This is a genomic window from Actinoallomurus liliacearum (assembly GCF_039542035.1).
Classification (GTDB): domain Bacteria; phylum Actinomycetota; class Actinomycetes; order Streptosporangiales; family Streptosporangiaceae; genus Actinoallomurus; species Actinoallomurus liliacearum.
Map to the genome: position 1 here is coordinate 227,863 of NZ_BAABHJ010000012.1, position 54,943 is coordinate 282,805.

Consider the following 54,943-nt stretch of genomic DNA (forward strand, 5'->3'; position numbering starts at 1 on the left):
GGGACCACGGCTCGTACGGCGAGGGCCAGAACGCGTCGGCGGTCGGCCGTATCTGCACGAACACCGCGTTCAGGTGGCGGGCCACGGCGTTGTCCAGCAGGCGGACGTACTCCGCCTGCTGCCGGGCGACGGACAGGCCGGGCGCGGACGGCCAGTCGATATTGGTGACGGAGGCGATCCACACGCCCCGCAACTGGCGGTTCGCGGTGGCCGGGGCGGGGCAGGAGGTCGTGGTCCGGGCGGTGGCGGGGGTGGTCAGCGGTCCGGCGGCGAGTGCGCCGCCGAGCAGCGCGGCGGTGGTGAGAGACAGGACGCGGCGAAGGATCATGTGGCTCTCCTCAGGCTCTGGAAGAGAACTTACGATCTTCGGCTATCTGATGTAAATCATTCACCGCGTCCTGTCTCGGCGAGTCCGCGCGCCGGTCAGGCCGCCAGGCGGACCTTCTCGGGCTCCACGTCCCGCTCGGTCGCCACGACCATGAAGCGGCGCGCCGGGACGAACCGGGCACTGGCCGCGATCAGCAGCGCCAGCACGACCGCGAGGCCGAGCCCGACCCGCAGCGAGGCGGCGTCCGCCAGGAAACCGATCACCACGGGTCCCAGGACGAGGCCGCCGTACCCCATCGCGCCGACCTGGCCCACCGCCGAGGCGGACCGGCCGGGCACCACCGAGCCGGCCACCGAGATCGTCGTCGGCACCACGGTGCAGACCATCAGCCCGGCCAGCCCGAACCCGACGAGGGCGAACGGCGTCGCCGGGGCGAGGACGACGATCGAGACGGCGGCCGCCGTGCCCAGCCCCGCGTACGTCAGCATCCGGCGGGTGCCCAGCCGGGCGCGGACGCGGTCGCCGACGAGCCGGCCGCCGAGCATGGCGGCCTCGAACAGCGGGTAGGCCAGGGCGGCCACCGCCTGCGTGGCGCCGAGCTCCCGGTTGAGGAAGAGCCCGCTCCAGTCCGCGATCGTGCCCTCCATCATGAAGGCGACGAACGCCAGCGCGCCGATGAGGTAGACGACGAGCGGCAGCCGCGCGCGGCCCTGGCCGCTCGACGCGGGCGCCCGGTCGTCGATGTACGTACGGCCCAGGACGATCGTCAGGGGGAGGGCGATGATCGCCCCGCCGACGAGCGTCTCGCCGAACGACAGCCCGGCCGAGGCGCTGAAGGAGCCGATCAGGCCCCCGGAGATGCCGCCGGCGCACCATCCGGCGTGCATGCTGTTCATGACCGGCCGGCCGTAGGACCGTTCCACGGCGCTGCCCTGGGCGTTCATCCCGATGTCGGTCAGGCCGAACGTCATGCCGAACAGCGCGACGGCGACGAACAGCAGCGGCCGGGTGGGCGCCAGCCCGACCAGCGCCACGCTGACCGCCGTCAGCGGCGCGGCGACCCGCAGGACCGCGGTACTACCCAGCCGCGCCATGACGCCCCGCAGCCCCTGCATCGCGATGATCGCGCCGATCCCCCAGACGAGGATGGCCATCCCGACGTCGCCTTCCCTCATCCCGAACTTGTCCGCGAGGGCCGGCGTCCGTGACACCCAGACTCCGCAGAGCATGCCGGCCAGGGCGAACGTCAGCACGGTGCCCAGGCGGGCCCGGACGAGGACGCGAGACGTCATGATTTCACCTCTCTCTTTTTGCCGTGGTGCGCACGGAAAGGACCGGCACCCCCGATGGGCGCCGGTGTGGTCGTTCGTGGTCGGTCGGCCGCTAGAGCGAGCCGAGCAGCCGTTCGCGCAGCGTCTCCAACTGCGCCTCGTCATAGAGGCCGGGGTCGTGCATCACGACCTCCCAGAGCCCCTCTGCCGCCAGCCGCGCGATCTGCGCGGCGATCGGATTCGGATCGTCGGCGGGGTCCCGGTCGTGCCAGCGGTGCATCGCCTCGCGGATCTGGGCGAGCAGGGCCGGGTCGGCCGCCGCCGCGCTGACCGTCGCCCATCGTCGCAGCAGCCGCGACTGGTCGCGGTCCATGACGACGGCGAAGTTCGCCTCGACGAAGGCGCGGGTGTACGACCCGGGGCCGCCGGTCTCGTACGAGGCGATCAGCGCGTCGAACTCCTCGATCAGCCGCTCCACCAGCCCTCTGATCAGGGCTTCCTTGTTGGGGAAGTGGTAGAGCAGCCCGCCCTTGCTGACCTGGGCGCGCTCGGCGACCGCGGACAGCGTGAGCGCCTGGGTGCCCTGCTCGCACAGCAGGGCCTCGGCGGCATCGAGGAGGGCATCTCGTTTCATGACAGTCTTACTATACCGTCCGGACGGTACAGTTATTCCCGATTACGGACAGACCCGGCGATAAGTGACGCGATGCCCCGCGCCGCCTCGTCGTCCAGCGGAGCGGTGCGGAACAGCAGGCGGTACCAGAGCACGCCGTACACCACGTCGTGCAGCAGGCCGAGGTCCGCGTCGGCGGGGATCTCGCCGCGCGCCACGGCCTGGTTCAGCACCGTGCGCAGGGCGGCCCGGCGGCCGGCGAGGAAGTGGTCGCGGAAGGCCTCGGCGAACTCCGGATCGAGCAGCGACTGGGCCAGCAGGCCCTTCAGCACCGGCCCCTCCGACTCCTGCATCCCGAACGTGCGGCTGAGGAAGGCGCTCAGGTCGGCTTCGAGGCCGCCCTCGTCGGGGATCGGGATGCCCTCCGACGCCACGTTGAGCAGCGAGTCCAGCGCGACGTCCGCCTTGGACCGCCACCACCGGTAGATCGTCTGCTTGCCGACCCCCGCCCGCGCCGCGATCCCCTCCATCGTCAGCCCGCCGTAGCCGCGCTCGAGGAGTTCGTCGTGCGTCGCCTTGAGGATCGCCAACCGGGCCGCCTCGCTTCGCGGGCGGCCGGGACGTCGCGTGCCGTCGACCATGCCCCCACTTTACAAGACGGCCCGTCTCGGAATATATTTCGAGACGAAGCGTCTAGAAACTTGGAGACATGATGCGCGTAGTCGTGCTGGGCGGTACGTCGGGTGTCGGACTGGCGATCGCCGAGAGCTGTGCCGCGAACGGTGACGAGGTGCTCGTGACCGGGCGCGACCCGGAGAAGCTGAAGGCGGTCGCGGAGAAGGTCGCCGTCGCGGAGGCGGTGGACGGACGGTCTGCGGAGGACGTCCGGGCGTTCTTCGGACGGCACGGCCGGTTCGACCACCTGGTGCTCGCGCTGAGCGGGGCGAGCGGCGCGGGCGCCCTTCGGGACCTGAAGATGGACGACCTGCGGGCCGGTTTCGAGGGCAAGTTCTTCCCGCACCTCCTCGCGGCGCAGGCGGCCCTCGACACGATCGCCGAGGACGGGTCGATCACCTTCATCACCGCCGCCAGCGCCCAGGGCTCGATGCCCGGCACGGCGGGCCTGGCGGCGGTCAACGGGGCGCTGGAGCGGGCCGTGCCGCCGCTGGCCGCCGAGCTCGCGCCGATCCGCGTCAACGCGGTCTCGCCCGGTGTGATCGACACGCCCTGGTGGTCCTTCCTGCCCGAGGAGCAGCGGCGCGAGCAGTTCGCCGCCTACGCCGAGCAGACGCCCGTCCGCCGGGTCGGCCGCCCCGAGGACGTCGCCGACGCGGTCCGCTACCTCATGGGCGCCGGCTTCGTCACGGGCAGGGTCCTCACCTGCGACGGCGGCCTGAGCCTCTGACCGCTGCGGCGCCGCCACCGTACGGCGCCCGTCCGCGCCGCCGTCCCGGGCGTCCGGCCCCACCGCCGTGGCCCGCCGACGGCGGCGCGGATAGGCTGATGCCGCGATGGTGTACCTAGATCACGCGGCGACCACGCCGATGCTGCCCGAGGCGATCGAGGCGATGACCGCGGAGCTCGCGCGCATCGGCAACCCCTCCTCGCTGCACGCCTCCGGCCGCCGCGCCCGGCGCGTCGTCGAGGAGTCGCGCGAGATCATCGCCGAGTCGCTGGGCGCCCGGCCCAGCGAGGTGGTCTTCACCAGCGGCGGCACCGAGGCCGACAACCTCGCGCTCAAAGGGATCTTCTGGACCCGCCGGAGCGCCGATCCGGCCCGGACCCGCGTGCTGGTCAGCGCGATCGAGCACCACGCCGTGCTCGACTCGGCGCAGTGGCTGGCCGACCGCGAGGGGGCGAGCGTCGAGCACCTGGCCGTCGACGCCGACGGCAGGGTCCGGCCCGACACCCTGCGCGCCGCCATCGACCGCGACCCCGGCACGGTGGCGGTCGTCAGCGTCATGTGGGCCAACAACGAGATCGGCACGGTGCAGCCGATCGCCGAGCTCGCCGCGATCGCCCGCGAGCACGGCATCCCGTTCCACACCGACGCCGTTCAGGCGGTCGCGCAGCTCCCCATCACGTTCGGCACGGACGCGATGACCGTCACCGGGCACAAGATCGGCGGGCCGGTCGGCGCCGGCGCCCTGCTGCTCGCCAAGGGCCTGGACCCCGTTCCCGTCCTGCACGGCGGCGGCCAGGAACGCGACGTACGGTCCGGCACTCTCGACGCCGCCGCGATCGCCGGCTTCGCCACCGCGATGCGCGTCGCCGTCTCCCGGCGGACCGCCGAGGCGGAGCGCCTGGCCCGGCTCCGCGACGACCTCATCGAGCGCGTCCGCGCGGCCGTGCCCGACGTCGTCCTCAACGGCGACCCCGAGAACCGGCTCCCCGGCAACGCCCACCTGTCCTTCCCCGGCTGCGAGGGCGACGCCCTGCTGATGCTGCTCGACGCCCGGGACGTCGAGTGCTCGACCGGGTCGGCGTGCTCGGCCGGCGTCGCCGAGCCCAGCCACGTGCTCCTCGCGATGGGCGCCGACCTGCCGCGGGCACGGGGCTCGCTGCGGTTCTCCCTCGGCCACACGAGCACGCAGGCCGACATCGACGCCGTCGCCGACGTCATCGGCCCCGTCATCGAGCGCGCCCGCCGCGCCGGCGCCGCCTGACCGCGCCCCGCCCATGCTCGCGCACGCAGCCGGTGATGGCCGGATCAGGCCAGAACCTTACGGCTGGTAGGGCTCCAGGACCTCCCACGCCGGATCCGGCTGGGAGGAGACCTTGGCCCGGCCCTCCGACCAGCCCGCGGCGAGCTGGTCGAGCTCGGCGACCGCGCCGGACTCCGGGTCGACGTACAGGTGGAACACCCGCCGCCCGTCGCCGCTCTCGTGCGCGGCCAGCAGGACACGCTCGCCCATCGCCTCGATCGACTTCTCGAAGTCCCGGAGCGCCGACGCCGACGGCTCGACCGGGAGCCGGTCCGGATTCGCGTTCGCGTACGGCAGCGCCACCGCGACGTACAGGTCGCACAGCGGGTGGTCCTGCCGGTGCAGCGGGAAGCGCACGGCCACCCGTGCCGCGTGGCCCAGTGGGGTGCGGCCCTCACCGGTCAGCCACGCCGGGTCGCCGAACGGCGCCGCGACCTGCTCGACCACCGCGGACAGCATCGACGGCGGCAGCGCGTCCATCGGCTCTTCGGTCACCACCGTGACGTCGCCGGTCCACCGGGCGACGTCGTCCTCGCCCAGCGCCCAGTCCAGCACGCGGTACGTGAGGGCGAGCTGCGTCTCCTCCGGTACGAACAGGAAGTCCGGGTGGTAGGCGGTGATGTCGACGCGGGCGCGCCGGGCGTCCGCGCGCAGGCCCATCCGCACATAACTCAGGTCGAACTCGTGGTCTTCGAGCTGAAGCTTGCCCTCCAGCATGGCCGGATCGGCCGTCCGCGCCGGGCGGTACTGCCAGCCGTCGTCGGGCGCCGCCCGGAACCAGCGCTCCGCGATCCCGCGCAGCTCGCCGACCCCGCCGCCGCTCACCGTCAGACTAGGCCCCGGCCCGATCTCCCACTCCAGGTCGGGGTGCATCGCCTCGACGTGCGCGCTGATCTGCTCGGCGATTGCCTCGGGGACGTTGTCGTCCAGCCGTTCCCGGGCCTCCGGCCACCACTCCCAGAACCGGGCGATGGCGGCATTGGGCGAAGGCGTACCTGGAGAGCGTCGGAAGATTCCCATGGTGCGGCCAATCGTACGGCCGACAATGACCTCTCCAGCCTAATCACGCCCGATTCCCGACCCGAATCTTGCCCGTTCCCGCCGGGGTACTCGATCGCTGAAGGTGACCACTCATGTACAGAGCGAGGCGCCGTCGCCATGCGGCAGCGGCGGCATCGGCGAGCCAGAGGCCCGGCGAAGTGGAGGCGGCCGCTTGACGTACTGTGACGCCGAGTGGCAGTGCCGCCCGCTCGCATAGTCGGCCTATCGTTCTCGCGTCTGCGGCCTGAAGCTTCTCCCCTTCGCGGCGTTCGATCAGGATGTTGCCGGCCTGTTGTCCTCATCCCGCAGAAGCCCTCGGAGCGGCGCCTCGCACTGGGCGATATGCGCGCTCTCCGCGATGGCCGCGGTTATGAGATAGATGCCGGTGCGTGCCGGCGTTGGTTCGGCGTCGGCCTCGTCCAGGTATGCAAAGGATCCCACGCGGCGCACCGTAGAGGATGTCGACACGCTGCGTGTGTGGATCGCTACAGATCGCAGTCGCTATTCGGCCTTCGTCCGGTTATGTCGTTGGTTACGGCTGAGCGGGGGGTGGGGGTGAGCGCGTACCCTCGTGTAGGTCATGACTCTTCGCGTACTCGCCGCCATGTCGGGCGGCGTCGACTCCGCCGTGGCCGCCGCTCGTGCCGCCGAGGCCGGTCACGAGGTGACCGGCGTGCACCTCGCGCTCTCGTCCAACCCGCAGTCGTACCGCACCGGCGCGCGGGGGTGCTGCACGCTCGAGGACGCGCGTGACGCCCGCCGGGCGGCCGACGTGATCGGCATTCCCTTCTACGTGTGGGACATGGCCGAGCGGTTCGACCGCGACGTCGTCCAGGACTTCGTCGCCGAATACGCCGCGGGCCGTACGCCCAACCCGTGCCTGCGCTGCAACGAGAAGATCAAGTTCCAGGCGCTGCTGGACAAGGCGCTCGCGCTCGGGTTCGACGCGGTCTGCACCGGTCACCACGCCCGGCTTGCCGACGGGGAGCTGCGGCGCAGCGTCGACCTCGGCAAGGACCAGTCGTACGTCCTGGCCGTCTGCACGCGTGAGCAGCTGGCGCACGCCATGTTCCCGCTCGGCGACACGACCAAGGCGGAGGTGCGACGGGAGGCCGAGCGGCGCGGGCTGGCGGTCGCCGACAAGCCGGACAGCCACGACATCTGCTTCATCGCCGACGGTGACACCCAGGGCTTCCTGGCCGACCGGCTCGGCGCGGAGAAGGGGCGGATCGTGGACGCGTCGGGGGAGGTCCTCGGTGAGCACGACGGGGCGTACGCCTACACGATCGGCCAGCGTAAGGGGCTGCGGCTCGGCCGCCCGGCGCCCGACGGCCGGCCGCGCTACGTCCTCGACATCTCGCCGGTGACCAACACGGTGACGGTCGGGCCGCGCGAGGCCCTGGACGTCCATGAGATCCACGGCGAGCGTCCGGTCTGGCTGGGCGAGCCGCTCACCGCGCCGTACGACTGCAAGGTGCAGTTGCGGGCGCACGGTGAGGTGTACGACTGCTCGGCGGTGCCGGTCGGGGACGTGCTGCGGATCTCGCTGCACGCGCCGGCGCGCGGAGTGGCCAAGGGCCAGGCGGCCGTGCTGTACGACGGCGACCGGGTGCTCGGTTCCGCGACGATCGCGGCGACGTTCTCGGCGAGCACCGTTCAGGCCGGCGCCTGAGCGTTTCTCAGGTGTGCGACCGGGCCGCCGCGACGATGCGCTCCAGCGCCGCGGCGTGGGCGGCGAACGCGGTGCGCCCCTGGTCGGTGAGCCGGATGAGGGTCCGGCGGGCGGTGCCCGAGCGTTCCTTGCGGACGGTGACGTAGCCGGCGTCCTGCAGCGCGGTGATCTGCTTGGACAGGGCGGAGTCGCTGGTGCCGATGGTCTCGCGGAGGAACCGGAACTCCACCCACTCGGCCGGGGCCAGGAGCGCCACGATCGACAGCCTCGCCGGTACGTGGATGAACTCGTCGAAGCCTTCCTCCATCAGAGCTCCCGGCGCAGCGTCGCCTTCATCGCCCGATTCAACCACGGCGCCATCAGGGCCCACGTCAGTGCCATGCCGACCGCTCCGATGGTCGAGGGGTACGCCCAGTCCGCCAGTGAGGCGGCGACGTACAGTCCGACGAAGACGGTGATCACGGCCGCCATCATCAGCAGCACGAGCAGCGCCGACCTGTTCGTGTAGCGGGCGCGGCGCAGGCGGGCGCGGCGTGACCGGTTGGAGATCACGCCGAGTACGACGAGGAGTGCGATCGGGACGGCCTGGTAGGGCAGGGGGCCGGACACGTAATCGGGGATGGCGGCCGCCACACAGAGCAGGATGGCGCCGCTGAGGACGAACCACCGGGGCACCGGGCCGAGAGCGGCGTCGGTGGTCTGGTCCTCGCGGTCCCGGATCTCGCGCAGAGCGTCTTCTGGAGTCATGCTTCCTCCCGTGCGACGTACTTTCCTGATGGGAAAGTACCATCTACTTTCCCATCAGGAAAGTAGATGGTGCGCAGGCACGCCGCGGCCACATCGGGAGTTGCCGACTCCAGCCCGCCCCAGACGGTCCTCACCAAGAAGTCCCGCACGCCGTGCGGGAGCGAACGCAAAGGAGCTGATCAACATGACGCGAATCAAGCGGACCTGGCAGCGCACCAGCCTGGGCGTGGAGGTGGCGCGCTCGGAGCGTCAGACGCCCCAGACCAACGGTGCCCAGGGCGGCGAGACGCGCCGGTCCGGAGGCAAGAAGCAGGGCTGACGGTACCGGCGGAAGCCGGAACCGGAACCATCCTGTCGTGACAAGTGAGGGCCCGGCCGTCGCGCCGGGCCCTCTTTCTCGTGCTCCGTCCAGGGAAGACCTTGGCGATCGACGGGCGCGTAGGCTCGGGAGAATGAGATTCGGTGTATCGACCTTCGTGACCGATGAGGGCATCGGACCGGCCGAGCTCGGCCGGGCGCTGGAGGAACGCGGGTTCGCGTCGCTGTACGTCGCCGAGCACACGCACATCCCGGTGAGCCGCGAGACGCCGTACCCGGGCGGCGGGGACCTGCCGCGCGTCTACTACCGCACGCTGGACCCGATCGTCACGCTCACCGCGGCGGCCGTCGTCACCGAGCGGCTGACGCTGGGCACCGGTATCGCGCTGATCCCGCAGCGCGATCCGATCGTGTTCGCCAAGGAGGTCGCCTCGCTGGACCTGATCTCCGGTGGGCGCGCCGCGATCGGCATCGGCGGCGGCTGGAACCGCGAGGAGATGCGCCACCACGGCACCGACCCGAAGACCCGGATGGCGCTCATGCGCGAGCGGGTGCTCGCCATGAAGGAGCTCTGGGCCAAGGACGAGGCCGAGTTCCACGGCGAGTACGTCGACTTCGACCCGACGTACTCCTGGCCGAAGCCGGTACGGACCCCGCCGATCCTCGTCGGCGGCTGGGGACCGAAGACGTTCGACCGGGTCCTGGAGTACGGCGACGGATGGCTGCCCATCGCCGGGGACACCGACGCCCTCGCGAAGGGCGTGAAGGAACTGCGCGAGCGCGCCGGCCGCCACGTGCCGGTCCACGTATACGCCACACCCGCGAAGCGGGAGGTCGTCGAGGGGCTGATCGCCGCCGAGGTGGACGAGATCCTGCTGTTCCTGCCGACCAAGCCCGCCGACGAGACGCTGCGCCGCCTCGACAGGATGGCCGAGCTCATCGCCTGACGGTCAGCCGAGCGCCTGGCGGAACCGGTCGCCGAGACCCGCCAGGCGCTCGACCGGTTCGTTGGCGAACACCAGCCGCAGGTACCGGTTCCCGTTCGGCCCCCAGCCGTCCATGGGTGTGGCCGCCACCTTCGCCCGGTCGAACAGGCGCTGCGACAGGTCCGCCGGGCTCAGCCCGAGTGGCTCGGCGTCGATGAGCAGCGACCAGCCGCCCTGCGGTCGGACGACCGGGTACGCGGCGAGTTCGCGCAGCACCGTGTCGCAGCGCCGCCCCCACTCGGCCGTGGCGGCGGCCACGTCGGCGTCGGCGTCCGGCGCGTCCAGCGCGTCCAGCGCGGCGGCGACCGCGTCCTGGGCGAGGCCGACCTGGCAGACGACGTTGGTCAGGCCGACCAGCCGGACGTCGGCGAGGATGTCGGCGGGGCCGACGACCCAGCCGACCCGCCAGCCGATCATCCGCAGTTCCTTCGAGGCCGACCCCACGGTGATGGTCCGCCGCGCCAGCCCCTCGTGGGACGCCGGATGGCTCGGCGGCCGGCCGTCGAACCGGATGCGCTCCATGGCCGCGTCGTAGATCAGCCAGGCGCCGTGGCGCTCGCACGCGTCCGCGAGGGCCACCCAGTGCCGGTCGTCGAGCACGAGGCCGGTCGGCATGGCCGGGCTCATCATCAGGACCGCCGCGGTCCGCGGGCCCACGGCCGCCGCGAGCCGCTCGGGGTCGACGGACCAGCCCTCCGCCGTGGCCTCGGCCGGGACGAAGCGCGTCACCCCGCCGGCGAGGCGCACCCGGTTCACCAATCCGGCGTAGACGGGGTCGCACAGCACGACCTCCTGGCCCGGCTCGACCGTGGCCAGCAGCGTGTTGAGGACGCCGTTCAGCCCGCCCGCCACGCTGACGCACTCGGTGGCCGGATCGTACGCGCGCCCGGCGATCCGGCCCACGTGCGCGGCGGCCGCCGCCCGGAGCGACCGATGCCCCTGGAACGGCAGATAGCTGTTGGCCGCGTCGTCGTCGACGGCCGCGCGGGTGACGCCGAGGGCGACGGCGGGCGGCCTGAGGTCGGTGTCGAGGTTCTCCAGCCGCAGGAACTCCGGGTCGGCGACGGCGTCGGCGGCGTCCCCGACGACGTCCACGCCGATCCCGGGAATGTCGCGGAGTCTGGTGACGGTCATGTACGAACTCCGTTCGCTATGTCGGTACAGGCATACCACTATGCTGATACGCATGGATGTAGGGCAAGTGGTCGGCGGCAACCTGCGGAGGCTGCGCACCGCGGCGGGCATCTCCCTGGCGGATCTCGCGGCGGCCGGCGGGATCGGCAAGACGACGCTGCACGGCATCGAACTGGGCCAGGCCAACCCCACGCTGAGCACGCTGTGGGCGCTGGCCACGGCGCTGAAGGTGCCACTCGGCGAGTTGCTGGAGGCGCCCGCCTCGGCCGTCGAGGTCGTACGGGCGACGGACGACCGGCCGCGCGCCGAAGGCGACGCCGTCGGCGCCCGGCTGCTCCACCGCATCAGGATCCGCGGCACCGTCGAGGTGTACGACATCGAGGTCGCCGGCGCCGAGCAGCACTCGGACGCCCACCTGCCGGGCGTGGAGGAGTGCCTCGTCGTGACGGAGGGGAGCGTCACCACCGGCCCCGCCGACGCGGCCGCGGAGCTGGAGGCGGGCGACTCCATCCGCTTCGACGCGGCGAGCCCGCACGTGTACCAGGGAACCGGGACGCGCAACCACGCCGTACTCCTGATGCTGCATCCCGAACCCTGACCGAAGGCCCAGGGCCGCTCCCTCGAGAGGTGGATGTGATCCCCTTCGTGAGGGAGGTGCGGGTACGGGGTCGCTTGCGATCTTGGGGTGGTGACACGCAGACACTCGCCCGCAGGAGGACCGCGATGAGCGCGCACGTCGCCCCCGCACCCGGACGTCACACGGTTCACCGCGCCCTGGCGCGGCTGCACGGCCGGACGGCGGCCGGGGTTCCTCGATGGGCGGTGTGGGCGGCGTACGCGACGACGCTGACCGTGCTGCCCTCCTGTGTCTGGCGGATCGCGGCGATCACCTTCCACGTCCCCCTGCTCGAACGGTCCGCGGAACCCGTCCCGGGCCACGGGGCCGTGGTGTTCAACGGTCTCTGGTACGTGGTCGCGCTCAGCGTCGTCAGTGAAGCGCTGGCCTACCTGGCCTTCGGGCTGGTCGGCGAATGGGGCGAGACCGTCCCGCGCTGGATCCCCGGACTCGGCGGCCGGCGGGTGCCGGTCCTCGCCGCCGTGATCCCGGCGGGCCTCGGCGCCGTCGCGCTACTGCTCTTCCCGTACGCCCTGGTCATGTCGGGTCTCGGCCGGATGATCGACGGCTCGCACCGCACCGGCCTCGTCGTGCACGGATGGCAGTCCGTCGTGTTCGTCGTCGCGTACGGTCCGCTGGTCGCCTGGGGGCCGCTGCTCGGCCTGCTGACCGTGCACTACTACCGCCGCCGGAGGCGTGCGCCGGGCGTCACGTGCGAGCCGGCGTCGTGAAGCGCGCCCAGACGACCTTGCCGCCGTCCGTGCCGGGATGATGTCCCCAGGCGGTGGACAGCGCCTCGACGATGAACAGGCAGACCTTGACGCGGCCCTTGCGCGGCGGCTGAAGCATCAGGCAGCGATCCTCCAGCGGCGGCCCGTGCCTCCGCTGATCTGGGCGGTTCTCGACGAGGCCGCATTACGCCCGATGGGTGCCCCATCTGTCATGAAGGCGCAGTTCGAGCATTTGATCGAGTGCAGCGAACTATCGCACGTATCCCTCCGGATAGTCCCGCTGACGGCCGCGCCACATGTCGGTATCGATGGCTGGTTCACTTTCTTCGAGCTTCCGGGGCGGCGCTTGGCCGCGTTCGCGGGAGCGACGCTGGATGTGGGACGAATGATCGACGAGCAGGCGAAGGCGGCCGCCGTGTCCGTCCGATTCGACCGGATCGCTGCCCAGGCGTTGAATGAGGACCAGACTCGTGACCTTCTGAAGAGGGCGGCTGAAGATCTATGACGGCATGGCGTAAGAGCAGCTACAGCACCGGCGCTGGGGGAACCACCGACTGCGTCGAAGTGACACGGCTCTCGAGCGAAGGTCCATGACCATATGGCGTAAAAGCAGCTAGACCACCGGAGGCTGAGGGGCGACCGAGTGCGTCGAGGTGACATCGCTCCCGGCCCTTCCCGTAACGCCGAGGATTTTGGTGCCGCGAGCGACGGCGATCTGGGGCGTTGACGGCGGCCCAAGTTTCGCCACGTCCAAAAGTCTCGGAAAACCCGATCGTGACCGCCCGGGTTGCAGGATTTCGCCCCTTTCCCCAGGCGAACCGACCCCGTTTCACCGAACACTTGCACGCCCTCGAGCCCCCACGCCCGCGTCGAGGCCAGGCGCCAAAGGACCTTGCCGCCGCTCTTGACGGGCAAAAAGCGACGATACGGGCATCGAAACCGGCCACGCCGACGGCACGGTGGCGATGACTTCGCGGACGTCGGTGTCGGTCAGTCGTCGGCTTTGGTGAGGGAGCGGATCGAGGGGCGCAGGAGCTCGACGATCTGATCCGGGTCGGCGTCGGCCAGGTGGTCGAGCTTGATCAGGTGCCGGCCGACGGCGAGGCCGATCAGGACCGCGCTGACCAAGGCGGCGCGCAGGTCGGCCTGGTCGTCGGGGATGGCCTCGCTGATGCGGTCCCGGTGGTCGCGGGACGCGGCCCGTACCTCGTGGGTGGCCTCGGGGTGGGTGAGCATCGACCGCAGGATGGCCAGCGACTCGACGGGTTCGTCCGCCAGCGAAGTGCGGAGATGGTCGAGTAGTTGCTCGGCCACCTGTTCTGGGGTGCCGCCGGCAATCGGGGGAGTCCCGCCCTCGGTGACCCGCGCGAAGAGCTTCTCCTTGCTGCCGAAGTAGTGCATGACCAGGCCCGGGTCCACTCCGGCGGCCGTCGCCACGGCACGGATCGTGGTCCGGTCGTAGCCGGTTTCGGCGAACAGGCGGCGGGCCTGCGCCAAGATCCGGGCCTCGGTGTTGCGTCGTTGTTCGGCCCGGCTGCTCACACGAATCATTCTACGGCGGTTGAACAACGGGCCAGATTCGTTCTACAGTCGTTGAACCATTCGTTCAACGATCGTTCAATGGGAGGCTTGGCGTGAAAGATCCACTGGAGGTCCTGGAGCGGCGCCGGCGGCTGCTCGTCGCCGGCGACTTGGCGGCGTTCGCCGATCTCTTCGCGGAGGACGCGGTGCTGGAGATGCCGTTCGCGGTCGACGGCTTTCCGGCTCGGCTGGAGGGGCAGGAGGCGATCCGGGAGTTCTCGGCGCGCGCCGACCGGATGCCGGTCGAGATCACCGACCTGCGCACCGTGCAGGTCCACCGGACCTCGGATCCCGAGGTGGTGATCATCGAGCTGGTCTCGGTCGTGCGGCTCACCACCACGGGCGCGACGTTCGAGGTGCCCAGCGTCCAGGTCTTCCGGATCCGCGACGGCCGGATCGTCCTCTTCCGCGACTACGTGGGCGCGAACTCGCTCCCGGACCTGACCGCCGCCTGAACCCGCTAGTGCGATGACCACCGATGTTCGCCGGATCCGATGAGGTTTCCGTCGCTGTCGTGGGCCGGCCCAGAGGATTCGGCCGGGGTGCCACTGGACCCGGCGAACGTCTGCGGTCACCGCACCAGCCTCCTTAGGAGTCGGGCGGCTCCGCCAGCCGCTTCAACCGGGTCCAACCGGCCCAGCCACGCTCGCGCATCAGGTCCAGCATCCGCTGCGCCCGCGGGTCGGACTCGACGGCGAGTGCGTCCAGGAGGTCGAACGACAGATCGTCGTACGCCATCTCGCCGAAATTGATCTCGCCGGAGGTGTATGCCTGCTCGGCCATGCCGGCCATGAGGTCGGCGGCTTCCCGCAGACGCGGGTCGTCGTCGCCTTCGTCGCTTTCCACGAGCTCCGACAGGACCTCATAGAGCCGAACGAGTCGCGGGTCATCGAGCTGCGCGAGTTTCCCGGGCATGAACTCGCGGACACGCTCGGGCCAGCGAGCCGCGACCAGGATCCACCCGTCCCGCTCGGCCTCCACCATCCGCTCTGACACCCCGATCTCCCGAAGCCGATCGAGATAGAAGACCACCTCGGGTGGGAGCGCCAGGCTGTCCCCGGCAGCGAGCTGCGCGATCTGCTCGCGGCTGGTCTCAAGCCGTTCGATCTCGTCGCGCAGGTGGCTGTCGATCCTTCGGACCGCCTCGGCGAAGGTCGAGGCGTCGGCTTCGAGCATCTGACCGATCTGAGACAGCGGCACGCCGGCGTTGGCGAGGGTGCGGATCTTGATGAGGGCCACGACGGCCTTCGCGCCATACCGCCGGTAACCCGAGGCGTCCCGCTCCGGCTCGGGCAGCAGGCCGATCTGGTGATAGTGCCGCACCGCCCGCGCCGTGACGCCGGCATACGCCGCCAGTTGACCGATCGTCAGCATGCTGTGATCCTGCCTCGACTCGCGCGGACCCGGTCGACGCCGCCTCAGGAGATTTTGCGACGGTAGGAGATGCCGGCGACGAGGTAGGCAACGACGAGGATGCCGACGCACCAGGCGAGGGCGGTCCAGATGTCGGCGCCGACCGGGTGCCGGGCGAACAGGTCGCGGATCGTGTTCACGATCGGCGTGACCGGCTGGTGGTCGGCGAACCAGCGCACCGGGCCGGGCATCGTGTCGGTGGGCACGAACGCGGAACTGATGAACGGCAGGAAGATGAGCGGGTAGGAGAACGCGCTCGCACCGGACACGCTGCTCGCGGTGAGGCCCGGGATGACGGCGATCCACGTCAGCGCGAGGGTGAACAGGATCAGGATGCCGGCGACCGCGAGCCAGGCTCCCACGTTCGCTCCGGTGCGGAAGCCCATGAGGAAGGCGACGCCGACGACGATCGCGAGCGAGATGAGGTTGGCGATCAGCGAGGTCAGCACGTGCGCCCACAGCACGCCGGAACGGACGATCGGCATGGACTGGAAGCGCTCGAAGATGCCGGCCTGCATGTCCGTGAACAGCCGGAACGCGGTGTAGGAGATGCCCGACGCGATCGTGATGAGCAGGATGCCGGGCAGCATGTAGGACACGTAGGTGCCCGACCCGTGCTGGATCGCGCCGCCGAACACGTAGACGAACATCAGCATCATGGCCACCGGGACGATCGCGGTGGTGATGATGGTGTCCACGCTGCGAGTGACGTGCTTGAGGGAACGCCCGGTGAGGACGGCGGTGTCGCCGAAGAAGTGTGTGGTCATCGTTCTTCCTTCTCCTTCGGCGTGGCCTTGCGGTCTTCGTCACTCTGATCGGCGATGCCGTTCTCGTCGTTCTTCCCGTTCTCGCCGACGACGGCGAAGAAGACATCCTCCAAAGTGGGCTGCTTCTCGACGTATTCGACCTTGGCGGGCGGCAGGAGTCTCCGCAGCTCGTCCAGGGTGCCGTTGACGATGATCCGGCCCTTGTGCAGGATCGCGATCCGGTCCGCGAGTTCTTCCGCCTCGTCGAGATACTGGGTCGTCAGCAGCACCGTCGTGCCGTACTCGGCGAGTTCCTTCACGGTCCGCCACACCTCGACGCGCGCCTGCGGGTCCAGCCCGGTCGTCGGCTCGTCGAGGAAGATCACCGGCGGGTTGCCGATGAGGCTCATCGCGATGTCGAGGCGGCGACGCATGCCACCCGAATACGTCGCCACCTTCCGCGTGGCCGCATCGGTCAGCGCGAAACGCCGCAGCAGGGTGTCCGCCACTGCGCCGGGGTTCTTGAGATGCCGCAGCTTCGCGACCAGCACGAGGTTCTCCCGCCCGGTGAGGATCTCGTCCACGGCGGCGAACTGTCCGGTGAGGTTGAAGGACTCCCGCACCTTGGCCGGCTGCGCGGCGACGTCGAAGCCGTTGACGTCGACCGTGCCCGCGTCCGCCTTCAGCAGCGTGGAGAGGATCCTGATGACCGTGGTCTTGCCCGCCCCGTTCGAGCCGAGCAGGGCGAAAACGCTGCCACGCTCCACGTCGAAGTCCACGCCGCGCAGCACACGTAGCTCCTTGTAAGACTTCTCCAGACCCTGCACGTGGATCGCGGGTCTTGTCGGTGGGACGCTCATGACCGCCAGAGTGAAGGGTTGACGCAGCGTCAAGGTCAAGCCCGCAGGGCAGTGCCGAGGTGGCGCGAACATGCCGAGGCACTACCTTGATCGCGACCTGTACTTCTTACCGCGAGGAGCCGGCGTGGCCTCCATCCGCCACGAGATCGTCATCGACGCGTCTCCCGACCACATCTGGGACGTCATCCGCGACGTCGGCGCCGTGCACGAGCGCCTCCTGCCCGGCCGGGTGGCCGGGACCCGCATCGAGGGCGACCAGCGGTTCCTGACCTTCCCCGACGGGCACGTGATCCGTGAGCTGATCGTCGCCATCGACGACGGAGCGCGCCGCCTGGCCTACTCCGTCTCCGAGGGCGCGCGGCCGCCGACCGAGCACCATCACGCCTCCTTCGAGGTCCGCCCCGAGGGGGACAGGGCGGGCCGGCTCATCTGGACCACCGACGTGCTGCCGCACGCGCTCGAGCGCGAGATCCGGATCCGGGTCGAACGCGGCGCGATCGAGATGAAGCAGGCGATCGAGTCGGCCGCGCACTAGGAGAGGAGCCGGTCACAGAAGAAGCGGCGCGCGGGCCATCGCTCCGGAGATGATCTGCATCCGATTGCCGTACCTGTAAGTGATCGCCAACAGGAAGAACGCCCTTCCCCAGGAAGCCGGGGAAGGGCGGTCGTAGGGGAGGCTAGGCGGCCGATGCCGCCCGGGCCTGCTGGTGGGTCAGCGGATCCGCATCGAGGTGACGGAGCCGTCCGCGTTCTCGAACAGGAAGGACTGGGGCGCGTCGTTCTGGCCGTCCTCCTGGCCGCTGTTCTGGGTGTCGTTCCGCTCGGAACCGTTGGTGTCCTTCGGGTCGGACATTGTTTCCTCCAGTTGTCAGTGAGACTTCACGTGCGGGGGTCTGCCGCCCGCACGGTTATGACTGTGCGCGCGTTTCGCCATAGGGCAAGTTCCGGATCGCCCGGTGGGAATTCGGGAAGTCGTCTCCCCTTGACCTCAACCGCAGTTCACGTAACAGGCTCTGTGCCGAGAGGAGCCGCGGCGGAGGCGACTCGAGGCGAGAGGCGGTGTGGCATGTCGGAGGCGACGGTGGCCGAGTGGATCACGGGGCATTCCGTGGAACTGGTCCATGGTGAGCCCGGTGAGCCGCTGGACGACCTGCGGCCGCTCGCGCCGATGGTTCGGGATGCCAAGGTGGTGGCCCTCGGTGCCGCCACGCGGATGTCACGGGAGCTGTCGGTCGTCGCGCACCGAACCCTGCGGCTGTTGGTGGAGCAGGAAGGGTTCCGGTCGCTGGCCCTGGAAGGCGATGACCCCGTACGGCTCGGGCTGGCCGCCTACATCGCCACCGGCGACGGGGATCCGCGCGCGATGCTGGCCGGGGCGCGGGCGTTCTGGCGGACGGAGGAGATCCTTGACGTCGTCCGCTGGATGAGGTCGTACAACCGCCGGCACCCGGACGACCCGGTGCGCTTCGCCGAGGCTCCGGACCGGACGGCGCAGGACGTGACACCGCTCGACGGCCTCGCCGGGGTCGAGCGGACGCTGGCCGAGGGCGTCGCCTGGTGGCAGGAACGCGCCGGCGACAAGATCGTGTACTGGGGAGGGACGGCGCACACCGCCGTCGGAGACCCCCGTACGATCTCCCAGGCCGCACCGCCTGAGACCCATCGCAACATGGGCGGTCACCTGCGGGAACGAATGGGCCAGGACTACCGGTCGATCGGTCTCACCGTGGGGCACGGCTCGATCGGCGTGCCCCTTCCCCGGCCGAGTGCGCAGTTCGTCGACGCGGTGCTCAGCGAGGCCGCCGCCGGCCGGGCGGGATACGTCCTGGACCTGCGCGAGCCGCAGCCCGAGCCCGTACGCCGGCGGCTCGGCGCGGCCACCAAGACGCGGCTGATCGGTCCGTTCTACGACCCGGCGGACGACGCGTCCTACTCCATGTCGGGCGGATCGCTGCGGACCTGGTTCGACGTCGTCATCCACACCGAGGAGGTCACCCCCGCCCGCCTCCTCCAGCCGCTGCCCGCCTGACGCGCGGTCGGCGGCGGCCGAAGATCCAGTCTTCAGGCTCTAGGCTTCTGCTGTGCCTGATCTTCCGTGGACCATCGGGACCGCGACCGGCGTCGGTTCCCACCCCGGCGACGATCCCGCCGAGGCGCTGCGGATCGTCCTCGACCAGCTTCCCGACCTGCCGTACCTCCCGGAGCTGCCCGCACGCGGGCCGGGCGCGGACATGATCGGACGTGCCGCCGGACTGCTCGTCGAACTGGCCGTCGCGCTGCAGCCGTCGGGGTGGAGGTTCGCCGACCGGCCGGGCCGGGACACGATCCGCGCCCACAGCATGCTCGCCCGCGACCTCGACACTCTGGAAGAGCAGGCGGGGGAGTACGAGGGACCGTTCAAGATCCAGGTCACCGGGCCGTGGACCCTCGCCGCCTCGATCGAGCTCAGGCACGGCGACCGAGCGCTCCGCGACCCCGGGGCCGTACGCGACCTGATCGCCTCGCTCGCCGAGGGCGTCGCCGCGCACGTCGCCGACGTACGCCGCAGGCTCCCGCGCGCGACGATCCTGCTGCAACTCGACGAGCCGGGCCTGCCCGGCGTCCTGGCCGGAACCGTGCCGACCGCGAGCGGGTTCTCCCGGCTCCCCGCCGTCGAGGCCCCCCTGGCCGAGGACGGTCTGCGACGGGTGATCGAGGCGACGGACGCCTTCCCGATCGTGCACTCCTGCGCTCCGCGCACCCCGTACGGCCTGCTGCGGGGCGCGGGCGCGAAGGCGATCTCGGTCGACGCCGCGTCGCTGCGCGGCGCGGACGAGGACGCGATCGGCGAGGCCGTCGAGGCGGGCACCGGGTTCCTCCTCGGCATCGTTCCCGGCACGGACACCCGCCTGCCAACGCCGAAGCAGTCGCTGGGTCGCGTCCAGGAGCTGTGGCGGCGTCTCGGCTTCTCCCCGCGGGTCCTGGCCGAGGGCGTCGTCGTCACCCCCGCCTGTGGCCTGGCCGGCGCGAGCCCCGGCTACGTACGGGCCGCGTTGAAGCACTGCGGCGAGGCGGCGCGGGTCCTGGCCGAGACCGCCGAGGACTGAGCGGAACCGACCGCGCGTCTCAGACGACGAAGGTTCGGCCGGATCACAACAGAACAGGGAGAGGTAGCTGCCATGGCGCCGTCGCGAGCGGTACGGGACGCCGAGGAAGAGCCCGCCGACGGGGAGAAGAAGCGCGGCTCCGCCGCCGGGCGGCCGAAGAGCCGGCCCGCCGCCGGGCGGAAAAGGAGCACTGCCGCAGGCGGGCGCAAGAAGAGCGCCGCGGCGGGGGAGCGGAAGAAGAGCGCCGCGGCGGGCGAGCGGAAGACGACCAGGCCCGTCACCCGGCGAAAGCGGCCCGCGACCAGGGAGAAGCGGATCAGGCACGCCACGGCGGGGTCTCCGTTGAGCGTGTTGCTCGTCTCGGTCGGCGTGCTCGTCGCGGTGGGAATCCTCGCCTTGGCGGGCTGGCTGCTGACCTTCCCACTGGACGACTTCCGCTACTCGTCCGGGCTGTCCGGAACCCAGGGCACGTTCACGGCCGTACGGTGCCACGCCACTGGATCCGGCAAGGACGGCTCGCGCGTCTGCACGGGGACGTTCGTGCCGGCCAAGGGCGGATCGGTCGACCGGTCGGCTCGGGTCCGTGACGCCCGGATCGACGTCGGCAAGCCCGTCACGGCGCGCCGCAAGACCGATGGCGGGTACGTCCGGCCGGGTGCGGCGAACGCCGGGACGAACCTCGCGACCGCCTTCGGAATCGTCGCCCTCGCCGCGTTCCTGCTCGTCGTGCTCTGCGTGGCGCCGAAGAACATCAAGGTCGGCGGCTTGAAGCGGCTGCGGCAGAACCCCCCGCCCTGGGGAACGCTGTTGTCCATCTTCGTCCCGTTGTTCGGCGCGTCCCTGGTGTTGGCCGCCCTGTCCGCTCTTCTCGGCCACCTGCTCGCGCTCATCTTCTGACGGCCCGCCGCTCACAACCGCCCCTCCCCGGCCGTGACGCCGACCGGAAAGCTCGGTGAAGGCGGCGGGGGAGGGGCGATTTCGGCGTCGTTCGCCCCGCTTCGCGACGGCGATTACCGAGTCTTTCGTGCAGCCGGGGACAGGCGATCGCGCCGGTCGAGGCTCGCGGGTCAGTCGGCGGCGGTGCCGACCACCCGGTGCGGGGTGATGCGGACGACCACGCGGATCACCTCTGGCATTGATCACGGACCTCAACGTACGGGTACCCCCGCGCGGCGCTCTCCGATTCTCCTCGCAGGTTCCGCGCGGTACAGGCTTCGGGCCTTCGACGCGGTGGCCGATTCACGACGCGGGGCCTGCCGATTTCCGGTGGCGATCGCGGCTGGCAGACTGCCGGTCATGAACGCGCCGCCGCCGATCCCCGCGGACCTGGCCCGTCTGCTGCGGCGCGGTTTCGCGCTGGAGTACCTCACGCTCGGCTGGAACGTGGCCGGCGTCGCGGTCCTGGCCGCCGCGGCCATCGCCGCCCGATCGGTGGCATTGGCCGGGTTCGGGCTGGACTCACTGATCGAGATCGGTGCCTCGGTGGTGGTGGTGTGGGAGCTGTCCGGCACCGGTGAGTATCGCCGGCGCCGTGCTCTGCGCCTGATCGCCGTCGCGTTCATCGGCTTGGCCGTGTATCTGCTGATCCAATCCAGTTGGGCGCTGGCGTCCGGGCACCGGGCCGCGCACAGCCCCGGCGGAATCGCCTGGACCGCCGTCACCGCCGTGGTCATGGCCGCCCTCGCCTACGGCAAGGCGCGCACCGGCGCGGCCTTGGGCAACCCGGTCCTGTCCGCGGAGGGCCACGTCACGCTCGTCGATGCGGTCCTGGCCGCTGCGGTTCTGACCGGGCTGGTTCTGAACGCCGCGGCCGGCTGGTGGTGGGCCGATCCCCTCGCCGGCTACGTACTGGTGTTCTATGCCGTCCGAGAGGTCCACGGCCTCCTCACCGGCCGGCACTGAGGAGGCCATCATGGTCTGGGACATCGTGATCGCGGTCGTGGCCGGGCTCGCGGCGCTGTGGCTCGTGGTCATCGCCGCGCTGTGGATCACCAAGGGCCGCTTCGACCTGACGGCGCTGCGCGAAGCCCTGCGGATGCTGCCCGACCTAATACGCCTGCTCAAACGCCTGGCCGCCGATCCCACCCTGCCCCGCGGCGTACGAATCCGGCTGTGGCTGCTGTTGACCTACCTGCTGCTCCCGATCGACCTGGTACCCGACTTCATCCCGATCATCGGGTACGCCGACGACGCCATCATCGTCGCCCTCGCGCTGCGCTCGGTCATCCGCCACGCCGGCCCGGAGGCGGTCGAACGCCACTGGCCTGGAGCCGGCGACGGCCTGACCGCGATCCTGCGCCTCGCCGGCGCCTCGCCGTCCGCGACGAGTGAGGAGGCAACGCCAGAGGATCGGACGTCGAAACGAGGGCGAATACTCAGGCGGCGGTGACTCGTGCGCGGGTGGCAGTGCGCTGCCGGCCTCAGGACGAGATCGCCCCGGCGTCCGGGGGGACAGGTTTCCGGTCAGGTGCGGTGTGGTCAGGCGGCGGGCCTGGTCGCGGGCCGGGCCTTGAAGGAGATGGCCTCCATGAGGGCCTTGTGCTTGGTGTTCTGGAAGGCGGCGACCTTCCAGTCGCCGGTCTCCTGACGGACCAGGGTGTAGGTCTGGATCTTGTGGAGCCTGCCGGGGCGCCGCCCCTTGTGAACGTCGCCGCGGGTGATGACGACGGCGGTGTCGGGGCCGGTGAAGCGGATGTCGACGATCTCGCTGGCGAGCCGGGTGCCCTTGAGGAAGCTCTCGAACAGGGCCTGGTGGGCGGTGCCGATCTCCGTGCCGCCGATGTAGAGCGTGCCGACGTAGGTGATGTAGGTGGCGTCGGCGGTGAACTCCGCGCCGTAGGCGGGCCCGTTGCCGGCGTTCCAGGCGGCGGTGAGACGGTTCAGGACGGCGGCGACGGCGGCGGCGGAAGAGTCCATGGTTCAAACTCCCTCTGGTAGCTTCTCTTGAGAACTTACTTCTCTGGAGATTTATCTTCTCTGAGGAAGAGATTAGAGAGGGGCATGGGACGTGTCAACATCCGAGGACGCGGGAGCGGTCTACCGGCGCTATCTCAGCGCCGTGCTGCTGCACGGCCAGGCCAGCGCCAAGGCCGTCGACCTGGGCGCGACCGACCTGTACGCGCTGAACATCCTGGAGCTGGGCGGCTCCATGACCCCGGGCGAACTCGGCCGCCGCACCGGCCTGACCACGGGGCCCACCACCCGGTTGATCGACCGCCTGGAGCAGGCCGGTTACGTGCGCCGCGTCCCCGCCCCGGACGACCGCCGCAAGGTCATCGTCGAACTCGTCGCCGGCCCCGGCGGTCTCGACGAGGCTCTGGCTCCGGCCCGTCAGAAGATCGGCGCCATCGTCCAGGGCTACTCGCCCCAGGAGCGGGCCGTCCTCTTCGACTATTTCGCGCGCGCCGCCGACGCCTATCTGGAGGCCACGACGGAGCTCCACGGCGAGCGGACCGGTTGACGGCGCCGGACGCTTGACGACCGTGCCCAAGGAGCCGATCGCGGGGTGCCCGTCCCAAGAGAGCGAGGACAGGGCATGGGACGCGACGGCGGGTCGGCGCGGACTGCCGCACGGCCGGAGCGCGGCGCGGGCTCGGTCACCGGGCCTGCGCTCCGCGGCGTCGCGGGTGTGCTGGTCGCGATCGGGGTGCTCGTCCTGGCGGGCCGACTGATGCTCTTCCCGTTCGACGGCTTCCGCTACGCGGCGGGGCTCGCCGGGACGACCGGAACGTTCACCGCCGCACAGTGTCACACCGTCCCGTCCGGTTACGGCAGCAGGCGGGACTGCACGGGGACGTTCGTGCCGGCGAGGGGCGGGGCCGTCGACCACGTCGTCCGCGTCACGGCCACGCGAGTCCACGTCGGCGGGTCCATGACGATGCGCCGGCGGTCGGACGGCGGGTACGCCCAGCCGGGCCTGTCGAACGCCGCATTGGGTCTCGCAGGGGTCTTCGGGATCGGGAGCCTCGCCGCTCTCGCGCTGCTGGTGCTGTGCGTCCTCCCCAGGCGGGTCCGGCTGGAGCCCGGCGTGCCGATCCGCTCGAATCCGCGTCCCTGGGGGACACTGTTGCCCCTGCTCGGCTGGTCGTTCGCCGTGCTCGCCGGCACGACGGTGCTGTGCTTCGTCGCCGCGATCCTGGTCGCGCTCGGCCAGGCGATCTTCTAAGGGGAGCGCGCGCCGCGGAGGCGGACGAAGCCCGCGCGCGGAGCCGCGTCAGCCCCCCGAGCCGCAGGTCAGAAGTGTCGGTGGCGCGCGAGACACTAAGAGGCAGTGGCAGTCGCAGGCAGGGAGAGACACGTGGCGACAGGCGTACCCGACGCGGTTCAGCAGCGTCATGCGGAGCTGGCTCAGGAGCTCGACGAGGCCAACTACCGCTATTACGTCCTCGACTCCCCGACGATCAGCGACGCGGACTACGACCGGCTGATGCGGGAGATCCGCGCGATCGAGGACGAGCACCCCGAGCTCGTCACGCCGGACTCCCCGACGCAGAAGGTCGGCGCGCCGATCACGACCGACTTCGCGACGGTCGAGCACCTCGAGCGGATGCAGAGCCTGGACAACGCGTTCAGCACCGATGACCTGTCGGCGTGGCTGACCCGCGCGGAGAAGGAGGTCGGCTCCGTGGCCAACTTCCTGTGCGAGCTGAAGATCGACGGGCTGGCGGTCAACCTGACGTACGAGAACGGCCGGCTCGTACGCGGCGCGACGCGCGGCGACGGGCGTACGGGTGAGGACGTCACCAACAACATCCGCACGATCGACGCCGTGCCGCTCCAGCTCGAGGGCGACGACGTTCCGGAGCTGCTGGAGGTGCGCGGCGAGGTCTACCTGCCGGTCGAAGCGTTCGAGAAGCTGAACGAGGGGCTGGTCGAGGCGGGCAGGGCGCCGTTCGCCAACCCGCGCAACGCCGCGGCCGGCTCGCTGCGGCAGAAGGACCCGCGGGTCACGGCGCGGCGTCCGCTGAGCATGATCGTGCACGGGTTCGGCGCGTGGCGCGGGGGCAAGCAGCCGGACAGCCAGTCGGACTCCTACGAGATCATGCGGTCGTTCGGCCTGCCGGTCAGCGACCGGTACAAGGTCGTCGACGGCCTCGACGACGTGCGGGAGTTCATCGAGTACTACGGTGAGCACCGGCACGAGCCCGCGTACGAGATCGACGGCGTCGTGGTCAAGGTCGACCAGCTCGCGCTGCAGCGGCGGCTGGGTTCGACCAGCCGGTGGCCGCGCTGGGCGATCGCGTTCAAGTACCCGCCGGAGGAGGTCAACACCCGGCTCCTCGACATCAAGGTCGGGGTCGGGCGCACCGGGCGGGTGACACCGTACGGCGTGATGGAGCCGATCAAGGTGGCGGGCTCCACGGTCGCGTACGCCACGTTGCACAACGCCGACGAGGTCAAGCGCAAGGGCGTGCGGATCGGCGACATGGTCGTCCTGCGCAAGGCGGGCGACGTCATCCCGGAGATCGTCGGCCCGGTGGACGGTCTGCGGGACGGCACCGAGCGGGAGTTCGTCATGCCGAGCGTGTGCCCGGAGTGCGGCACCGAGCTGCGCGCGCAGAAGGAGGGCGACGTCGACATCCGCTGCCCGAACGCCAAGGAGTGCCCGGCGCAGCTCCGGGAGCGGCTCTACTTCGTGGCCGGCCGGGGCGCGCTCGACATCGAGGCGCTCGGCTACGTCGCGGCGACCGCCCTCACCCAGCCGCTGGAGCCGGCGGACCCGCCGGTCAGGACCGAGGGCGACCTGTTCCACCTGACCGTCGAGCAGCTGCTGCCGATCAAGTCGGTGGTCCGCGAGCAGCGCACCGGCCTTCCGAAGATCGACGAGAAGACGGGCGAGGAGAAGGTCGTCACCTTCTTCGCGAACAAGTCCGGTGAGCCGAAGAAGACGGTCGAGAAGCTCTTCGAGGAGCTGGAGAAGGCCAAGAAGCAGCCGCTGTGGCGGGTGCTGGTCGCGCTGTCGATCCGGCACGTCGGGCCGACGGCCGCCCAGGCGCTGGCGCGGGAGTTCCGTTCGCTGGACCGGATCGCCGAGGCGTCGGAGGAGGAGCTGACGGCGGTCGAGGACGTCGGGCCGACGATCGCCGCGTCGGTCAAGGAGTGGTTCGCCGTCGACTGGCACCGCGAGATCGTCGAGAAGTGGCGCCGGGCGGGCGTGCGGATGGAGGACGAGGGCGCCGCGGCGGGCCCGCGGCCGCTGGAGGGCGTGACCGTCGTCATCACCGGGTCGCTGGAGGGCTTCAGCCGCGACTCCGCGACCGAGGCCGTGCAGAATCTCGGCGGCAAGGTGTCCAGCTCGGTGTCGAAGAAGACCGGGTTCGTCGTCTACGGGGAGAGCCCGGGGTCGAAGTACGACAAAGCGGTCAAGCTGGGCGTTCCGTTGCTGGACGAGGCGGGCTTCCAAGTGCTGCTGGAGAAGGGGCCGGATGCGGCCAAGGAAATCGCGACCGTCGGAGAGGAGTGATTGTCCCCAGAATCTGGTCATGTTGACCTGCGAGGCGATACTGTACGGTATCGATTGATTACTGAGGGGTGGTTCGGCGGCCGGGTGCAGGCGTAACGCAACGTGCGCAATCGGTTCCGCGAAGTTGCTCGGACGTCGTAGTCTCCCCTCAGCACTACTTGTGTCCGTCCAAACACCATCGCCTCCCCCCAAAGCGCAAGGTTTGGGTGTAACCCCCCGAGGACGTGATGAAGGACCCGAATAACACGCGGGACACGGTCCCGCGGCGTGGCTCTCCGTTGTGGAGCTACGTCGTCTGTGTCACGGTGGTCGGCGTCGCGGCCCTTGCCACCTCGCTCGCCTACCTGAGCGTCGGCGACCTTCGGACGCTGGTCGGCGCCCCGCTCTTCTGGATCCTGGCGTTGCTGATCGTGTCCGGCGAGCTCAAGCCGATCATCACGCCGGGCTCCACCGAGACCACCGGCGCGACGGTCTCCACGACCTTCACCTTCGCCACGCTCATCTACGCCGGCCTGCCGACCGCGCTGCTCCTGCACGCCATCGCCACGGTGGCGACCGGCATGCTGCGCCGGCGGGCCCTGCACCGGACCGCCTTCAACGTCGGGCAGTACACCCTGAGCTTCGCCGCGGCCGGGCTGGTGCTGCTGATGTCCGGCGTCACGGCGTCGCCGACGGACCCGTGGACGCCGCACGCCCTCGACCTGCCGACCACGCTGCTGGCCGGGGTCGCGTACTTCCTGGTCAACCTCGTGCTGGTCAACGCCGCGATCGCGCTGCACGAGCGCACCTCCGTGCTCAAGACCATGCGCTGGAACCTCGGCCTGCAACTCCTCGTGCACAGCGCGCTGCTCGGGCTGGCGCCGCTGGTCGTCGTGGTGATGAGCTGGTCGGCGGCGTTCGTCCCGCTGTTCGTCCTGCCGTTCATCGCGGTCTACATCAACGCCTCGGTGTCGGTCAGCCGCGAGTACCAGGCCCTGCACGACGGCCTCACCGGCCTGCCCAACCGCAAGCTCCTCATCATGCGCACCGAGGAAGCGCTTGCACAGGCGCGCCATGAGGCCGAGCGGGCCCTCACCGCGCGGGGCCGGGACCACGAGCCGCCCCGGCGGGTCGGCCTGTTCCTTCTGGACCTGGATCGATTCAAGGAGGTCAACGACACGCTCGGGCACCCGACCGGCGACCGCCTCCTGCAGCTCGTCGCGCACCGTCTCACCCACAGCGTGCGGCCCGGTGACCTGGTCGCGCGGCTCGGCGGCGACGAGTTCGCGGTGCTGCTGCCCACCGTGCGTGACGCACGCGGCGCCCGCGAGGTCGCGGCGCGGCTCCGGGCCGCGCTGAACGAACCGGTGCGCCTCGACGGGATGTCGTTCGACCTGGAGGCCAGCGTCGGCATCGCGCTTCACCCCGACCACGCGCCCGACTTCGAACTGCTGCTGCAGCGCGCCGACGTCGCGATGTACGTGGCGAAGGAAAATCGCACCGGGGTGGAGATCTATTCACCCGATCGGGACCGCAACTCGCCCGAACGCCTCGGCCGGCAGGGGCAGCTGCGCCGCGCCATCGACCGTCGCGAGCTGGAGCTGTTCTTCCAGCCCAAACTGTTCCTGGGCAACGGCCGCCCGGTCGGTATGGAGGCGCTGCTGCGCTGGCGGCACCCGCAGAAGGGCCTGCTGACCCCGGAGCAGTTCCTGCCGATCGCCGAGCAGACCTACCTCATGCGCGGCATCACCGACTTCGTGGTGGACGCCGCGCTGACCCAGGTCGCGCGCTGGTGGAAGGCCGGGCTGCGTGTCCAGGTCGCCATCAACGCCTCCGGCCGCGACCTGCTCGACTCGGCGCTCACCGAGATGATCGCGGCCGGGCTGCTCCGGCACGAGGTGCCGCCGCAGGCGCTGCAACTGGAGATCACCGAGCGGATCCTGATGAACGAACCGGCCTACGCCGCCGACACCGTCCAGGCGCTCGCCGCACTGGGCATCCCGCTCAGCCTGGACGACTTCGGCACCGGCTACTCCTCGCTCGTCCGGCTGAAGAGCCTGCCGGTCGAGGAGATCAAGATCGATGCCTCCTTCGTCAGCCGGCTCCGCGAGGCGGGCGACGACGCCATCATCGTCCGGTCGATCATCGATCTGGCCCGCACCCTCGGCCTGCGCTCGGTCGCCGAGGGCGTCGAGAACCCCGAGACCGAGCACCTCCTGCGCAACCTGGGCTGCGACGCCGGCCAGGGCTACCATTTCCAGCCGCCGATGACCGCGGCGGAGGCGACCGACTGGCTGCGCGAGCACGTCACGAAGCTCCAGGCGCCCGAGGGCGCCGCGCTCTGACGCGCCTCTTCGCCAGGCCTGCGTAAACCGCTTGTTAACCGGTCGTGGCCGGTTCCAGCCGCCCTCTAGGATGGCTGGGAACCCATCGATCGCAGAAACGGTTTCGACATGCTTAACGAGCACGCCGCCCAAGGCTCCGCCGCCGCGGGCCAGGCCCGCGGCGGCGGAGCCATCACCCGCGATGAGGTCGCGCACCTCGCCCGGCTGTCCCGGCTGGCGCTGCGCGAGGACGAGCTCGATCACCTCGCCACCCAGCTCGATGACATCATCTCCGCGGTCGCGCGCGTCCAGGAGGTCGCCGCCGAGGACATCCCGCCGACCTCGCACGCGCTGCCGCTGACCAACGTCTTCCGCACCGACGACGTGCGGCCCTCGCTCACGCCCGACCAGGCGCTGTCCGGCGCGCCCGCCGCCGAGGAGCAGCGTTTCAAGGTCCCGCGGATTCTCGACGAGGAGGCGTGAGCATGGAAATCATCAAGAAGACCGCGGCCGAGCTGGCCGGGCTGATCTCCTCCGGCGAGGCGTCGGCGGTGGAGGTCACCCAGGCGCACCTCGACCGGATCGCCGCCGTTGAGGGCTCCGTCAAGGCGTTCCTGCACGTCGACCCGGAGACCGCGCTCGCGCAGGCCCGCACGGTCGACGAGCGCCGCGCGGCGGGGGAGGCGCTGGGCCCGCTGGCCGGAGTGCCGATCGCGCACAAGGACGTCTTCACGACCACCGACATGCCGACGACCGCCTCCTCCAAGATCCTGGAGGGCTGGCGCCCGCCGTACGACGCGACCGTCACGCGGCGGCTGCGCGAGGCCGGGCTGGTCATCCTCGGCAAGACCAACATGGACGAGTTCGCGATGGGCTCCTCGACGGAGAACAGCGCGTTCGGCGCCACGCACAACCCGTGGGACCTGAATACGATCCCCGGCGGCTCGTCCGGTGGCTCCTCCGCGGCCGTCGCCGCGTACGAGGCGCCGCTGGCGACCGGTACCGACACCGGCGGCTCGATCCGCCAGCCCGCCGCGGTCACCGGCCTCGTCGGCATGAAGCCGACCTACGGCGGCTCCTCCCGGTACGGCCTGATCGCGTTCGCGTCCTCGCTCGACACGCCGGGCCCGCTGGCCCGTACGGTGCTGGACGCCGCGCTCCTGCACGAGGCGTTCTCCGGGCACGACCCGATGGACTCCACCTCGATCGACCAGCCGGTGCCGCCCGTCGTCGAGGCGGCGCGCCGCGCCGAGGTCGCCGGCCTGCGGGTCGGCGTCGTCAAGGAGTTCGGCGGCGAGGGCTACCAGCCGGGCGTGCTGGCGCGGTTCCACGAGGCGGTCGAGCTGCTCGAGTCGCTCGGCGCCAAGGTCGTCGAGGTGTCCTGCCCGCACTTCACCTACGCGCTGCCGGCGTACTACCTGATCGCGCCGTCGGAGTGCTCGTCCAACCTGGCCCGGTTCGACGGCATGCGCTACGGCCTGCGCGTCGGCGACGACGAGACCCGCTCGGCCGAGGAGGTCATGGCGCTCACCCGCGCCGCGGGCTTCGGGCCGGAGGTCAAGCGCCGGATCATGCTCGGCACCTACGCCCTGTCCAGCGGCTACTACGACGCCTACTACGGCAAGGCCCAGCAGGTCCGCACGCTGATCGCACGCGACTTCGACGCCGCGTTCGAGCAGGTGGACGTGCTGATCTCGCCGACGACGCCGACGACCGCGTTCCCGATCGGCGAGCGCGCCGACGACCCGATGGCGATGTACCTCGCCGACCTGTGCACGATCCCGTCCAACCTCGCCGGCAACGCCGCGATCTCGGTGCCGTGCGGCCTGGCGGACGAGGACTCCCTGCCGGTCGGTCTGCAGATCATGGCGCCGGTCCTCGCCGACGACCGGGTCTACCGCGTCGGCGCCGCCGTCGAGCGTGCCCTGCAGGACCGCTGGGGCGGCCCGCTCCTGGCCAAGGCCCCCGAACTCTGATCGGGCCCGAAGGGACTGAACTACCGATGAGCACTGAAACGCTCGTGCCGTACGACGAGGCGCTGGCGAGATATGAGCCGGTGCTGGGCATCGAGACCCACATCGAGCTGGGCACGAAGACGAAGATGTTCTGCGGGTGCGCGACCGAGTTCGGCGCGGAGCCGAACACCCAGGTCTGTCCCGTCTGCCTGGGCCTGCCCGGGTCGCTGCCGGTCACGAACCGCTCCGCGATCGAGGGCATCATCAAGATCGGCCTGGCGCTGAACTGCTCGATCGTCGAGTGGTGCCGCTTCGCCCGGAAGAACTACTTCTATCCGGACATGCCGAAGGACTTCCAGATCTCGCAGTACGACGAGCCGCTCTGCGTCGACGGCTACCTCGATGTCGAGGTCGAGGGGGAGACGTACCGCATCGAGATCGAGCGGGTCCACATGGAGGAGGACACCGGCAAGTCGCTGCACGTCGGCGGCGCCACCGGCCGAATCCACGGGGCCGACCACTCCCTCGTCGACTACAACCGGGCCGGCATCCCGCTCGTCGAGATCGTGACCAAGCCGATCGTCGCGACGGGGGACAAGGCGCCGCTGGTCGCGCGGGCGTACGCCACCGAACTGCGTGAGCTCGTACGCGCGGTCGGCGTCTCGGACGTGCGCATGGAGCAGGGCTCGATGCGCTGCGACGTGAACGTCTCGCTGATGCCCAAGGGCGCGTCCGAGTGGGGCACCCGCACCGAGACCAAGAACGTCAACTCGCTGCGCTCCGTCGAGCGCGCCGTCCGGTTCGAGATCGAGCGGCAGGCCGGCGTCCTGGACGCGGGCGGCAAGGTGATCCAGGAGACCCGGCACTTCCAGGAGGCCACCGGCACGACGACGAGCGGGCGCAGCAAGGAGGAGGCGCAGGACTACCGCTACTTCCCCGAGCCCGACCTGGTGCCGATGGCACCGTCGCGCGAGTGGGTCGAGCAGCTGCGCGCCGGCCTTCCGGAGCTGCCCGCCGCCCGCCGCCGCCGGGTGCAGGACGAGTGGGGCGTCGCCGACAAGGAGCTGCAGGACATCGTCAACGCCGGCGCGCTCGACCTGATCGAGGACACCGTGCGCGCGGGCGCCGAGCCGGCCGCGGCCCGCAAGTGGTGGATGAACGAGCTGTCCCGGCGGGCCACCGAGCAGAGTGTCGAGCTGGCCTCGCTGCCGGTCACCCCGGCCGACGTCGCGCGGGTGAGCGCGCTCGTCGCCGAGGGCAGCATCAACGACAAGCTGGCCCGGCAGGTCTTCGACGGCGTGCTCGCCGGCGAGGGCACGCCGGACGAGGTCGTCGAGAAGCGCGGCCTGAAGGTCGTCAGCGACGAGGGCCAGCTCGGCTCGGTCATCGACGAGGTCATCGCCGCCAACCCGGACGTCGCGGACAAGATCCGTGGCGGCAAGGTCGCGGCGGCGGGCGCGCTGGTCGGCGCGGTCATGAAAGCGACGCGCGGTCAGGCCGACGCCGGCCGGGCCCGCGAGCTGATCATCGAGAAGCTCACGAGCTGACGGCACGACCGGCCAGGACGGCAACGAACGGCGGCCCCGGACCCGTACGGGTCCGGGGCCGCCGCCGTACCGAGGATCTCTAGGGAACCCGGACGACGAAGGTCGTGGAGGCGGCCCCCTCATTGGAGTGGACGGTCGCGGTCACGGTCGCCACGCCGGATCCGACGGTGCGAATGACGCGGTCGCCCTCGATCTTGACCACCCGGGGGTCGTCACTGCGGTAGCTCACCCGCACCCCCGCGGGCAGCGGCGTGCTCTGGCCCTTGGTGACGTAGCCGTAGACGCTCTCGTCCTTCATCGACACCGTGAGCTGCGGGTCGATCGTGGTGCCCTTGTCGAAGGTCACCCGCTGGACGATGCCCTGGGCGGTGTCCCCGGCCTGGGCCGGCTTGGCGGTGACGACCGACGGCGACGGCTTCAGCGTGCCGTCGACCTTGATGTCGGCCTTCGCCGCGACGTCCCCGCTGGAGTCGCCGAGCCGCAGCTCGTACGTGCCCGGGTCGACCACGTAGCGGTTCGACGTCTCGTCGAAGAACGCGAGCTTGGACGCCGGGAACGTCAGGCGGACCGTCTTGCTCCGGTGCGGGCCCACGTCGACCTTCTGGAACGCCTCCAGCCGCTGGGCCGGGCGCTCCTTGGCGGCCGGCTCGAACGGCGTGCTCACGTACAGCTGCGGCACCGTCGTGCCCCGCGTGTCACCGTGGTTGGTGACCTTCGCGGTCGCGTGGACCGTGCCGTTCGCGTCCACCTTCTTCTCGACCTTCAGGTTCGAGTAGGTGAACTTCGTGTAGCTCAGGCCGTACCCGAACGGGTACGTGACGTCCCCGTTGAAGTACATGTAGGTGCGGCCGTGGCTGGTGGACGTGGGCCGGATGCCGTAGTCGCCGATCGCGGGGATCTGGCTCTGGTCCTTGTACCACGTGAACGGCAGCCGCCCGCTCGGGTCGGTGTTGCCGAGCAGCACGTCGGCGAGCGCGGCACCCTGCTCCTGCCCGTTGTAGGAGCTCCACAGCATCGCGGGCACCTGCGACTGGAAGCTGTTGGTGTCGATCTGACCGACGGTCTCCATGTACGCGATGGTGTGCGGGTTGCGCGCCGCGACCTGGCTGATCAGCGACGCCTGCGCGCCGGGCAGCGCCAGGGTGGTGCGATCGACGTCCTCACGTGAGTTGCTGGAGTTCGTGCCCGCGATGACGACGACCACGTCGTACTTGTCGGCCGCCGCGACGGACGCGTCGTCGATCGTGTTCAGGGTGCTGCCGGTGACGCCGGGGTAGTAGTCGACCGTGGCGTCCGGGTTGAGCTTCTGGATCGCGGCCTTGATGCCCTGGTAGGGGTTGACCTGCTTGGCGACGCCGGAGGGGCCCTCGTAGGTGGCGTACCCGCCGAGGAAGAGCGGGGACGGGTTGGCGTAGGCGCCCATGACCGCGACCTTGTAGGAGCCCTTGGCGGGAACCTTCAGCGGCAGCAGGCCGTCCTTCGCGCCGGCGGCCGGGGAGTTCTTCAGCAGCACGAGGCTCTGCTCGGCGGCCTGCTGCGCGAGCGCGATCCGCTCCGGGGTCTGGGTGACGGCCTTGTTGGCGTCGGAGTTGACCCAGGTGGTCCCGCCCAGGCGGGCGCGGGCGTCGCGGACCCACGGCACCCGGCCTTCCTGGTCGAACTCGCCGGTCTGGATCCGTGCGGAGAACAGTCGGACGAGGGAGACGTCGACGTCGTTCTCGTTGAAGACACCGGTCTGGGTGGTGATGTGCTTGGCGACCGCGTCGGGGACGGTGTTGCCGTAGTTGGACGCGTCGTGGTAGCCGCCGTTGCAGTCCAGATCCTCACCCGCGGTGATGGCGTAGGCCGTCCGGCCGTACTGGTCCAGCGGGGCGGACGCGCCCGGCGGCTGCCAGTGGTGGCCGCCCTGGATCTCGTACACCGCGTCGCAGTCGGAGGTGAAGTACCCGCCGAAGCCCCACGTCTGACGGGCAAGCGTGTCCATCAGCTGGACGCTCGCGGCGGCGGGGACGCCGTTGACCCGGTTGTAGGAGCTCATGATCGAGCCGGGGTTGGAGCTCTCGATGATGTTGCGGAACTGCGCCGTGTAGTACTCCCGCAGCGTCCGCTGGTCCATGTCGGACGTGCCGGTGCGGCGGTTGAACTCGCTGTTGTTGGCGGCGAAGTGCTTGAGCGTGGCCACCGCCTTGAGGTAGCCGTTCGCCGACTTCGGCAGCCTCCCGTTCTCGTCCTGGCCCTGCAGGCCGTTGACGTACTGGCCGGCGAGGTCGGCGGTCAGCGTCGGGTCCTCGCTCCAGGTCTCGTCGTTGCGGCCCCAGCGAGGGTCGCGGCCGAGGTTGACGGTGGGGGAGTAGAAGTCGAGGTTCTCGGTGTTGTTCGGCATCACCTCGCGGGCCTCGTCACCGATGGCGCTCGCGACCTTGTGGACCAGGTCGGGGTTCCAGGTGCTGCCCATCGCCAGGTCGACCGGGTAGGACGTCGTGTTCGTGGCGGGCGGCGGGTTCGACGTGCTGTTGGTGATCGCGGCGACGCCGTGCGATGCCTCGTTCCACCAGCCCCACGACGCGACACCGAGCCGGGGGATCGCCGGCGCGATGTTGCTGTTCATCTGCTGGGCCTTCTCGGCCAGCGTGAGACGGCCGACCAGGTCCGCGGCACGCTCGACGGGCGAGTAGTGAGGGTTGAGGTAGATCGGCGTCGGCGTGCTGTCGTCCGCCGACGCGGCGGGCATGCCGGTCGCGACGGCGGCGCACAGCGCCGCTCCCGTCGCGATCAGCGCGAGTGGTCTTCTCTTCACGGGGACTCCCAGGACGCACACCTGTGTCACGACCGTTCCTTGCGCTGGTCGCTGACACTTGGCGGGACTGTAGAAACGGCGGTTTATCAGCGTCAAGGAGTAAAAAAGGCCGACAACGGCCACTATTAATCCGGAGTCCGGATGAACCGCTACGGTGGCGGCATGCCGGAAGCTCCAGGGTCACTCACCTCTCTGCGGTCACGGAATCGCCTGCTCGTCGTGGAGACCGTGCAGCGGCGCGGCCGGATCAGCAGAGTCGGCATCGCCCGGGCCACGGGCCTGTCGCGCACCACCGTCTCGAGCCTCGTCGCGGACCTGCTCGCCGAGGGCGTCCTGACCGAGACGGCCGACGGCGCCGAACACCGCGCCTCGCCCGGCGGTGGCCGCCCCGCCACCCCGCTCACCCTCAATCCGGAGGGCGGCGGCGTCCTCGGCGTGCACCTACGCCACGCCGGGATCCGGGTGCTGTTCGCCGACCTGTCCGGCGGTGTGCTCGGCGAGCGGTACCAGGAGCTCGACGTCGACCACCGGCCGGACGACGCGCTCGCCTATGTCGCCGACACCGCGCTCGACCTGGTGGCGGCCGTGGGGCACGACGCCGGCCGCGTCTTCGGCATGGGGATCGCGGTCTCCGCCCCGATGCAGTCGCAGTCGCGCACGCTGCGGACCTCCTCGGTGCTGGCCGGCTGGACCGGCGTCGACATCGCCGCGCGCCTCCGGGAGCGCGTCGGCCTGCCCGTGCACGTGGGCAACGACGCGAACCTCGGCGCGCTCGCCGAATGGACCTTCGGCGCCGGCCAGGGCGCGGACGACCTGATCTACGTGATGCTGTCCGACGGCGTCGGCGCGGGGCTGATCCTGGGAGGCGAGCTCTATGAGGGGGCCACCGGATCGGCCGGCGAGCTCGGGCACATTCCCGTCCTCGACGGCGGGTACGTCTGCCGATGCGGCAACCGGGGCTGCCTCGAGACGGTGGTCGGCCTGCGCGCGCTCACCTCCGCCTTCACGCACACGCGCGGACCGGACACCACCATCGCCGACGTCGTGGCGCTCCTCGCGGCCGACGACCCCGGTGCGCGGCGGGTCACCACCGACGCCGGACGCATGGTCGGCCGCGCCCTGGTCGGCATCTGCGCCATGCTCGAACCGCGGCGGGTGGTCATCGGCGGCGAGGTCGCGGCGGTCGGCCGGCCTCTGCTGGAGGGCGTCCGCGACATGCTCACCCGGCAACTGCCTCCGCCGATCGGCCAGGAGGTCACCGTCACCGCCGGCCGCCTCGGCGATCGCGCCGAGGCGCTGGGCGCCATCGCGCTCGCCACCCAGAGCACGTCCGCGCACCTGCTCGCGCGATGACCGCCGGGTTCCGGCGGGACGGCCCGGATCCGGCCGCGCCGGAGCGGCCTCTACGATCGATCTGGACGGTCAGGAGGTCGGCAGGATGAAGGTCTGGGTCCCGGACAAGGAGATGGCGGAGGCGCTGGCGGACGTCGCCGGAGCGGAGGTCGACGTCTACCCGGGCGGAGACGATCTTCCCGGTGATCCGGCCGAGGTGGAGTTCTACGTCCCGCCGTTCGTCCCGACGCCGCAGAGCCGCACGATCCTGGCCCGGATGCGCGGGCTGAAGGTCCTCCAGCTTCAGACCGCGGGCGTGGACGCCTTCCGGCCGCACGTTCCGCCCGGCGCCGTGCTGTGCAACGGCCGGGGCGTGCACGACGCGAGCACCGCGGAGTGGACGGTCGGGGCCATCCTCGCCGCGCAGCACGACTTCCCGCGCTTCGCGGCCGCCCAGCGGGAGGGCCGCTGGGACTGGCACATGACCGACGCGCTCGCCGACCGCACGGTGCTGATCGTCGGGTACGGCTCGGTGGGCGCGGCGATCGAGCGGCGTCTGCTCCCGTTCGAGACCGAGGTCGTCCGGGTGGCCCGGACGCCGCGAGAGGGCGTCCACCCGGTGGGCGCGCTGCCGGAGCTGCTGCCTCAGGCCGACGTCGTCGTGCTGATCGTGCCGTTCACCGCGGAGACCACCGGTCTGGCCGACGCGGGGTTCCTCGCGCGGATGAAGGACGGCGCCCTGCTCGTGAACGCTGCCCGCGGACCCGTGGTCGACACCGACGCGCTGGTCGCGGAGGCGTCCCGGGGGCGGCTGCGCGCCGTGCTCGACGTCACCGACCCGGAGCCCCTGCCCGCCGGTCACCCCCTCTGGTCCGCGCCGGGCGTCTTCATCACCCCGCACGTCGGGGGCTCGACGCCGGCCTCGCGGCGGCGCGCCGTCGCCTTGGTGCGCCGACAGCTGGAACGTCGCGTAGGGGGCGAACCTCTACATAATGTGATAACTGGGTCCTACTAATCTGGTAAAGGCTTCTGTCCAGTGGTTTTGCCGTTCCGAACGGAATTCGGACCGGGGCTTTGCCGATCGGGGGCGATCGCAGCGTGAAAGCGCCCCGAAGCGCTCGGTGTCCGATTACGCAACGTCGCGAGTTGTCGCCGGGTGGACGCCCAGCCTCAATCGCTCCGTGACCTACGGACCGTACATTGAGTATCGAGGCTGACCAGAGTGACCGCCGCGTGGACGCTGCCGGAGATCCCGACGCGTCCGCGTTCGGTGCGATCCACCCGGTGGCGTCCCACCCGTGGGCCGTCACCCGTACCGGATGACACGGCATTCGACAGGCAGGTATACGCCACACCTGAGACGGCCTGGTGCCGTCGCCCGAAAAGTCATGCGTTCGGTACCCGGCGCGCGCTGTGCTCCGGAACAATCTGATCAAGAAACTTAGAGAGCGAGTAAGTGATGACCGGCGATCGGACGGAGCGGCGACGCTGGGGGATTCCGGCGGCCGCGCGGCCGTTCTACCCGGTGTTCGCGCTCGCCGTCGTCCACGCGATCGCCTTCCTGGCCGGCCGGGGGATCGACGGCGCCTGGCTCAGCGCCTGGGCGGCGGCGACCGCGGCCACCTCCCTCATGTTCGCGATGCGGCGGACGCCGCAGACCCCCGCGGGGAAGGTCGACCGGGACACCTGGCGCTGGTTCGGCCTGGCGGGGATGGCCTGGTCCGCCGGCGCGGCGGTCCAGGCGATCTCGCGGATCGTCTTCAGCCGGTCCGCGGTGGCGGTCTCCCCGGCGGACCTGTTCTTCCTGATCGCCCTGGGCACGATGACGGCGGGGTTCGTCATGCCCATAGGCCTGCCCCGCAGCGCCCGCCCCTGGCTGCGCTACCTCGCCGACACGTACGTCTGCGCCTGCGCGCTGTTCGTCGTCGCCTGGGTGGCGGTGTTCGACCGGCTCTACCGGATGTCCGGGGAGGGCTGGGCGCAGTTCCTCATCGAACTCCGCTATCCACTGCTGGACGCCGTGCTGGTCTGCGGGCTGCTGCCGATGGCGGTCGGCGCGCTGCGCGGGCACCGCCGCTCGGCCATGGTCGCCTACGGCGCCCTGGCCATCCTCACCGCGGCCGACGTCCTGTACGTCGTCGGCCGGCTCAACGGCCGCGGACCGTACGGCACCACCGCCGACCTGGCGCACCTGGCCGGACTGCTCCTCCTCGGCGCGGCCCCGTGGATCCTGCGCGGGGGCCACGGTGAGGCGACCCGGCGACGGCTGGTCGGGCCCGGACTCGCGCCGAGCGCCACGGCCGCCGCCGCGGCGATCTTCGTGGCCGGGCACACGCTGACCGGCGCGCACGGCCTTCGGCCGGTCGTCCCGATCATCGCCGGCTCCGCCGTCCTCGTCGTCCTCGCCCGGCTCGGCGAGCTCGTCCACGACAACGACCGGCTGCGGCACGCCGCCCGGACCAGTGAGAAGCACTTCCGGGCGCTCACCGAGAGCATCAACGACGTCGTGGTCATCTGCGGGCTCGACGGCGTCATCGAGTACGTCAGCGCGGGGGCCCAGCCGTCGTACCACTACACGGCCGAGGACCTGCTCGGCCGGTCGGTGACCGACGTCATCCACCCCGAGGACCTGCCCAGGGTGGTGGCGGCGGTCCGCCGGCTGTTCCGCGAGAAGAGCGACGAGGTCGTCCGCCTCGCCTGCCGGGTCCGCGCCGCCGACGGGACCTGGCTGCCCACCGAGTCCACGATCTGCCGGTACGGCTCGTCGGGCGGCGGATCCGCGGACCGGCTCCTGGTCACCGTGCGGGACTTCAGCGAGCAGGCCGCGCTGCAGCGGCAGGTCACCCATCTGACGTTCCACGACGGGCTCACCGGCCTGCCGAACCGCGCCTACTTCGAAGAACGCGCCCGCGAGGTGGTGGACCGCTCCCAGGGCACGGTCGCGGTGATCTTCGTGGACCTCGACGGTTTCACCGCCGTCAACGACTCGATCGGCCACGCCGGCGGGGACCAGGTGCTGGCGCAGGCCGCCCGCCGGTTGCGGGCCGGCGTCCTGGCCGACGACACCGTGGCCCGCTGGGGGAGCGACGAGTTCGCCGTGCTCGTGGAGAGCGCCACCGAGGTGCAGACCGTCGTCGACCTCGGCGAGCGGATCGTCCGGACGCTGGCGAGCGAGCCGTACCGCGTCGGCGACCGCAGCATCGTGCTCACCGCCAGCGTCGGCGTCGCCTTCACCGAGGACGGCATCGGCGGCCTCGAACTGATCCGCAACGCCGACGTGGCGCTGTCCCGGGCCAAGGACCTCGGCGGGGGGCGGGTCGAGGTGTTCGCCGCCAAGATGCACGCCGACGTCGTACGCCGGCTCGAGCTCGGCGGCGAGCTGCAGCGCGCCCTCACCGAGCAGCAGTTCACGGTGGAGTTCCAGCCGGTCGTCGAGCTCGGCACGTCGCGGGTCACGGGCGTCGAGGCGCTGGTGCGGTGGTGGCGCGACGGGGAGTTCGTGCCGCCTGAGGAGTTCATCGGCACCGCCGAGGAGTCGGGCCTGATGATCCCGCTCGGCAACTGGGTGCTGCGCGAGGCGTGCTGCCAGGTGGCCCGCTGGCGCGCGTCCGGCTGGGACATCGGGCTGTCGATCAACCTCCGTCCCCGGGAGATCGCCGCGCCGCGGTTCGTCGAGTCGGTGGCGACCGCGCTCGACGACAGCGGCCTGTGCCCCGAGATGCTCACCCTCGAGGTCGAGGAGGAGGTCCTGGTCGACGGCGGCGACGAGCTGATCGCCCGGCTGTCCGCGCTGCGCGACCTCGGCGTGCGGCTGGCCATCGACGACTTCGGCACCGGTTACGCCTCGCTGGCCTTCCTCCGGCAGTTGCCGGTCGACGTGATCAAGATCGACCCGTCGTTCGTCGCCGGCCTCGGCCGGGACGAGACCCTGACGCTCCTGACCCGCACGATCGTCCGGGTCGGCCGTGATCTCGGGCTGAGCGTCGTGGCCGAGGGCATCGAGCGACCCGAACAGCTCGAACTCCTCAAGGAGATGGGCTGCCCGCGCGGTCAGGGCTTCCTGGTCGCCCGCCCGATGGCGGCCCAGGGGGTCGAGGCGCTCGTGCGCACCAACCCGCGCGGCGAGGCGTCCATCCCCCTGCACGGCTCGGCGCTCTCCGCCGGCTGACCGACCCGCGCGGCGAGGCGTCCATCTGGGCGGACCTGTACGCCGTGCCCGGCCTCCGGGGCCGGGCGGACCGCAGCGCGCGGGCGGTCAGGAGCGGTGGGCCGGGAGCATCATGGCCCGGCGCACGGCGTCGGCGCTCTCCCCGGACCGGACACGGGTGGCCACGTAGCCGTCCGGGCGGATCAGGACGAGTTCGTCCTCGCCGACGCCGTAGATCTTGCGGGCGAGGCCGTCGGCGTCGACGACCGCGCCCGGACGGGCCGCCGTGGAGCCGGTGGTCACCCGGTAGGTGCGCAGCGGAACGCCCGAAGCGGCCGTGTTCCGGAACTTCGGATGCGCGTCGCCGAAGGACAGCAGCGTCCAGTGCGGGCCGCGCAGCAGGTCGAACAGCCGGATCCGGTCGCCCGTCGCGGCGTCCAGGCAGGTCGCGTCGGGCGCCCGGTCGCCGGCTCGTACACCGTCGGCGCGGTGCTGCGCGTGGTGGGAGAGCGGGCTGTCCGGGTAGGCGATGGTGAGGCCGGTGGTGAAGTCGCCGGTGAGACCTCGCTGGGCGGTCGAGCCGTCGCCGTCGGCGGCGGCGCTCATCACCGCGTGCAGGCGTGCGGTGCTGTCGCCCAGGACGGCCTGCGCGACGGGGCGCCGCTCCTGCTCGTAGGTGTCCAGCAGTGCGGCGTCGGCGCCATCGAGGACTGCCGCGAGCTTCCAGCCCAGGTTGTAGGCGTCCTGGATCCCGGTGTTCATGCCCTGCCCACCGGCGGGGGAGTGGATGTGCGCCGCGTCCCCGGCGAGGAAGACCCGGCCGACGCGGTATCGATCGGCCAGGCAGACGTTGATCTTGTAGAGCGAGAGCCAGTCCGCGTCCTGAAGCTCGACGTCCGGGACGCCCGCGCGTTCGGCGAAGATCCGGCGGAACAGCTCGAGCGATGGTGCGGCGGGCTCGGCCTCGTCGGCGGGGATCGACGCCTGGAACTGCCAGATGTCGGTGCCGGGCAACGGGAACAGGGACAGGATCCCGTGCTCGGGGCTCATCCACAGGTGCTGGCAGTGCCGGTCCAGGCCGTCGACGCGCACGTCCCCGAGGTGCCAGCGCTGGTCGGGGTAGGAGGTGCCCTCCAGCGCGACGCCGATCTCCTGGCGCACGGTGCTGCGGCCCCCGTCGCACCCCACGACGTATCGCGCGCGGATCTCGCCGGTGCCCGCCGCCGTCCGAACCTCTACGGTCACGCCGTCGTCGTCCTGCCGGAGCCCGGTCACGGCGGCCCCCCACTCCACCGTGCCGCCGAGGTCGGTCAGCCGGTCCCGGAGGATCGCCTCGAACCGCGGCTGGGAGAGCCAGACCGGAGCGTACGGGACGCCGGGCGCCGTCATGCCCACGGCGGCCTCCACGGCCTCGGAGACGACACGGTCGCGGTCGTAGTGGCGCGTGGGGACGTGGACGATTCCCTCCTCCAGGACGCGGTCGATGACGCCCAGGTCGTCCGCGACCTCGAGCGCGCGCGGCTGGATGGTCTTGGCCCGGGAGGCGGTGCTGGGCCGGTCCGCTCCGTCGATGACGCGGAATGATGTGCCCCGCCGGGCGAGGTCGCAGGCCAGGGTGAGGCCGGTGGGCCCGGCGCCGATGATCAGAACCTCGGTGGTGCTGTGCTCGTTCATGACACTCCCTGCCTAACTTAGGTATCCTTTTGATGGTTAAGCGGGACCCTGAGGGGGCTCGCGGCGATGAGAGAAAGATATACCTAAGTTAGGTATCTATCAAGGAGAGTGCGCATGACGGTCGAAAGCGACGCGTTGACCGGGCTGTTGCCTCGCATGACACGCCTCAGTGCCACGCTCAGCCGCGGACAGCTCTTCGAGCACGCCACCGCGGCCGCGGGGCTGGCACTCGACCGGCCCGCCGTGACCATCCTGCTCGTACTCCACATGGCCGACCGGCCCTTGCGCGTGGGGGAGATCGCGGCGCGCATGCAGGTCGTCGGTCCGCATGTCACGAGGCAGCTGCAGGGTCTCGAACGGGAAGGGCTCGTGGAGCGTTTGGCCGACCCCGACGATCAGAGGGCCCGCCTCATTACGCTTACGGAACCGGGCCGAGAGCGCATCAGCGGCTACCTGCGGGTGGTGAACGGCTGGTTCGCCGACGCCCTGTCCGACTGGTCCGACGAGGACCAACGGGACCTCGTCCGGCTGTTCGGCCGCATGGTCGACGACCTGTCGGCCCACCTTGACGCCGTCGTCGGCAAGGGGGGCGCCGCAGGGTGAGGCGGCGGTCTGGTAGAAATCCTTCGTTCTGATCACGGTTCGCGTAGCTTCTTGTCTGCGTGCGGAGCCTCTGAGATCGTTACGGCGACTTCACCCCGTAGCGCGGAGGCTGCCGATGAGCCTGCGAGGTCGTACCCTCGTCGCGGCGACCGTGGTCCTGGCCGGTCTTGGAACCGGACAGGCCCATGCCCAGCAACACGCCGGTCCTTCTCCCACCACCCGTCAGCAGGTCTACGCCCAGGCGGCGCAGACCTACCACGTCCCCGAGAACCTGCTGCTCGCCGTGTCGTACCTGGAGTCCCGCTGGGACGCGAACCAGGGACGGCCGAGCACGAGCGGGGGCTTCGGGCCGATGCACCTCGTCGACGGCACGCTCGTCCCGAGCGCCGAGCACCTCGCAGGCGGCCAGGAAGATCCGCGTGGTGACACCGCGCGCCCGGCCCTGCACCCCACGGCCCCGGCGGCCGCCGGGGCCACGCGGACCGCCCAGACGCTGCAGGAGGCGGCCCGGATCACCGGGGACTCGCCGAACGTGCTGCGCACCGACCCCGCCGCCAACATCCGGGGCGGCGCCGCGCTGCTCGCGCGTTACCAGCGGGACCTGGGCAGGTCGCTCAGCGCCGACCCGGCCGCCTGGTACGCGGCCACGGTCCGGTACGGCGGCGGCGACTGGTTCGCCGGTCAGGTCTACGACGTGATCCGTACGGGCGCGTCCCGGACCACCGACGACGGCCAGCGAGTCGCCCTGGCCGCCGACCCGGCCGTACGGACCCAGGCCAAGGCCGCCAACGACCCCGAGACCGAGTGCCCGAAGGACCTCGGCTGCGAGTGGATCCCGGCGCCGTACCAGCTCCTGGACCCGAACGACCAGACGAACTACGGCAACCACGACCTGGGTGACCGGCCGAAGAGCCAGAAGATCGACTACATCGTCATCCACGACACCGAGGGCTACTACCCCAACGACGTCCAGATGGTGCAGGACCCGACGTACCTGGGCTGGAACTACACCGTCCGGTCCGCCGACGGGCACGTGGCCCAGCACCTCAAGGCCAAGGACGTCGGCTGGCAGGCCGGCAACTGGTACATCAACTCCAAGTCCATCGGCATCGAGCACGAGGGCTTCCTGGCCCAGGGCGGCACCTGGTTCACCGAGGCGATGTACCGCAGCTCGTCCGAGCTGGTGCGCTACCTCGCCCGGAGGTTCCAGATCCCGCTGGACCGGGCGCACATCATCGGTCACGACAACGTTCCGGGGACCACCCCGAGCGGCGTGTCGGGCATGCACGAGGACCCCGGCCCGTACTGGGACTGGGCGCACTACTTCGACCTGCTGCACCGGCCGCTGCACGCGACCGCCGGCAAGAACTCCGGCGAGGTGATGATCCTCCCCGACTACGACAAGAACGTCGTGCCGTACACCGGCTGCGACAGCAAGAACCCGTCGGCGCTCTGCCCGCCGCACGGCGGCGGCTCGATCATGCTGCGCACCGCGCCCAGTGACGACGCGCCGCTGGTCAAGGACATCGGCAAGCACCCGACGACCGGCGGGACCGCGACGATGAGCGTGTACGACCACAGCGCCCGCGCGGCCACCGGCCAGAAGTACGCCGTGGCGGACCGGCAGGGCGACTGGACGGCGATCTGGTATCTCGGCCAGAAGGCGTGGTTCCACAACCCGGCGCAGCAGCGCACGGCCGTGGGCGTCCGCGGCCTGGTCGCCGTGGCCAAGCCGGGCGCGACGTCGGTCCCGGTCTACGGCCGCGCCTACCCGGAGCCGGAGGCCTACCCGGCCGGCGTGCCCGTCCAGACCATCACGCCCATGCAGTACACCTTCGCCGCGGGACAGGCGTACGCCGTCGTCGGCTCCGAGCGCGGGGAGTACTACTACGCGAAGAACTTCGACCGCTCGGGCTCGACGGTCGTCAGGGGCAAGCTGAAGTACTACGAGATCCAGTTCGGCCACCGGGTCTACTTCGTCAAGGCGGACGACGTCGACCTCAAGCCGGTCGGGTAACGGTCCTCAGGTCCGCGCCCACTTCGGGAGCCACGCATCGGGCCCCGAGGTGGGCGCGGCCGTCTCGGGCAGGTGGTCGCGCAGCGTTCCCAGCGCGGGGTGGCGATTGACCGAGTGCCACGCCAGCGACCACGGGTAGATGGGCGTCGGGCGGCGGATCGGAATCCGCCGCAGCTCGTGCCGCTGGGGCCACGCGATGCGCATCCGGGGGCCGATGAAGGTCGTCAGGGTCGCCGAGTCGGTGATGGTGTCGAGCAGGTGCTCCATCCCGAAGTCGGGCCCCGTCGCGTCGATGCCGATCCGGAAGTCCTCGGCCATCGCCTCGTAGTAGTCGCCCCACTCGGTGCCCACGACGATGCCGGGCACCCACACCCGGTACGCCGCGAGGTCGACCAGGCGGATCTCGCGGGCGATGGCGAGCGGGTGCCGGGGCCCCACCAGCAGTTCCAGCGGCTCGTCGTGGACGCGTCGATGGGAGATCACGGCCGGCAGGGCGCTCGCGTCGCGGACACAGCAGAACGCCGCGTCGATCGAGCCGTCGAGGAGCGCGTCGAAGGCCGCCTGCGCCCCGCCGAGATCGACGAGGTCGATCTCCACCTCGGGATGGCGCCGGTGAAAGTCCAGCACGAGATCGGCGGAGACCAGGCGCCGCCTGAGAACGTCGACGCGGAGGGCGCGCCGGTCCGGCTGGACGGACTCGACGGCGCCCCGCACCGCCAGGAGCACCGCCTTGGCGTGCGGCAGGAAGGCGCGGCCGTCCACGGTGAGCTCCGCTCCGTGCCCGCCCCGGGTGAACAGCGGCACGCCGAGGAACCGCTCCAGCGCGGCGATCCGCTTCGACACGGCCTGCTGGGTGACGCGAAGCTCGGCGGCCGCGTCCTGGAACCGGCCGTGTTCGGCGATGAGGACGAACGCCCGGACCGCTTCGATGTTCACCGAACGGAGCGTACAACCGCCGGTTCTGCCGACGCCCGCACGGTTGTTTGTGGCATGGCGGTCCGCGGGTGTTGGATCGCTGGCGGTCGGCGAGGGGCTGCGGCGAGGGGAGTACGGGATGGCACGGGGCGAGGGGCTGGGACGGGACTTCGCGTGGCTGTGGCGCGCCTTCGCGGTCAGCACGCTGGGCACATGGTTCGCGTTCGACGCCTTGCCCATCCTCGCCGTCCGGGTCGTCCACGCGAGCGCCGCGCAGGTGTCCCTCCTCGCCGCGGCCGGCGGAGCGGCCGCGGCGGCGCTCGCGGTCCCACTGGGGCCCTGGGTGGAGTACCGGCCGAAACGGCGGCTGATGATCCGGGCCGACCTGGTCCGTTTCCTCGCGCTCCTCACCGTGCCGATCGCGTACGCGACGGGAACGCTGTCCTACCTTCAGCTGGTGTGCGTGGCCGTGGTCGTCGCCGTGGCCGACATCGTCTTCACCGCGGCCGCCGGCGCGAACCTCAAGGCGCTGGTGCCCAGACGGGACCTGCTGGAGGCCAACCGCCGCTTCGAGACCGTCTCGTGGGTCTCGACGGCCATCGGTCCTCCGGCGGGCGGGGCGCTCATCGGAGTGCTCGGACCCGTCGTGACGGTCGTCCTCGACGCGGTCAGCTACCTGCTGTCGGCGCTGGGGATCCGCACCATCTCCAAGTCCGAGCCCGCGCCTCCCGCCCGGACGGGGAGCGGGTCGCGCCTGGCCGAGATCGGGGAGGGCTGGCGGGCGATCGCCGCCGACCGGGAACTGCGGCTGTTGTTCGCCAACAACGCGCTCGTCGGGGCGCTGATCATGGCGACGGCCCCGCTGCTGATGTACCTCATGCTGCACGACCTGAGGTTCAGCACGCTGGAGTACGGGCTCGCGTTCGGCGTGCCCTGCCTGGGCGGCATCCTGGGCGCCAGGCTGGCCGTGCCGCTGACCCGCCGGTACGGCCAGCGGAGGATCCTGCTCGGCTTCGGCGTCGCGAGGGCCGTCTGGCTCGTCGGACTCTCCTTCACCGGGCCGGGCACGGCCGGCCTCCTCGTCGTGATGGCGACGGAACTGGGGATCATCACGTGCATGGGGGTGTACAACCCCGTCATGGCCACGCGCCGTCTCGAACGGACCGCCGACGACAAGCTGGCCCGCGTCCTCACCACCTGGCGTGCCGGCTCCCGTACGGCCACCGCGGGGGCGACCGCCCTGTGGGGCGTTCTGGCCGGCCTGACGAGCGCCCGGACCGCCATCGCCACGGCGGGCGTCCTACTGATCGCGACCTCGTTGCTCCTGCCGTGGCGCGCGGGGGAGGAGCCTCCCGTCCAGGGCGCCGAGGGTCACGACCCGGCGGGTGTCGCGGGCGCGGCGCAGAGACAGCAGGCCTCGGCGAAGACGCGCACGGCCTCCCGGTAGTCGCCGGCCCGCCAGACGACGGCGAGCTCGCCGGGGGACAGGCCGCTGACCGGCCGGTAGACGATGTCGTCGCGGCGGTGGATCTCGGCGTTGCCCGCCGCGAGCAGCACGACGCCGAGACCGGACGCGACCGCCTCGAACGTCTCGTCGGCGGTCTCCACGGCCGCGGTGACCCGGGGCGGCGTCGCGCGGTGGTCCTCGGCTAGCCAGAACCCGCGCAGCGCCCCGGCCTCGGGCGGGAGGGCGATGAACGGCTCGTCGACGAGGTCCGCGAACGGCACGACCCGCAGCGCCGCCAGCCGGTGACCGGGCGGCAGCGCGACCCACCGGTCCTCCCGGGTGATCACCTTCCAGGCGAAGGCGTCCTCGGGCACCGGCAGCCACGCGACGGCGACGTCGACGCCGCCGTTCGCCAGTCCGGCCGTGGGGTCGGACCAGGCGACCTGGCGGAACCGCAGGCGCCACCCGGGCAGGAGGCGGGCCATCGTCGCCCGCACGGCGGGGATCAGCCCGCGGCCGATGCTCGTCTGGAAGCCCACCGTCAGGACGGCCTCCTGCGCGGACGCGGCGTCGGCCACCGTGTTCCGGGCCTGCTCCCACTCCTCGATGAGCCGCCGGGCATGGGGCAGCAGGGCGCTGCCCGCCGGGGTCAGCGCGACCGACCGCCGGTCCCGTACGAAGAGCGGAGTCCTGAGCTCCAGCTCCAGGCGGTGGATCTGCTTGCTCAGCGCCGGCTGGGAGATGAAGAGCCGCTCGGTCGCGGCCCGGGTGAAGCTGAGCTCCTCCGCGACGGCGACGAAGTACCGCAGATCCCGCAGGTGGACATCCATAGCCAGAGGTTATGACAGCAGGTCTTGGACGGCCGGGGGGATCCTCCGGAACCCTGGAGGCGAGGGCGCGGCCGTTGGGCCGCGTGGCGACACCGGGGGCACCGCCCCCTGTTCGAGCAGGAGTGACATGCGAGCCGTTGTTCATGATCCCGAGGCGCCGGCCGGCCTGAGCCTGAGGACCGTCCCGGACCCCGTCCCGCGCCGGGATCAGGCGCTGATCGAGGTCCGCGCCGCCTCGCTCAACTTCGTGGACGTCGGGTTCCTGGCCGACCGGGGCCGGCCGGGGAGCGTTCCGGGAATGGACGCCGCCGGGGTGGTGGCCGAGGCGGCGGCCGACGGCTCCGGCCCGCCGTCCGGCACCCGTGTCGCGAGCTTCGGCTGGGATGCGGGCGCCTGGGCCGAGCTGCGCGCCGCCGACACGGCGGACCTCGCCGTCGTCCCCGACGCCGTCGACCTCGGGGCCGCGAGCGCGCTCCCGGCCGCGGGCGTCACCGCGCTGCGGGCGCTGCGGGCGATCGGCCCGGTGGTCGGCCGCCGGGTGCTCGTCACCGGGGCGTCGGGCGGCGTCGGCCGGTTCGCCGTCCAGCTCGCCGCCCGCGCCGGCGCGTACGTCATCGCGGCCGTGGGCGGACCCGACCGCGCCGCGGGACTGCGCGAGCTCGGCGCCGATGAGGTCGTGACCGACCTGCGGGACGTCACCGCGCCGGTCTTCGGGGTGCTGGAGAACGTGGGCGGCGCGCTCCTCGCCGAGGCGTTCGGCCTGGTAGAGCCCGGCGGATGCGCGCAGAGCATCGGCATGGCCTCCCGCGAGCCGACGACCATCGACTTCGAACAGGAGCGTCTGGCCGGCGGGCGGAAGCGGCTGGAGCCCTTCAACGTCGGCCGGGAGGCGTTCGGCCCCGACCTCGCCTACCTGGTCGATCTCCTCGCCCAGGGTGCGCTCGACCCGCAGATCGGCTGGCGCGGCTCCTGGGACCGCGCTCGGGAGGCCGCCGAGGCGCTCCTCGCCCGTCGCGTCCGGGGCAAGGCCGTGCTCGACATCGGACCCGCGTAGCCGCGTCGACGGGTCGTCAGTGATCCTCGTCGTTCTTCTCGATGACCAGGTCGGCGATCTCCGCGAGCAGGGTGACCTGGCCGGGCGTGAGATGGTCCAGGAAGTAACGCCGGACGTCCTCCACGTGACGCGGTGCGGCGGCGGTGATCGCCGATCGGCCCGCGGGGGTGACGACCACGAACGCCCCACGCCGGTCGTCCGCGCATTCCTCGCGGGTGACCAGACCGCGCTTCACCATGCGGGCGAGGTGGTGCGACACTCTGCTCTTCTCCCATCCCAGGAGCTGAGCGAGCTCCTGGATGCGCAGCCGGCCGTCGGGCGCCCGGGTCAGCTCGGCCAGAACCGTGTAGTCGGTGGCGGACAGCCCGAATCCCTCCTGCATCGACCGGCCGGCCCGGTTGACCAGCAGATCGTGCATCCGCAACAGGCCGCGCCACGCTCGTTCCTCGGTCATCGTCAGCCAGCGGGTTTCTGCACTCATGGAGCCCACCGTACGGGGAAGTTGACGTGTCACGCACTGCTTCCGGGGTAGGCGTCCATCACCGGGCCCCGCGAGCGTCATGCGGGCCGCGGCGCGGGCCGGGCGGGCCGGATGTCGGCCGGCCCGGCCGCCGCGGTCAGACCTGGGCGGCGCCGCCGTCGACGTAGAGCTCGGTGCCGGTGACGAAGCTGCTCTCGGACGAGGCGAGGAAGACGGCGACGGAGGCGACCTCCTCCGGCCGGCCCATGCGCCCCAGGGGCACGGTGCTCGCCAGGTAGCCCCGAAGCTGCGCGGCCTGCTCATCGTCGGGGGCGAGCCCGTCGATGCCGGGAGTCTGGATCGGGCCCGGGGCGATGGTGTTGACGCGGATGCCGCGGCTCTTGAGCTCGTTGGCCCAGGTGCGGGCGAAGGACCGCACCGCCGCCTTGGAAGCGCCGTAGACGCCGAACGCCTCGCTGCCCGCCGTCGCCGCGATGGAGCCGGTCAGGATCACCGACGCGCCGTCGTTCAGCAGCGGCAGCGCCTTCTGGACGGTGAACAGCACACCCTTGACGTTCGTGTCGAACGTCGCGTCGAAGTGCTCCTCGGTGACCTGTTCGAGCGTCGCGAACTCACCGCCGCCGGCGTTGGCGAACAGGACGTCGATGCGCAGTCCCTGGTCGGCGATGGTCGCGTAGAGGCGGTCCAGGTCCGCCAGGTCGGCGCTGTCGGCCTGGACCGTGGTCACCGGCCCGCCGATGGCGGCGGCGGCCTCGTCCAGGGCCTCCTTGCGGCGCCCGGTGATGATGACGCGGGCGCCCTCCTGCGCGAACCGGCGGGCCGCGGCCAGTCCGATGCCGCTGGTGCCGCCCGTGACGACGACGGTCTTTCCGTCGAGCTGCCCCATGGTTCTCTCCTGTTCCGAAGTCGACCCGGTGCGGGTCGTTCAACTTTCAATTAACGTACGCGCGAATAGGTGACGTGTCAACTAACTCATCGCGCGGTGAACGGGCAGTTCGCACTGTTCAGTTCAAACTGGACAGTTTGGACTGAAGGTTCTAACGTGGTCGGCATGACAGAGATCGATTCGGTCGTCTCCGAATCGGCCGTCCGCGCGGCGCGCGAGGTCCGCGTGGTGGTCGGCCGCCTGCGCCGCCGGTTCAGGGAGACCTACGACACGGAGGGGCTCACTCCGTCCCAGACGTCCGTGCTGAGCAGGATCAGCAAAGAAGGGCCGGCGTCGACGAGCGACCTGGCCGCCGCCGAGCGCGTCCGGCCGCAGTCGATGGCCGCCACGCTGGCGGTGCTGGTGGAGCGCGGCCTGGTCCAGCGCCGGCCGGACCCGGGCGACGGCCGCCGGCAGTTGCTCTCGGTGAGCGAGGCCGGCCAGGTGTACCTGGAGGACAAGCGGCGCGCGGGCGAGGAGTGGCTGGCCCGTTCCCTCCAGGACCACTACACCGAGGACGAACGGCAGACCGTGATCGAGGCGCTGGCCCTGCTGGACCGGCTCACGCGCCAATGACCGAGCGAAGCGAGGGAATCGAAGGCACAGCCCTCACGGGTCGCCCCTCCGACGAAGGAGGATCCCCGAGCGATACGGAAGTCGACCGCTCGGGGAGCGCCGGTGGCGGGAGCGGCCCGCGCGACGCGTTCGACCGCAGGCTGCTCGCCCCGATGATCCTCGGGTCGATCCTCAACCCGGTCAACTCCTCGATCGTCTCGGTCGCGCTGGTGCCGATCGGCGCCGCGTTCGGGGCGCCGCCGTCCCAGACGGCCTGGCTGGTCTCCGCGCTCTATCTCGCCACCTCGATCGGGCAGCCCGTGGTCGGGCGGCTGATCGACCTGTACGGGCCGCGCCGGCTGTTCCTCGCCGGCACCACCCTGGTCGGGGTCGCCGGACTGGTCGGCGTCCTCGCCCCGAACCTGGGCGTGCTCGTGGTCGCGCGGGTGCTGCTCGGGTTCGGGACCTGCGCGGGCTACCCCGCCGCGATGTACCTCATCCGCAGCGAGGCCGAACGCACCGGCAGGGGAAGCCCCGCCGGCGTACTGACCGTGATCGCGGTCAGCACCCAGACCATCGCCGTCGTCGGCCCCACCCTGGGCGGGCTGCTGATCGCGGTGGGCGGCTGGCGGGCGACCCTCGCCGTCAACATCCCGCTCGCGGCGGCCGGTCTGATCATGGGCATGTGGCGCCTGCCGAGGACACCCCTGCCCGAGCGGACCGGGCAAGGGCGGCCGATGGCGAGGCTGGACCTGTCGGGCATGGTCCTGTTCGCCGCGACGCTCGTCGCGCTGCTGCTGTTCCTGATGAGCCCGAAAGCCGGTCACTGGTACCTCCCGGCGCTCGCCGTCGCGGCGGCGGCCGGGTTCGCGTTCCGGGAGTCGCGCGCGGCCGAGCCGTTCATCGATCTCGGGGTGCTGGGGGGTAACGTTCCCCTGCTGCTGACCTACCTCCGCGCGCTCCTCGCCTACGTCGTGTCGTACTCCTTCCTGTACGGCTACACGCAGTGGCTGGAGGACGGACGCGGGCTGTCCGCCTCGCAGGCCGGGCTCGCGCTGTTGCCGATGTTCCTGACCGGCATCGTCGTCTCCTCCCTGACCGGACGCCACAAGGAGATCCGCGGCAAGCTCCTCGTGGGCGCGGCCGGCCAGGTCGCCGCCTGCGCCCTGCTCCTGCCGCTCCACCGGGGCAGCGCGGTGTGGCTGCTCGTCGCCGTCGCGATCGTCTGCGGCGTCCCGCAGGGGCTGAACAGCCTCGCCCTGCAGAACTCGGTGTACTACCAGGCCGACCCGGCGCGGATCGGCTCGTCCGCCGGGCTGCTGCGCACCTTCATGTACCTCGGCGCGATGGTCTCCTCCGCCGCCTCCGGCGCCTTCTTCTCCCGCCGCGCCGACACGGGCGGGCTGCACCATCTGGCCTGGTTCATGCTCGCGGTCGGGGGCGTGTTCCTCCTGATCACCGTGCTCGACCGCTCGCTGCGCAGGGCCGGTACCGACAAGGACGACCTCTCACCTCGGTCCGGCGTCAGCCAGACCTGATCTCGGAACTGGAAACGGAAAAGACACCATGAAGAACGCCGCCCTGCTCGTGATGGACGTCCAGCACGGCATCGTGAGCCGCGTGCCGGACGCCGACTACCTGCCGCGCCTCACCCGCGCGCTCGACGCGGCCCGTACCGCCGGCGTCCCCGTCATGCACGTCGTCATCGGCTTCCGCTCCGGACACCCGGAGACGACCGACCGCAACAAGGCGTTCGGGGCCCTGCCGCCGGGAGCCTTCACCGCGGAGGACCCCGGCGCGGCCATCCACCCCGACGTCGAGCCGCGACCGGAGGAGGTCGTGATCACCAAGAGGCGGGTCAGCGCCTTCGCCGGCAGCGACCTCGAGCTCGTCCTGCGCGCCCGCGGGATCGACCACCTGATCCTCACCGGGATCGCCACCAGCGGCGTCGTCCTGTCCACCCTCCGCCAGGCCGCCGACCTCGACTACCGGCTCACGGTCCTGGCGGACGGCTGCGTCGACCCGGACCCCGAGGTCCACCGGGTCCTCACCGAGAAGGTGTTCCCCCGGCAGGCGGACGTGGTCACCGTGGACGAGTGGGCGTCGGCCCTGGCGTGAACCGCGGTCCCGGCCGTCGGACGCGTCGATGGCGCGTCCGACGGCCGGGTTCCGGCGGGCGCGGTCACGGTGGGCGAACCACCGCATTCATCTCGTATACTGAGACATACCGTCCAGGGATTTGACGCGGGCCGGGAAACCCACCATGGTTGACACCATGAACCGCAACCTGATTCTCGTACTTGGTCGGCGCGCAAGCTGACCGAGTAGATCGCTTGCGCGCTCCCCTCGACCGCCATCCGGCGCGAGGGGTTTTTTGTTGGCCATAACCCCGGCCCCGCGCACCGCGTCCCGGACGGCACCGTCCGCACGGCACGCCAGGGGCAGAGCCCAGCGCTCAAGACCACCAAGGATGAAGCAGATGACCGAACGGATGACCGGATCCCAGGCGCTCATCAGAGCCCTGGAGGAGGTCGGCGTCGACACCGTCTTCGGGATCCCCGGCGGGGCCATCCTCCCCGCGTACGACCCCCTCTTCGACTCGCAGAAGATCCGCCACATCCTTGTACGGCACGAGCAGGGCGCCGGGCACGCCGCTCAGGGGTACGCGCAGGCGACCGGCAAGGTGGGCGTGTGCATGGCGACCAGCGGTCCCGGGGCGACGAACCTCGTGACGCCGATCGCCGACGCGTACATGGACTCGGTGCCGATCGTCGCGATCACCGGCCAGGTCGCGAGCGGCGCGATCGGCACGGACGCCTTCCAGGAGGCGGACATCTCCGGCATCACGATGCCGATCACCAAGCACAACTTCCTCGTCACCGACCCGGCCGAGATCGGCCGGACGATCGCCGAGGCCTTCCACATCGCCTCGACCGGCCGCCCGGGTCCCGTCCTCGTCGACATCTCCAAGGACGCGCTGCAGAACGAGGTCGACTTCGTCTGGCCGCAGCCGATGCAGCTGCCCGGCTACCGGCCGGTGACGCGGCCGCACGCCAAGCAGGTGCGGGAGGCCGCCCGCCTGCTGATCGAGGCGAAGCGACCCGTGCTGTACGTCGGCGGCGGGGTCCTGAAGGCGCGGGCCGCCGCGGAGCTGCGCGCCCTCGCCGAGCTGACCGGCGCGCCGGTGGTGACCACACTGATGGCCAAGGGCGCGCTGCCCGACAGCCACCCGCTGCACATGGGCATGCCCGGCATGCACGGCAGCGTCGGCGCGGTGGGCGCCCTGCAGCGCTCGGACCTGCTGATCGCGCTGGGCGCGCGGTTCGACGACCGGGTCACCGGCAACCTGGACAGCTTCGCCACCGGCGCGAAGATCGTGCACGCCGACATCGACCCGGCCGAGATCTCCAAGAACCGCCACGCCGACGTGCCGATCGTCGGGGACGCCCGTGACGTCCTCACCGACCTGGTCAACGCCGTGCGCGCCGAGCACGCCGCGGGCCGCAAGGGCGATTACGAGGACTGGTGGCGCCAGCTCAACGCCTGGCGCGACACCTATCCGCTGGGCTACGACCAGCCGGAGGACGGCAGCCTCGCCCCGCAGTACGCCATCGAGCGCATCGGCAAGGTCGTCGGCCCGGACGCGCTGTACATCGCCGGGGTCGGCCAGCACCAGATGTGGACCGCGCAGTTCATCGGCTACGAGAACCCGGGGTCGTTCATCAACTCCGGCGGCCTCGGCACGATGGGCTTCGCCGTGCCGGCCGCGATGGGCGCCAAGCAGGGCCGGCCCGAGACGCCGGTCTGGGCCATCGACGGCGACGGCTGCTTCCAGATGACCAACCAGGAGCTGGCCACCTGCGCCATCGAGGGCATCCCGATCAAGGTGGCGATCATCAACAACGGCAACCTCGGCATGGTCCGGCAGTGGCAGACCCTGTTCTACGACGGGCGCTACTCCAACACCGACCTGCAGTCCCGCCGGATCCCCGACTTCGTCAAGCTCGCGGAGGCGTACGGCTGCGTCGGGCTGCGCTGCGACAACCCCGC

55 protein-coding genes (2 of these 55 running past the window's edge) are annotated in these 54,943 nt (G+C 71.2%); 34 read left to right on the top strand and 21 right to left on the bottom strand.

Going from position 1 to position 54,943, the window contains the following annotated elements:
* The 4 genes from ABD978_RS21575 to ABD978_RS21590 all read right to left on the bottom strand — a co-directional run.
* Positions 1–328 carry the 5' end (the start) of a glycoside hydrolase family 10-like protein gene (locus ABD978_RS21575; protein ID WP_345357215.1) on the bottom strand. It extends 1,214 nt beyond the left edge of the window, so 328 of the gene's 1,542 nt are visible here — the first part of the coding sequence; it begins with the start codon at positions 326–328; its stop codon lies off the left edge, out of view.
* Positions 329–423: 95 nt separating this feature from the next.
* On the bottom strand, positions 424–1,620 hold the full coding sequence (locus tag ABD978_RS21580) for an MFS transporter (RefSeq protein ID WP_345357218.1): 1,197 nt from the start codon (positions 1,618–1,620) through the stop codon (positions 424–426).
* Positions 1,621–1,711: 91 nt separating this feature from the next.
* The gene (locus ABD978_RS21585) at positions 1,712–2,233 is read right to left on the bottom strand and encodes a TetR/AcrR family transcriptional regulator (protein WP_345357221.1); all 522 of its coding nucleotides are present in this window, start codon (positions 2,231–2,233) and stop codon (positions 1,712–1,714) included.
* A 32-nt stretch (positions 2,234–2,265) separates the two neighbouring features.
* The gene (locus ABD978_RS21590; protein ID WP_345357224.1) at positions 2,266–2,853 is read right to left on the bottom strand and encodes a TetR/AcrR family transcriptional regulator; all 588 of its coding nucleotides are present in this window, start codon (positions 2,851–2,853) and stop codon (positions 2,266–2,268) included.
* Between the two features lie 68 nt (positions 2,854–2,921).
* Here ABD978_RS21590 and ABD978_RS21595 point away from each other — a divergent pair, with 68 nt between their 5' ends.
* Both ABD978_RS21595 and ABD978_RS21600 read left to right on the top strand, forming a co-directional pair.
* Entirely contained in the window at positions 2,922–3,617 is a 696-nt protein-coding gene (locus ABD978_RS21595) for an SDR family oxidoreductase (RefSeq protein ID WP_345357227.1), read from the top strand.
* A 106-nt stretch (positions 3,618–3,723) separates the two neighbouring features.
* Positions 3,724–4,878: a cysteine desulfurase family protein gene (locus ABD978_RS21600; RefSeq protein ID WP_345357230.1), complete on the top strand. Its 1,155-nt coding sequence runs from the start codon at positions 3,724–3,726 to the stop codon at positions 4,876–4,878.
* A 57-nt stretch (positions 4,879–4,935) separates the two neighbouring features.
* Here ABD978_RS21600 and ABD978_RS21605 read toward each other — a convergent pair whose 3' ends face one another.
* On the bottom strand, positions 4,936–5,937 hold the full coding sequence (locus tag ABD978_RS21605) for a DUF695 domain-containing protein (RefSeq protein WP_345357233.1): 1,002 nt from the start codon (positions 5,935–5,937) through the stop codon (positions 4,936–4,938).
* A gap of 601 nt (positions 5,938–6,538) precedes the next feature.
* On the opposite strand from ABD978_RS21605, the gene mnmA reads away from it, so the two are divergent.
* Entirely contained in the window at positions 6,539–7,630 is a 1,092-nt protein-coding gene (mnmA, locus tag ABD978_RS21610; protein ID WP_345357236.1) for a tRNA 2-thiouridine(34) synthase MnmA, read from the top strand.
* A gap of 7 nt (positions 7,631–7,637) precedes the next feature.
* Here mnmA and ABD978_RS21615 read toward each other — a convergent pair whose 3' ends face one another.
* Together ABD978_RS21615 and ABD978_RS21620 are read right to left on the bottom strand one after the other, a co-directional pair.
* The gene (locus ABD978_RS21615) at positions 7,638–7,937 is read right to left on the bottom strand and encodes a transcriptional regulator (RefSeq protein WP_345357239.1); all 300 of its coding nucleotides are present in this window, start codon (positions 7,935–7,937) and stop codon (positions 7,638–7,640) included.
* Positions 7,937–8,377 carry a hypothetical protein gene (locus tag ABD978_RS21620; RefSeq protein ID WP_345357242.1) on the bottom strand — a complete coding sequence of 147 codons (441 nt, stop codon included), beginning with the start codon at positions 8,375–8,377 and terminating at the stop codon, positions 7,937–7,939. Before ABD978_RS21620 ends, ABD978_RS21615 begins: the two co-directional genes overlap by 1 nt.
* 184 nt (positions 8,378–8,561) lie before the next feature.
* Between ABD978_RS21620 and ABD978_RS21625 the strand changes: the two genes are divergently transcribed.
* Together ABD978_RS21625 and ABD978_RS21630 are read left to right on the top strand one after the other, a co-directional pair.
* Positions 8,562–8,696, top strand: a complete 135-nt coding sequence (locus tag ABD978_RS21625) for a hypothetical protein (RefSeq protein WP_345357245.1) — start codon at positions 8,562–8,564, stop codon at positions 8,694–8,696.
* A 133-nt stretch (positions 8,697–8,829) separates the two neighbouring features.
* Positions 8,830–9,642 (top strand): LLM class F420-dependent oxidoreductase, encoded by an 813-nt coding sequence (locus ABD978_RS21630; RefSeq protein WP_345357248.1) that lies wholly within the window; start codon positions 8,830–8,832, stop codon positions 9,640–9,642.
* A gap of 3 nt (positions 9,643–9,645) precedes the next feature.
* Here the strand turns inward: ABD978_RS21630 and ABD978_RS21635 are convergent, their stop codons facing one another.
* Complete coding sequence (locus ABD978_RS21635; RefSeq protein WP_345357251.1) at positions 9,646–10,815, bottom strand: pyridoxal phosphate-dependent aminotransferase; 1,170 nt, start codon at positions 10,813–10,815, stop codon at positions 9,646–9,648.
* 52 nt (positions 10,816–10,867) lie between these two features.
* On the opposite strand from ABD978_RS21635, the gene ABD978_RS21640 reads away from it, so the two are divergent.
* Complete coding sequence (locus ABD978_RS21640) at positions 10,868–11,413, top strand: helix-turn-helix domain-containing protein (protein ID WP_345357254.1); 546 nt, start codon at positions 10,868–10,870, stop codon at positions 11,411–11,413.
* 125 nt (positions 11,414–11,538) lie between these two features.
* Positions 11,539–12,162: a hypothetical protein gene (locus ABD978_RS21645; RefSeq protein ID WP_345357257.1), complete on the top strand. Its 624-nt coding sequence runs from the start codon at positions 11,539–11,541 to the stop codon at positions 12,160–12,162.
* Here the strand turns inward: ABD978_RS21645 and ABD978_RS21650 are convergent.
* On the bottom strand, positions 12,140–12,280 hold the full coding sequence (locus ABD978_RS21650) for an ATP-binding protein (protein ID WP_345357522.1): 141 nt from the start codon (positions 12,278–12,280) through the stop codon (positions 12,140–12,142). The two genes, ABD978_RS21645 and ABD978_RS21650, sit on opposite strands and share 23 nt — an antisense overlap.
* A gap of 9 nt (positions 12,281–12,289) precedes the next feature.
* Here ABD978_RS21650 and ABD978_RS21655 point away from each other — a divergent pair, with 9 nt between their 5' ends.
* Together ABD978_RS21655 and ABD978_RS43950 are read left to right on the top strand one after the other, a co-directional pair.
* On the top strand, positions 12,290–12,667 hold the full coding sequence (locus ABD978_RS21655; RefSeq protein ID WP_345357517.1) for a DUF5753 domain-containing protein: 378 nt from the start codon (positions 12,290–12,292) through the stop codon (positions 12,665–12,667).
* Entirely contained in the window at positions 12,664–12,756 is a 93-nt protein-coding gene (locus tag ABD978_RS43950; protein WP_364397250.1) for a DUF397 domain-containing protein, read from the top strand. The genes ABD978_RS21655 and ABD978_RS43950 overlap by 4 nt, the downstream gene beginning before the upstream one ends.
* Before the next feature lie 396 nt (positions 12,757–13,152).
* Here ABD978_RS43950 and ABD978_RS21660 read toward each other — a convergent pair whose 3' ends face one another.
* Entirely contained in the window at positions 13,153–13,704 is a 552-nt protein-coding gene (locus tag ABD978_RS21660; RefSeq protein ID WP_345357260.1) for a TetR/AcrR family transcriptional regulator, read from the bottom strand.
* Positions 13,705–13,796: 92 nt separating this feature from the next.
* Between ABD978_RS21660 and ABD978_RS21665 the strand changes: the two genes are divergently transcribed.
* Entirely contained in the window at positions 13,797–14,198 is a 402-nt protein-coding gene (locus tag ABD978_RS21665) for a nuclear transport factor 2 family protein (RefSeq protein ID WP_345357263.1), read from the top strand.
* A gap of 133 nt (positions 14,199–14,331) precedes the next feature.
* On the opposite strand, the gene ABD978_RS21670 is transcribed toward ABD978_RS21665, so the two are convergent.
* From ABD978_RS21670 to ABD978_RS21680, 3 genes are read right to left on the bottom strand one after another with little or no spacing between them, the layout of a single operon-like run.
* Positions 14,332–15,117, bottom strand: a complete 786-nt coding sequence (locus ABD978_RS21670) for a helix-turn-helix domain-containing protein (RefSeq protein WP_345357266.1) — start codon at positions 15,115–15,117, stop codon at positions 14,332–14,334.
* A gap of 44 nt (positions 15,118–15,161) precedes the next feature.
* Positions 15,162–15,923, bottom strand: coding sequence for an ABC transporter permease (locus ABD978_RS21675; RefSeq protein WP_345357269.1), 762 nt, complete (start codon positions 15,921–15,923; stop codon positions 15,162–15,164).
* On the bottom strand, positions 15,920–16,762 hold the full coding sequence (locus ABD978_RS21680) for an ABC transporter ATP-binding protein (RefSeq protein ID WP_345357272.1): 843 nt from the start codon (positions 16,760–16,762) through the stop codon (positions 15,920–15,922). Before ABD978_RS21680 ends, ABD978_RS21675 begins: the two co-directional genes overlap by 4 nt.
* 124 nt (positions 16,763–16,886) lie before the next feature.
* Here ABD978_RS21680 and ABD978_RS21685 point away from each other — a divergent pair, with 124 nt between their 5' ends.
* Positions 16,887–17,297: an SRPBCC family protein gene (locus ABD978_RS21685; RefSeq protein WP_345357275.1), complete on the top strand. Its 411-nt coding sequence runs from the start codon at positions 16,887–16,889 to the stop codon at positions 17,295–17,297.
* 177 nt (positions 17,298–17,474) lie between these two features.
* Here the strand turns inward: ABD978_RS21685 and ABD978_RS21690 are convergent, their stop codons facing one another.
* Positions 17,475–17,615 (bottom strand): hypothetical protein, encoded by a 141-nt coding sequence (locus ABD978_RS21690; protein ID WP_345357278.1) that lies wholly within the window; start codon positions 17,613–17,615, stop codon positions 17,475–17,477.
* Positions 17,616–17,828: 213 nt separating this feature from the next.
* On the opposite strand from ABD978_RS21690, the gene ABD978_RS21695 reads away from it, so the two are divergent.
* From ABD978_RS21695 to ABD978_RS21715, 5 genes are all read left to right on the top strand, one after another.
* The gene (locus ABD978_RS21695; protein WP_345357281.1) at positions 17,829–18,791 is read left to right on the top strand and encodes an erythromycin esterase family protein; all 963 of its coding nucleotides are present in this window, start codon (positions 17,829–17,831) and stop codon (positions 18,789–18,791) included.
* 52 nt (positions 18,792–18,843) lie between these two features.
* The gene (locus ABD978_RS21700) at positions 18,844–19,848 is read left to right on the top strand and encodes a methionine synthase (protein WP_345357284.1); all 1,005 of its coding nucleotides are present in this window, start codon (positions 18,844–18,846) and stop codon (positions 19,846–19,848) included.
* Positions 19,849–19,920: 72 nt separating this feature from the next.
* Positions 19,921–20,745 (top strand): hypothetical protein, encoded by an 825-nt coding sequence (locus tag ABD978_RS21705; RefSeq protein ID WP_345357287.1) that lies wholly within the window; start codon positions 19,921–19,923, stop codon positions 20,743–20,745.
* A 399-nt stretch (positions 20,746–21,144) separates the two neighbouring features.
* Positions 21,145–21,750 (top strand): cation efflux transmembrane domain-containing protein, encoded by a 606-nt coding sequence (locus ABD978_RS21710; RefSeq protein ID WP_345357290.1) that lies wholly within the window; start codon positions 21,145–21,147, stop codon positions 21,748–21,750.
* Positions 21,751–21,760: 10 nt separating this feature from the next.
* Positions 21,761–22,237, top strand: coding sequence for a YkvA family protein (locus ABD978_RS21715; protein ID WP_345357293.1), 477 nt, complete (start codon positions 21,761–21,763; stop codon positions 22,235–22,237).
* 89 nt (positions 22,238–22,326) lie between these two features.
* Here ABD978_RS21715 and ABD978_RS21720 read toward each other — a convergent pair whose 3' ends face one another.
* The gene (locus ABD978_RS21720; RefSeq protein ID WP_345357296.1) at positions 22,327–22,764 is read right to left on the bottom strand and encodes an SgcJ/EcaC family oxidoreductase; all 438 of its coding nucleotides are present in this window, start codon (positions 22,762–22,764) and stop codon (positions 22,327–22,329) included.
* A 91-nt stretch (positions 22,765–22,855) separates the two neighbouring features.
* On the opposite strand from ABD978_RS21720, the gene ABD978_RS21725 reads away from it, so the two are divergent.
* The 7 genes from ABD978_RS21725 (at position 22,856) to gatB (ending at position 32,116) form a co-directional block, all read left to right on the top strand.
* A complete protein-coding gene (locus tag ABD978_RS21725) occupies positions 22,856–23,308 on the top strand; it encodes a MarR family winged helix-turn-helix transcriptional regulator (RefSeq protein ID WP_345357299.1) in 453 nt (150 codons plus the stop codon).
* A gap of 75 nt (positions 23,309–23,383) precedes the next feature.
* Positions 23,384–24,013, top strand: a complete 630-nt coding sequence (locus ABD978_RS21730) for a hypothetical protein (protein WP_345357302.1) — start codon at positions 23,384–23,386, stop codon at positions 24,011–24,013.
* 132 nt (positions 24,014–24,145) lie between these two features.
* Positions 24,146–26,311: an NAD-dependent DNA ligase LigA gene (gene ligA / locus ABD978_RS21735; protein ID WP_345357305.1), complete on the top strand. Its 2,166-nt coding sequence runs from the start codon at positions 24,146–24,148 to the stop codon at positions 26,309–26,311.
* 227 nt (positions 26,312–26,538) lie between these two features.
* On the top strand, positions 26,539–28,635 hold the full coding sequence (locus ABD978_RS21740) for a putative bifunctional diguanylate cyclase/phosphodiesterase (protein WP_345357308.1): 2,097 nt from the start codon (positions 26,539–26,541) through the stop codon (positions 28,633–28,635).
* A 108-nt stretch (positions 28,636–28,743) separates the two neighbouring features.
* A complete protein-coding gene (gene gatC, locus ABD978_RS21745) occupies positions 28,744–29,097 on the top strand; it encodes an Asp-tRNA(Asn)/Glu-tRNA(Gln) amidotransferase subunit GatC (RefSeq protein ID WP_345357311.1) in 354 nt (117 codons plus the stop codon).
* 2 nt (positions 29,098–29,099) lie between these two features.
* Positions 29,100–30,590: an Asp-tRNA(Asn)/Glu-tRNA(Gln) amidotransferase subunit GatA gene (gatA, locus tag ABD978_RS21750; RefSeq protein ID WP_345357314.1), complete on the top strand. Its 1,491-nt coding sequence runs from the start codon at positions 29,100–29,102 to the stop codon at positions 30,588–30,590.
* Between the two features lie 26 nt (positions 30,591–30,616).
* Positions 30,617–32,116 carry an Asp-tRNA(Asn)/Glu-tRNA(Gln) amidotransferase subunit GatB gene (gene gatB, locus ABD978_RS21755; protein WP_345357317.1) on the top strand — a complete coding sequence of 500 codons (1,500 nt, stop codon included), beginning with the start codon at positions 30,617–30,619 and terminating at the stop codon, positions 32,114–32,116.
* A 79-nt stretch (positions 32,117–32,195) separates the two neighbouring features.
* On the opposite strand, the gene ABD978_RS21760 is transcribed toward gatB, so the two are convergent.
* Positions 32,196–34,913, bottom strand: a complete 2,718-nt coding sequence (locus tag ABD978_RS21760) for a glycoside hydrolase family 3 C-terminal domain-containing protein (protein WP_345357320.1) — start codon at positions 34,911–34,913, stop codon at positions 32,196–32,198.
* A 162-nt stretch (positions 34,914–35,075) separates the two neighbouring features.
* Between ABD978_RS21760 and ABD978_RS21765 the strand changes: the two genes are divergently transcribed.
* The 3 genes from ABD978_RS21765 (at position 35,076) to ABD978_RS21775 (ending at position 40,413) form a co-directional block, all read left to right on the top strand.
* Positions 35,076–36,266 (top strand): ROK family transcriptional regulator, encoded by a 1,191-nt coding sequence (locus ABD978_RS21765; RefSeq protein ID WP_345357323.1) that lies wholly within the window; start codon positions 35,076–35,078, stop codon positions 36,264–36,266.
* Positions 36,267–36,351: 85 nt separating this feature from the next.
* The gene (locus tag ABD978_RS21770) at positions 36,352–37,260 is read left to right on the top strand and encodes a 2-hydroxyacid dehydrogenase (RefSeq protein WP_345357325.1); all 909 of its coding nucleotides are present in this window, start codon (positions 36,352–36,354) and stop codon (positions 37,258–37,260) included.
* A gap of 444 nt (positions 37,261–37,704) precedes the next feature.
* Positions 37,705–40,413, top strand: a complete 2,709-nt coding sequence (locus ABD978_RS21775; protein ID WP_345357328.1) for a putative bifunctional diguanylate cyclase/phosphodiesterase — start codon at positions 37,705–37,707, stop codon at positions 40,411–40,413.
* An 87-nt stretch (positions 40,414–40,500) separates the two neighbouring features.
* Here ABD978_RS21775 and ABD978_RS21780 read toward each other — a convergent pair whose 3' ends face one another.
* Entirely contained in the window at positions 40,501–42,066 is a 1,566-nt protein-coding gene (locus ABD978_RS21780; protein ID WP_345357331.1) for an FAD-dependent monooxygenase, read from the bottom strand.
* Between the two features lie 114 nt (positions 42,067–42,180).
* Between ABD978_RS21780 and ABD978_RS21785 the strand changes: the two genes are divergently transcribed.
* Positions 42,181–42,669, top strand: a complete 489-nt coding sequence (locus ABD978_RS21785) for a MarR family winged helix-turn-helix transcriptional regulator (protein ID WP_345357334.1) — start codon at positions 42,181–42,183, stop codon at positions 42,667–42,669.
* A 115-nt stretch (positions 42,670–42,784) separates the two neighbouring features.
* Entirely contained in the window at positions 42,785–44,686 is a 1,902-nt protein-coding gene (locus ABD978_RS21790) for an N-acetylmuramoyl-L-alanine amidase (RefSeq protein ID WP_345357337.1), read from the top strand.
* Between the two features lie 6 nt (positions 44,687–44,692).
* Here ABD978_RS21790 and ABD978_RS21795 read toward each other — a convergent pair whose 3' ends face one another.
* Positions 44,693–45,622 carry a LysR family transcriptional regulator gene (locus tag ABD978_RS21795; RefSeq protein ID WP_345357340.1) on the bottom strand — a complete coding sequence of 310 codons (930 nt, stop codon included), beginning with the start codon at positions 45,620–45,622 and terminating at the stop codon, positions 44,693–44,695.
* A 118-nt stretch (positions 45,623–45,740) separates the two neighbouring features.
* Here ABD978_RS21795 and ABD978_RS21800 point away from each other — a divergent pair, with 118 nt between their 5' ends.
* Positions 45,741–47,048, top strand: a complete 1,308-nt coding sequence (locus ABD978_RS21800) for an MFS transporter (RefSeq protein WP_345357343.1) — start codon at positions 45,741–45,743, stop codon at positions 47,046–47,048.
* Here the strand turns inward: ABD978_RS21800 and ABD978_RS21805 are convergent.
* Entirely contained in the window at positions 46,973–47,878 is a 906-nt protein-coding gene (locus ABD978_RS21805; protein ID WP_345357346.1) for a LysR family transcriptional regulator, read from the bottom strand. The two genes, ABD978_RS21800 and ABD978_RS21805, sit on opposite strands and share 76 nt — an antisense overlap.
* Positions 47,879–48,005: 127 nt before the next feature.
* Here ABD978_RS21805 and ABD978_RS21810 point away from each other — a divergent pair, with 127 nt between their 5' ends.
* Positions 48,006–48,932 (top strand): zinc-binding dehydrogenase, encoded by a 927-nt coding sequence (locus ABD978_RS21810; RefSeq protein ID WP_345357349.1) that lies wholly within the window; start codon positions 48,006–48,008, stop codon positions 48,930–48,932.
* Positions 48,933–48,948: 16 nt separating this feature from the next.
* Here the strand turns inward: ABD978_RS21810 and ABD978_RS21815 are convergent, their stop codons facing one another.
* Both ABD978_RS21815 and ABD978_RS21820 read right to left on the bottom strand, forming a co-directional pair.
* Entirely contained in the window at positions 48,949–49,413 is a 465-nt protein-coding gene (locus ABD978_RS21815) for a MarR family winged helix-turn-helix transcriptional regulator (RefSeq protein ID WP_345357352.1), read from the bottom strand.
* A 136-nt stretch (positions 49,414–49,549) separates the two neighbouring features.
* Positions 49,550–50,299: a glucose 1-dehydrogenase gene (locus ABD978_RS21820; protein WP_345357355.1), complete on the bottom strand. Its 750-nt coding sequence runs from the start codon at positions 50,297–50,299 to the stop codon at positions 49,550–49,552.
* 165 nt (positions 50,300–50,464) lie between these two features.
* Between ABD978_RS21820 and ABD978_RS21825 the strand changes: the two genes are divergently transcribed.
* The 4 genes from ABD978_RS21825 to ABD978_RS21840 all read left to right on the top strand — a co-directional run.
* Positions 50,465–50,914 (top strand): MarR family winged helix-turn-helix transcriptional regulator, encoded by a 450-nt coding sequence (locus ABD978_RS21825; protein ID WP_345357358.1) that lies wholly within the window; start codon positions 50,465–50,467, stop codon positions 50,912–50,914.
* A gap of 152 nt (positions 50,915–51,066) precedes the next feature.
* On the top strand, positions 51,067–52,431 hold the full coding sequence (locus ABD978_RS21830) for an MFS transporter (RefSeq protein ID WP_345357361.1): 1,365 nt from the start codon (positions 51,067–51,069) through the stop codon (positions 52,429–52,431).
* A 28-nt stretch (positions 52,432–52,459) separates the two neighbouring features.
* A complete protein-coding gene (locus ABD978_RS21835; protein WP_345357364.1) occupies positions 52,460–53,011 on the top strand; it encodes a cysteine hydrolase family protein in 552 nt (183 codons plus the stop codon).
* A gap of 259 nt (positions 53,012–53,270) precedes the next feature.
* Positions 53,271–54,943: the 5' portion of an acetolactate synthase large subunit gene (locus tag ABD978_RS21840; protein ID WP_345357367.1), read on the top strand. It continues 172 nt past the right edge of the window; the window shows 1,673 of its 1,845 coding nt (coding positions 1–1,673); it begins with the start codon at positions 53,271–53,273; its stop codon lies beyond the right edge, outside the window.

Coding starts and splice junctions, on each gene's coding strand:
- ABD978_RS21730 (WP_345357302.1), top strand. CDS start 23,384: ATGGGACGCGACGGCGGGTCGGCGCGGACTGCCGCACGGCCGGAGCGC.
- ABD978_RS21630 (WP_345357248.1), top strand. CDS start 8,830: ATGAGATTCGGTGTATCGACCTTCGTGACCGATGAGGGCATCGGACCG.
- ABD978_RS21815 (WP_345357352.1), bottom strand. CDS start 49,413: ATGAGTGCAGAAACCCGCTGGCTGACGATGACCGAGGAACGAGCGTGG.
- ABD978_RS21595 (WP_345357227.1), top strand. CDS start 2,922: ATGATGCGCGTAGTCGTGCTGGGCGGTACGTCGGGTGTCGGACTGGCG.
- ABD978_RS21705 (WP_345357287.1), top strand. CDS start 19,921: ATGGCGCCGTCGCGAGCGGTACGGGACGCCGAGGAAGAGCCCGCCGAC.
- ABD978_RS21820 (WP_345357355.1), bottom strand. CDS start 50,299: ATGGGGCAGCTCGACGGAAAGACCGTCGTCGTCACGGGCGGCACCAGC.
- ABD978_RS21640 (WP_345357254.1), top strand. CDS start 10,868: ATGGATGTAGGGCAAGTGGTCGGCGGCAACCTGCGGAGGCTGCGCACC.
- ABD978_RS21650 (WP_345357522.1), bottom strand. CDS start 12,280: ATGCTTCAGCCGCCGCGCAAGGGCCGCGTCAAGGTCTGCCTGTTCATC.
- ABD978_RS21695 (WP_345357281.1), top strand. CDS start 17,829: ATGTCGGAGGCGACGGTGGCCGAGTGGATCACGGGGCATTCCGTGGAA.
- gatC (WP_345357311.1), top strand. CDS start 28,744: ATGCTTAACGAGCACGCCGCCCAAGGCTCCGCCGCCGCGGGCCAGGCC.
- ABD978_RS21615 (WP_345357239.1), bottom strand. CDS start 7,937: ATGGAGGAAGGCTTCGACGAGTTCATCCACGTACCGGCGAGGCTGTCG.
- ABD978_RS21680 (WP_345357272.1), bottom strand. CDS start 16,762: ATGAGCGTCCCACCGACAAGACCCGCGATCCACGTGCAGGGTCTGGAG.
- ABD978_RS21590 (WP_345357224.1), bottom strand. CDS start 2,853: ATGGTCGACGGCACGCGACGTCCCGGCCGCCCGCGAAGCGAGGCGGCC.
- ABD978_RS21775 (WP_345357328.1), top strand. CDS start 37,705: ATGACCGGCGATCGGACGGAGCGGCGACGCTGGGGGATTCCGGCGGCC.
- ABD978_RS21830 (WP_345357361.1), top strand. CDS start 51,067: ATGATCCTCGGGTCGATCCTCAACCCGGTCAACTCCTCGATCGTCTCG.
- ABD978_RS21825 (WP_345357358.1), top strand. CDS start 50,465: ATGACAGAGATCGATTCGGTCGTCTCCGAATCGGCCGTCCGCGCGGCG.
- ABD978_RS21780 (WP_345357331.1), bottom strand. CDS start 42,066: ATGAACGAGCACAGCACCACCGAGGTTCTGATCATCGGCGCCGGGCCC.
- ABD978_RS21600 (WP_345357230.1), top strand. CDS start 3,724: ATGGTGTACCTAGATCACGCGGCGACCACGCCGATGCTGCCCGAGGCG.
- ABD978_RS21635 (WP_345357251.1), bottom strand. CDS start 10,815: ATGACCGTCACCAGACTCCGCGACATTCCCGGGATCGGCGTGGACGTC.
- ABD978_RS21620 (WP_345357242.1), bottom strand. CDS start 8,377: ATGACTCCAGAAGACGCTCTGCGCGAGATCCGGGACCGCGAGGACCAG.
- ABD978_RS21765 (WP_345357323.1), top strand. CDS start 35,076: ATGCCGGAAGCTCCAGGGTCACTCACCTCTCTGCGGTCACGGAATCGC.
- ABD978_RS21645 (WP_345357257.1), top strand. CDS start 11,539: ATGAGCGCGCACGTCGCCCCCGCACCCGGACGTCACACGGTTCACCGC.
- ABD978_RS21580 (WP_345357218.1), bottom strand. CDS start 1,620: ATGACGTCTCGCGTCCTCGTCCGGGCCCGCCTGGGCACCGTGCTGACG.
- ABD978_RS21710 (WP_345357290.1), top strand. CDS start 21,145: ATGAACGCGCCGCCGCCGATCCCCGCGGACCTGGCCCGTCTGCTGCGG.
- ABD978_RS21810 (WP_345357349.1), top strand. CDS start 48,006: ATGCGAGCCGTTGTTCATGATCCCGAGGCGCCGGCCGGCCTGAGCCTG.
- ABD978_RS21785 (WP_345357334.1), top strand. CDS start 42,181: ATGACGGTCGAAAGCGACGCGTTGACCGGGCTGTTGCCTCGCATGACA.
- ABD978_RS21585 (WP_345357221.1), bottom strand. CDS start 2,233: ATGAAACGAGATGCCCTCCTCGATGCCGCCGAGGCCCTGCTGTGCGAG.
- ABD978_RS21740 (WP_345357308.1), top strand. CDS start 26,539: ATGAAGGACCCGAATAACACGCGGGACACGGTCCCGCGGCGTGGCTCT.
- ABD978_RS21790 (WP_345357337.1), top strand. CDS start 42,785: ATGAGCCTGCGAGGTCGTACCCTCGTCGCGGCGACCGTGGTCCTGGCC.
- mnmA (WP_345357236.1), top strand. CDS start 6,539: ATGACTCTTCGCGTACTCGCCGCCATGTCGGGCGGCGTCGACTCCGCC.
- ABD978_RS21770 (WP_345357325.1), top strand. CDS start 36,352: ATGAAGGTCTGGGTCCCGGACAAGGAGATGGCGGAGGCGCTGGCGGAC.
- ABD978_RS21800 (WP_345357343.1), top strand. CDS start 45,741: ATGGCACGGGGCGAGGGGCTGGGACGGGACTTCGCGTGGCTGTGGCGC.
- gatB (WP_345357317.1), top strand. CDS start 30,617: ATGAGCACTGAAACGCTCGTGCCGTACGACGAGGCGCTGGCGAGATAT.
- ABD978_RS21605 (WP_345357233.1), bottom strand. CDS start 5,937: ATGGGAATCTTCCGACGCTCTCCAGGTACGCCTTCGCCCAATGCCGCC.
- ABD978_RS21805 (WP_345357346.1), bottom strand. CDS start 47,878: ATGGATGTCCACCTGCGGGATCTGCGGTACTTCGTCGCCGTCGCGGAG.
- ABD978_RS21690 (WP_345357278.1), bottom strand. CDS start 17,615: ATGTCCGACCCGAAGGACACCAACGGTTCCGAGCGGAACGACACCCAG.
- ABD978_RS43950 (WP_364397250.1), top strand. CDS start 12,664: ATGACGGCATGGCGTAAGAGCAGCTACAGCACCGGCGCTGGGGGAACC.
- ABD978_RS21835 (WP_345357364.1), top strand. CDS start 52,460: ATGAAGAACGCCGCCCTGCTCGTGATGGACGTCCAGCACGGCATCGTG.
- ABD978_RS21675 (WP_345357269.1), bottom strand. CDS start 15,923: ATGACCACACACTTCTTCGGCGACACCGCCGTCCTCACCGGGCGTTCC.
- gatA (WP_345357314.1), top strand. CDS start 29,100: ATGGAAATCATCAAGAAGACCGCGGCCGAGCTGGCCGGGCTGATCTCC.
- ABD978_RS21625 (WP_345357245.1), top strand. CDS start 8,562: ATGACGCGAATCAAGCGGACCTGGCAGCGCACCAGCCTGGGCGTGGAG.
- ABD978_RS21720 (WP_345357296.1), bottom strand. CDS start 22,764: ATGGACTCTTCCGCCGCCGCCGTCGCCGCCGTCCTGAACCGTCTCACC.
- ABD978_RS21715 (WP_345357293.1), top strand. CDS start 21,761: ATGGTCTGGGACATCGTGATCGCGGTCGTGGCCGGGCTCGCGGCGCTG.
- ABD978_RS21670 (WP_345357266.1), bottom strand. CDS start 15,117: ATGCTGACGATCGGTCAACTGGCGGCGTATGCCGGCGTCACGGCGCGG.